Here is a 57,671-nt window from a genome sequence, read left to right as displayed (position 1 = left end):
AGCGGTACTGGAAAAATCGCCGCCGCAGGAGATGGCTGCCGATGCCGCGCCGGGACTGCGCGTATCGGCGATTAACGCCGCCAGCGAGCGGCTGTTACAGCATCTTGACGTCTGGTCGGCGATCCTCGCCCTGCGCGCCAGCCCGTATCACGGCATGCAGGTGTGGGATCGCGACAGCTTTGGTCAGATCGCCTTTGATGATGAGCAGCAGGGCATGTCGCACCTTGGACATATTATTGAAAATCAGGTAATTCACCAGGCGTTGTGGCAGAAAGCCAGCCAGCTCAGTGATATTACACTGATTGCTCCCGCTCAGCTGCAGCAGGTGGCGTTTGGTGACAACGAAGCGTTTGTTACCCTGCAGGATGGCAATATGATGAGCGCGCGCCTGCTGATTGCTGCGGACGGCGCGAACTCCTGGCTGCGTAATAAGGCCGATATCCCGTTAACCTTCTGGGATTATCAGCACCATGCGCTGGTGGCGAATATTCGCACTGAGCAGCCGCATGATGCGGTGGCGCGTCAGGTGTTTCATGGCGACGGTATTCTCGCTTTTCTGCCGCTCAGCGATCCGCATCTGTGCTCGATTGTCTGGTCGGTGTCGCCACAGGAAGCCAGCCGTCTGCAATCGATGCCTGCCGAACTGTTCAACCAGCAGCTGTCGGTCGCTTTCGATATGCGTATGGGATTGTGTCAGGCAGAAGGCGAACGTCAGACGTTCCCGTTAGTGGGACGTTATGCGCGTAATTTTGCCGCGCATCGTCTGGCGCTGGTGGGCGATGCCGCGCATACCGTACATCCGCTGGCCGGGCAGGGCGTTAACCTGGGCTTTATGGATGCCGCCGAACTGATTGGCGAGATTAAACGTCTGCATCAGCAGGGTAAAGATATTGGTCAGCATCTCTATCTGCGTCGCTATGAGCGCAGCCGTAAACATAGCGCGGCGTTAATGCTGGCGGGCATGCAGGGCTTTCGTGAACTGTTTGCGGGCAACAATCCGGCGAAGAAGTTACTGCGTGATGTCGGTCTGAAACTGGCGGATACCTTGCCAGGGGTAAAACCGCGTTTGCTGAAGCAGGCGATGGGGTTAAACGATCTGCCCGACTGGCTGAAATAGCAGCCTGCTTCGCGGCATCTGAAACACAGACTGGAGCCGTTTTCGGCTCCAGTCTGTGTGCACTGTAGCTACGGTGATTCACTTCGGAAGCGGTGCGGCTCGCCGGGCGGTTTGCGTTTTTCCTGTCACCGCCATCGCCAGCTCCAGCGTGGCCAGGGCAACCAGCGCCCAGACAAACCCTGCCTTGCCGGCGCTCACCAGCAGCCATCCCCCAAAGGCCGGAAAGCCGAATATCCCGACAAAGTAAGCCACCACAAACCAGGTCAGGGCGGCATGGCGGTCTTCCTGCTGCGAATCATTGACCGCCCAGGTCTGAATAACCGGATACAGCAGACCATAGCCAGCGCCCGTCAGGATGGCGGCGACAATCTGGAATGCCGGATGCACCGGTATCCCCAGCAGGCACACCAGCCCGGCAATCAGACTCCCCAGCAACACGATAACCAGCGGCGTTCGTGGCCAGACCGACAGGCGACGCGCCAGGGTTAATCGTGACACCACCGCGGTGGCGGCATGTACAGCAAAGAAGGTGCTGGCACTGGCCCGGGTTCCTTCGGTGAGTGAGCTCTGGAACGCCATCATGCCGGAAAAGACCGCACCACCCAGTCCGACCATCACAATAGGGCGGATAACGCTGCTTTTGCTAAGCGTGGTGATTTTACCTGCCCAGGGACGAAGTAATACTTCTGTCCGGCCCCGTGGCTCCCTGACACCAAATATGCCCAACAGGAGCGCGGCGACAAGCCCCATGCCGGCGACCCACAAAAAGGTGGTCTGGAGAGGCAATCCACCCTGTCCCATCAGCGCGGTGAGCAGAACGGGGCTGCTGCAAATACCGGTCATCTGGAAAGCACTGAAGCGGGTGAAACCGGGTCCCCGCTCCGCATCAGTGAGACGTTCAGACAAAGCCAGCGGCGCCGCGAGATAGAACATACCCCAGCCGAGACCAATTAGCAGCGTGGCCAGTCGGGGAAGGTAAACAGGGTCAATGCCGCGCAGATTGCCCAGCAGGGCGTAACCGCAGGCAAGCGTCAGGGCCGCGAGGGCAGCCAGACGCGCGGCGTCAATTTTTCCGGCGAACCATCCGACAACGGGGACGCCAGTCAGGGTACCCGCCAGCGCCATGCTGAGAGTATTGCCAGCATCGATATCGCTGCCGCCCTGTGCCCTAAACCAGGCGGAGATCAGAAAAGTGGCTCCGTATCCGCCGGCGGTTAACAGCGTGCCCAGCAGGATATACGGCGCTGATGTGTGTCGCATAGGTCAGACTTCCCTGTTGTTTGCCGGCACACTGAATGAGCCGGGTGCCATCGATCGCAGCATTTTCACCGCCTCAGCCAGCCGGTGGCTGACGTAACGTATTTCATTCTCGTTGTTAAATCTGCCCAGCCCGATGCGCACGCTGGCGCGGATTTCCGCGTCGCTGGCCCCGATGGCGAGGAGCACGTGTGACGGATCCTGTCGCGCAGAAGTGCAGGCCGATCCCGATGACAGCGCAATGTCAGGCAGTTCGAGCAATAGCGACCCGGCGTCCACGCCAGCGAAGGAGACGTTGAGCACGCCAGGTAAACATTCGGTGAGGTGGCCATTTATGCGGATATCCGGCACGGTGCTGAGCAGAGACTGGCGCAGTATATTTCGCAGCTCACAGACTCTGGCCGACTCTGCGGGCAGGTTTTCCATCGCCAGTTCCGTTGCATGGCCGAAGCCGACAATCGCCGGGACGTTAAGGGTGCCCGAACGCAGCCCGCGCTCATGTCCCCCGCCAACAATCAGCGGGGACAGGGTCAGACGAGGATCGGTCGTGTTGACATAAAGCGCACCGACGCCCATCGGGCCATAAATTTTATGGGCGGAGAAGGATGCCAGGCTGATATTCATGCGCCGTACATCAAAGGCGACTTTGCCGAATGCCTGAGTAGCATCGGTATGAAACAGCACACCTTTATCCTGGCAAATCGCACCGATCTCCTCGATCCGTTGCAGTGTGCCGGTCTCATTATTGGCGGCCATGATTGAAACCAGGCGTGTGTCGGCGGTGATGGCGCGTAACAACGCGTCCGGCGAAACAATCCCGTTATGCTGCGGTGGCAAATAAGTCACCGAGGTTCCCGCGTCGACGAGCCGGGTACAGGAGTCTAACACCGCTTTGTGTTCGATCATTGAGGTGATGATGTGCCCTTTCCTTTTCCCCTGCCGCGGCTGAAGACCTGAAAGTGCCAGATTGATGGATTCTGTTGCGCCGGACGTGAAGATAATATCGACCGGGCTGGCTGCATTGATGGCAATAGCAATCATGGCTCTGGCTTGCTCAACGGCCTTGCTCGCTTCCCAGCCGAAGGTATGGCTGCTGCTGGCGGCGTTACCGTAAGCGTGGGTCAGGTAGGGCATCATGGCCTGCAGAACCCCAGGATCTAGTGCTGTTGTCGCGTTGTTATCTAGGTATATCGGGCGGTGCTGACTGTGCATTATAGCTTCCTCCATCATAAGTCAGGCTTCCTGTCCGGGTGAGAGCCGTGGAGCAATCTGCTCGCCGTGGCTCACCTCACCGGCCGCATTAACCAGATTCAGTCTGATGGCTGCCTGGACGCCCAGAAGGTGACTTAGCTGAAGTCCGCGCACATAGGCCAGGCTTTCGGACCAGTCGCTGTTTTCAAAGAACACCTCCAGTAGCGTGTTCGGATGCTGATGGTCGCCGCTGGCCCGCTCAAAATATTCCTTGGTGATGGCAGCGCAGGTGAGTTTTTGTCCCGACACCTCATGATTGTCGCTGAAGTTCGGGGCTGGAGAGCCGGTCAGCATCCTGCGAATAAGTCTTTCGGGGATGTCTCCGCTGGCGATGGTGTGAGCAAGATGCTGCCGTGCGGAGTCTTCGTGGATCGCATGTATATCACTGAGCGCAATTCGGTATTTTTCCGCTACAGGTTGATAGATGCACCGTATTGACGGATGAAGATGGTTCAGGCGCGGACGCCGCTTTTGCGAGTTAGAGAGATTTTCATCCAGAAACTGAAGACGGAAGATGCCGTGGTGGTCAAACGCCACAGAAAGCCTTGGCAGCGGCTTTCCGTTATCAACGCATTGTCGGGTAAAACGCAGCGCCGCGTCAAAAGCGTTCAGCTGTGCCTGAACAATAATCTCGCCATTATTATTCCGGGAAACGCGGGAGTTCCCCGCCAGTATACTGATGTCATTATCCTGCTGATCCATGATGATGAATTTCCTTATTCGTGATGACGCACAGACTGCAAGCAGCACTGTACATTCGCCAGACATCGCTGAAGGGATGAGCTTAGAACTGAGTGTGCTGAGGCTCGGAAAAGCCACTGGCAGAACCTGTTAACGATGCGAAGCCGGACAGTGCGGAAATATATTTCTCCGATAAAATGATGCAAGTAAAGTGTGGAAGATGCCTTTTATGTAATTTATTTGACACTCATCCCGTTTCTAATGAAGTGGCTATTTTTTATGTTTTTCTCCTTTCACAATCGTGTAAAGAGAGCCGGGCATCAGCGGGATTTGCCTGGGCCGCGGCAACAGAGATCCCACCACCGGAACATCAATATACCGGTGTGGGGTAAGCATATTCTTATGTCAGTAGCCACAGAGAGCTGCCTGTCATCGTGACCAGTAAATCGATGCCGGGTCACACTGTTACGATTGCCCGTGACAGGCCTGCACCTGTTGCTGTCGGGGGGAAGCATTCGCGCTTCAGAGGGGTGCCGATGATGATGGCAGCGGCGACTCAGCAATCAGCACCGTGGTCGAGATGGCAGTGTCGGGTTTTTACCACCCTCAATAAAGCTTTCGCCCTGTTTTGGTGCATATTTGAAATATTCTAATTTTACCCCCTGATTCGCATTATATTTTCTCATGCATAATGCCTGTCGCAAAAGTCATTTTTTATCCTCTGCGCTCACAACTCTGCTTATTAATCTGCATTAATGACTTACAGTTGTGAATTGTGTGCCTTACGGCGCAGTTTTTCAGTGGAAAACTCTGCAGAATCGGCGCGCATCGTTATTGTGCAACCACGATTCGCCCTCGTATAGCTTATGGTTAATCCCTGCATTCGGTGGTAACTTCAGGACAAAGGTAACGTTTGCGTCGCACCGTTTTGCCGGTATGGAGCGCGAATCTGTGAACAACTCGCTTATGCATAGGATAGATATGACTCAGCAGACTCCTTTATTCGAACAGCATCAGGCCTGTGGCGCCCGCATGGTGGATTTCCATGGCTGGATGATGCCGCTGCATTACGGTTCGCAGATGGATGAGCATCATGCGGTACGCAGCGATGCCGGTATGTTCGATGTTTCGCATATGACCATTGTCGATCTGCATGGCGCGCGCAGCCGTGAATTCCTGCGCTATCTGCTGGCCAACGACGTCGCTAAACTCACCACCCCTGGCAAAGCCCTGTATAGCGGAATGTTAAATGCATCCGGTGGCGTAATCGACGATCTGATTGTTTACTTTATGACCGAGGAGTTTTTCCGTCTGGTGGTGAATTCCGCCACGCGTGAAAAAGATCTGGCCTGGATCGGCCAGCACGCCACTGATTATGGCGTACAGCTGACCGAGCGTGACGACCTGGCGTTAATCGCTGTGCAGGGACCAAATGCCCAGCAAAAAGCACAAAGCCTGTTTGATGATGCTCAGCGCCAGGCGGTAGCCGGTATGAAGCCGTTCTTCGGCGTACAGGCAGGTGAACTGTTTATCGCCACCACCGGCTATACCGGCGAAGCGGGCTATGAAATTGCGCTACCGGTAGAGCAGGCCGCTGATTTCTGGCAGCAGCTGGTGGCGGCAGGCGTTAAACCTGCAGGTCTGGGCGCGCGCGATACACTGCGTCTTGAAGCGGGTATGAATCTGTATGGACAGGAGATGGATGAAAGCGTCTCCCCACTGGCGGCCAATATGGGCTGGACCATCAGCTGGGAACCTGCCGACCGCGATTTTATTGGCCGTGAAGCGCTGGAAAGCCAGCGTGAAAGAGGCACCGATAAGCTGGTGGGCTTAATTATGACGGAGAAGGGCGTGCTGCGTAATGAATTGCCGGTTCGCTTCAGCGATGCTGCGGGCAATCTGCATGAAGGCATTATTACCAGCGGATCCTTTTCCCCGACCTTAGGTTGCAGCATCGCGCTGGCGCGCGTGCCGGCAGCGATTGGCGATAAAGCCATTGTACAGATCCGCAACCGCGAAATGCCGGTGCAGGTCACCAAACCTGTTTTTGTGCGCTCCGGTAAGCCGGTCGCTAAATAACCCGTTTATTTTTTTCTGGAGAGAGTGGCGATGAGCAATGTACCAGGTGAACTGAAGTACCGTGACAGTCATGAGTGGGTGCGTAAAGAAGCGGACGGCAGCTACACCGTCGGCATCACCGAGCACGCACAGGAACTGCTGGGCGATATGGTCTTTGTTGACCTGCCGGAAGTCGGCGCGACGTTTGCCGCCGGTGATGACTGCGCGGTTGCCGAATCGGTCAAAGCGGCCTCGGATATCTATGCGCCGCTGAGTGGTGAGATCCTTGCCGTCAACAGCGAGCTGGAAGCGAATCCGGAGCTGGTGAACAGCGATCCTTACAGCGACGGCTGGTTATTTAAGATCAAAGCCAGCGATGAATCTGAACTGGATTCAATGCTGGATGCGGATGCTTATAAAGCCTCAATTGACGAATAGTCACTCTCCTTCCTCCGTTTAACGGGGGAAGGCCGGGATGGGGGAGCAGGTTTTCCCCTCCCTGACCCTCCCGACATCACGCGGGAGGAGATCCTTTTTATCTATGCCCGATGCAGGATTTACCGCTAATGACTCAGACTCTCAGCCAGCTTGAACACACCGGTGCGTTTATCGAGCGCCATATTGGCCCCTCACAGGAACAGCAGGATGCGATGCTGGCCGCGGTGGGCGCGGCTTCCGTTGCCGAACTGATTGCCTCGATTGTGCCCGCCGACATTCAGTTACCCAGCCCTCCGGCGATCGGTGACGCACTGACTGAACATCAGGCGCTGGCTGAGCTGAAAGCGATTGCCAGTCAGAACCAGCTGTATAAATCCTATATCGGCATGGGCTATGCCCCGGTGCTGACGCCGCCGGTGATCCTGCGCAATATGCTGGAAAACCCGGGCTGGTACACCGCTTATACCCCGTATCAGCCGGAAGTTTCGCAGGGCCGTCTGGAAGCGCTGCTGAATTTCCAGCAGGTGACGCTGGATCTGACCGGGCTGGATATCGCCTCCGCTTCGCTGCTGGATGAAGCCACCGCCGCGGCGGAAGCGATGGCGATGGCCAAACGCGTCAGCAAGCTGAAAAACGCCAATAAATTCTTTGTCGCTGATGATATTCATCCGCAAACCCTGGATGTGGTGCGTACCCGCGCAGAAACTTTTGGTTTTGAGGTGCTGGTGGATAAAGCTGATAAAGCGCTGGATCACCAGGATCTGTTTGGCGTGCTGTTACAGCAGGTTGGCACTACCGGTGAAGCCCACGATTATCGTCAGCTGATTAGCGAATTAAAAAGTCGCAAAGTAGTGGTCAGCGTGGCCGCTGACTTTATGTCGCTGCTGCTGCTGGAAGCGCCGGGCAAACAGGGTGCGGATATTGTCTTTGGCTCTGCGCAACGTTTCGGCGTGCCAATGGGTTACGGCGGACCGCATGCGGCTTTCTTTGCCGCCCGCGATGAACACAAGCGTTCGATGCCAGGCCGTATTATCGGCGTATCGCGTGATGCGGCCGGTAATACCGCGCTGCGTATGGCGATGCAGACCCGTGAACAGCATATCCGTCGTGAGAAAGCCAACTCCAACATCTGTACTTCACAGGTGCTGCTGGCGAATATCGCCAGTCTGTACGCGGTTTATCATGGCCCGATCGGACTGAAACGCATTGCCGGTCGTATTCATCGCCTGACCGATATTCTGGCTGCCGGCCTGAAGCAGGGCGGTCTGACGCTGCGTCACACCAGCTGGTTCGATACCTTAACCGTTGAGGTGGCCGACAAAGCGGCAGTGCTGGTGCGCGCACTGAGTTTCGGCGCTAACCTGCGTACCGATATCCACCATGCGGTGGGTATCACGCTGGATGAAACCACCACGCGTGAAGATGTCGCGGCGCTGCTGTCGATTCTGCTTGGCGAAAATCATGGTGTGGATATCGATCGGTTAGATGCGCAGGTTGCCGCTGACAGCCAGTCGATCCCGGCCGATTTGCTGCGCCAGGATGCGATCCTGACCCATCCGGTGTTTAACCGTCATCACAGTGAAACTGAGATGATGCGTTATATGCACAGCCTGGAGCGTAAAGATCTGGCGCTGAATCAGGCGATGATCCCACTCGGCTCATGCACCATGAAGCTGAATGCGGCGGCGGAAATGATCCCGATCACCTGGCCAGAATTTGCCGGATTACATCCGTTCTGCCCGGCAGATCAGGCCACCGGTTATCTGCAGATGATTGGTCAGCTGTCACAGTGGCTGGTTCAGCTGACCGGCTATGACGCGCTGTGCATGCAGCCAAACTCTGGCGCGCAGGGCGAATATGCCGGTCTGCTGGCGATTCGTCGTTATCACGAAAGCCGCAACGAAGCGGGTCGTAATATCTGTCTGATCCCCAGCTCAGCGCATGGCACGAACCCGGCGTCAGCGCAGATGGCAGGTATGGCGGTGGTGGTAGTGGCGTGCGATAAGCAGGGTAATATCGACCTGCACGATCTGCGTCTGAAAGCGGAACAGGCGGGCGAAGAACTCTCCTGCATTATGGTCACCTATCCGTCTACCCACGGCGTATATGAAGAGACTATTCGCGAAGTGTGCCAGATCGTGCATCAGTTTGGCGGCCAGGTGTATCTCGATGGCGCGAATATGAATGCGCAGGTTGGCATCACTACGCCGGGTTATATCGGCGCTGATGTATCGCATCTTAACCTGCATAAAACTTTCTGTATTCCACATGGCGGCGGCGGACCCGGTATGGGCCCAATCGGCGTCAAAGCGCATCTGGCACCTTTTATCCCCGGTCATAGCGTGGTGCAGATTGAAGGTGTGCTGACGCAGCAGGGCGCGGTTTCCGCCGCACCGTTTGGCAGCGCATCAATTCTGCCAATCAGCTGGATGTATATCCGTATGATGGGCGCCGAAGGTCTGAAACAGGCCAGTTCAGTGGCGATCCTGAATGCCAATTATATCGCCAGCCGTTTGCAGTCGGCGTTTCCGATTCTCTATACCGGCCGAGATGGCCGCGTGGCGCACGAATGTATTCTGGATATTCGCCCGCTGAAAGAGCAGACCGGCATCAGTGAGCTGGATATTGCTAAACGTTTGATTGACTATGGTTTCCACGCACCTACGATGTCCTTCCCGGTTGCCGGGACGCTGATGGTGGAACCGACTGAATCTGAAAGCAAAATCGAGCTGGATCGCTTTATCGATGCCATGCTGTCGATTCGTATGGAGATCGATCGTGTTGCTGATGGCGAGTGGCCTGCGGAAGATAACCCGCTGGTGAACTCTCCGCATACCCAGATGGAGATTGTTGGCGAATGGTCACATCCTTACAGCCGTGAGCTGGCGGTATTCCCGGCGGGCAGCGACAATAAATACTGGCCGACGGTGAAGCGTCTTGATGATGTATTCGGTGATCGCAACCTGTTCTGTTCCTGCGTGCCGATAAGTGATTATCAGTAGTCGATCCCTTTCCCCGTTTAACGGGTGAGGGAGACAACAGGCCGGGCTTGCCCGGCTTTTTTTATGGGAGAAAAAGATGAAAATTGCATTGGTAACCGGCGCCAGTCGAGGCATTGGGCGGGCAACGGCATTGATGCTGGCGCAATGTGGCTATCATGTAGCGGTTAACTATCACCGGCGCGCCGATGCGGCGGAAGAGGTGGTGCAGCTGATTGAGCAGGCCGGTGGCAGCGCTTTTAGCGTGCAGGCGGATATCGCTGATGAAGCGCAGGTCGTGGCGATGTTTCAGCGCATTGATCAACAACCTGGCGTGCTGAATGCACTGGTTAACAACGCCGGTATTCTGTTTCAGCAGTCAACCGTAGAGCAACTCACCGCCGAACGTATTAACCGGGTATTCGCGACTAATGTCACCGGCAGCTTTATCTGCTGTCGCGAGGCGATTAAGCGGATGGCGTGGCATCACGGTGGTAAAGGCGGGGCGATTGTTAATGTCTCTTCTGCGGCGGCGCGAACGGGCTCGCCGGGAGAATATGTCGATTATGCCGCGTCGAAAGGAGCGATGGACACGCTGACCAGAGGCTTATCGCTGGAAGTGGCGGCGCAGGGCGTGCGGGTGAATGGCGTGCGTCCAGGGCCGATCTATACCGGGATGCATGCTGATGGCGGCGAAGCGGATCGGGTGAATCGCGTAGCGTCATCGATCCCGATGCAGCGTGGCGGCCAGCCGGAAGAGATCGCCAGCGCCATTGTCTGGCTGCTGAGCGATGAAGCCTCATATATTACCGGCTCAGTTATTGATGCGGCGGGCGGGCGTTAAACAGTGTGTGAAGCGGTTACACTTAATTTTGGCTTACATGTGTACTCTGAAATTATTCTCAGTTACGCTGTGTTTGTACAAATTTACTGCACTGCTGCGGAGATTCTCTGTTTATGACCCATAACTCGCTGATCGCACAGGGATATTCCCTGGCTGAAGAGATTGCCAACAGCATCAGCCATGGTCTTGGATTTATCCTCGGTATTGTGGGGCTGGTATTGCTGATTGATCAGGCGATTGATGCGCAAGCCGGGGCGATGGCGATCACCAGCTACAGTGTCTACGGCGGCAGCATGATCCTGCTGTTTCTCGCTTCCACGCTCTACCATGCCATTCCGCATCCGCGCGCCAAATTCTGGCTGAAAAAACTCGACCACTGCGCCATCTATGTACTGATTGCCGGCACCTATACACCGTTTCTGCTGATTGCGCTGAAATCGCCGCTGGCGCACTGGCTGATGGTGGTGATCTGGAGCCTGGCGCTGATCGGGATTGGTTTTAAGCTGCTGTTCGCGCACCGCTTTCCGGCGATGTCGCTGATCACCTATCTGCTGATGGGCTGGTTGTCGCTGATTGTGGTCTATCAGCTGGCAATGAAACTGTTGCCTGGTGGGATCTGGTTGCTGGCGGCTGGCGGGATTATCTATACGCTGGGAGTGATTTTCTACGCGGTGGAGCGTATCCCCTACAACCACGCTATCTGGCATGGTTTTGTGCTGGGCGGCAGTTTATGTCACTTCCTCGCCATCTACTTCTATGTGAAATAAACGCTGCGGGCGAGACACGGCTGTCCCGCCCGCCGTCCTGCCTCAGGTAATTTCGTAAGGCAGTGGCTGAATGGCTAACTGTCCGCCTTCATCGCCATGTACCCGCAGAATGCTGTCGGCTTCCAGATCGTTATTCAGTACCGCCTGCACCCAGACATCGCCATTATCCAGCTGAGTCGCCGCCAGAATGGTGCCGGTGCGCCGCCAGTTTTCACCCAGTTTAATCTCCAGTGAATCACCCGCTTCCGGTACGCGACTGGCGCTGCCCGCCAGCCAGTAGAGCGCACGCTTATTGGCGCCGCGAAACTTGGCGCGCGCCACCATCTCCTGACCGGTATAACAGCCTTTTTTAAAGCTGATAGCATCCAGCGCCTGCAGATTTGTGGCCTGCGGAATAAACTGGGCGCTGTTTTTCTCGTCAATAATCGGCAGACCGGCTTCAATATTCAGCGCCAGCCATTGGGCGCTGTCATTGAACTGCGCTTCGCCCGCCAGCTTTTGCTGGATGGCCTGCGCCTGTGCTGCGCTGGTCACCAGCAGGAAGCGTTCGGCGGGATGGGCAAACCACAGCAGAGTGCTGTCGCCTTGCTGCACTACTGGCGTTTCGGCATCTGGCAGTTGTTCAAACAGACCGGCCAGCGCGCCACGCGCCTGGAAGCCCGCCAGGCCCAGCAGCACGGATTCATCGTCAGCGACGATGGTGACTTTGGCAAACACCGCATATTTTTTCAGTTCGGTAATCTGGGTATCACGCAGGCTGCGGCGCTCAATATAAGCAAAACCTTCACCGCGATGGAACAGGCGCAAATTACTCCACATTTTTCCTTTGGCATCACAGTGGGCGCAGGGAAGATGCTGTCCGGCAGCCAGCGCAGCGACGTCAAGCGTCACCTGGCCCTGCAAATAACTGACGCTGTCCTGACCCTGCACGGTCGCCAGCGCCCAATCTTCCAGCGAGATCAGCGTCAGCGGCAAACGTGCTGAAGCCACAGGCTGACGGGGCGGTAATGTAAAGGTCGGCATAGTTATGTCCTGAATGGAGGGTTCAAAAGCCATCAATATGTTTCTCATGTTAAAAGAGCACACTGGCTTTGCAACCTGTTTTCGGACGATGACGCACAAAACGCGTGTTAACCCTGCATCTTATGCCAGCGCTTTACGCGATATGCCGCAGCGGAGCAATTTGCTTATCGCGCACTTTGCCTGAAAAGCGCTAAACTAGCGGCCATGTCTGGCTAACTGAGGGTTGGAAAATGGATATTAACAACAGAGCACGCGTTCACTGGGCCTGCCGTCGCGGCATGCGTGAACTGGATATCTCGATTATGCCGTTCTTCGAGTATGAGTATGACTCGTTAAGTGACAGCGATAAGCAGGTGTTTATTCAGCTGCTGGAGAGTGACGACCCGGATCTGTTTAACTGGCTGATGAATCATGGCGAACCCGCCGATGCCGAGCTGAAACGCATGGTACAACTGATTCAATTGAGAAATAAGCAACGTGGTCCTGTGGCAATCTGATCTGCGTGTTTCCTGGCAGGCGCAGTGGGTTTCACTGCTGCTGCATGGGACGATTATTCTGCTGCTGTTACTGGCGCCCTGGCCACCGGATTATACCGTGGTGTGGATCGTGCTGCTGACACTGGTGGTGCTGGAGAGTGTTCGTAGTCAGCGGCGTATTCGTCGCCGCGAAGGGGCAGTTGCCCTGCTGAATAAACGGCGCTTGCGCTGGCGTCAGCAAGAGTGGGATATCACCCGCCGCCCGTGGAGGATTGGGCAGAGCATCTTATTGAGTTTACGGGATAATAAAGGCCAGCGAGAACAATTGTGGCTGGTGCGTGACAGCATGGAAGAGGCCGACTGGCGTCAGTTGCGGCAGACCCTTAATCTGTAGCGGCGGCGCGCTCGCCGCCCGTGCCAGCCGTCAGGATGGGAGCCGATAACGGCTCCCCTGCAAAGCTCCTGCTCACGTAAACACCGTAGGGGCGGCGTTTTCGCCGCCCGGGCGAATCACAGCAACTCCGCCATTTCCGTCAATACCTGTTCACACCACTGTTCGATGCGTTCGTCGCTGACTTCATACTGATTCACATCATCCAGCGCCAGACCGACAAACTGTTTACCATCGCGGGTTAATGGTTTTGGACTGGTAAACTCGTAGCCCTCCAGCGGCCAGTAGCCGATAAAGGTGACGCCCATCGGTGTCAGCAGTTCATGCAGCATACCGAGGGCATCAAGGAACCATTCGCTGTAGCCAATCTGATCGCCCATGCCATACAGCGCCACCACTTTGCCGCGCAGATTAAGCGCCGGAATATCGGTCCAGATCGCTTCCCAGTCTTCCTGTAGTTCGCCAAAATCCCAGGTAGGAATCCCCATAATCAGCAGGTCATACTGTTCCATCAGGGCTGGCGCATCATCTTTCAGATTATGCAGCGTAACCAGCTCCTCACCGATAAAGTCACGCATCTTTTCCGCTGCCATTTCGGTGTAGCAGGTACTGGAGCCGTAAAAAAGGCCAATTTTCATGCGGGGAAAACTCATTCTTAATGCAATTATGCCGATTGTATCAGAAGAGGGCGCGGATCAGGCATAATGAGCACAAATGCTCACTTATGAAGCGCTGGAGGCAGCAGTGCCAGATACCGATTTGATCGAGCAATTTCTCGATGCGCTATGGATTGAGCGCAACCTTGCGCAGAACACTCTGGCGTCCTACCGCCTGGATCTGCTGGCGCTGGCCAGCTGGTTACAGCATCATAAGCGCTCGCTGCTAAGCGCCGACGCGGCAGATCTGCAATCCTTTCTCGCTGAACGGCTGGAGGGAGGCTATAAAGCCAGCAGTTCGGCACGTTTGCTGAGCGCCATGCGGCGGCTGTTTCAGTATCTCTACCGCGAAAAGCAGCGCGATGACGATCCCAGTACACTGCTCTCGTCACCAAAACTGCCGCAGCGCTTGCCAAAAGATCTCTCTGAAGCCCAGATTGAGCGCCTGTTACAAGCGCCCGGCACCGAACAGCCAATTGAGCTGCGTGATAAAGCGATGCTGGAGCTGCTGTACGCCACCGGACTTCGCGTTTCAGAACTGGTAGGCTTAAATCTCGGCGACGTCAGCCTGCGTCAGGGGGTGGTGCGCGTTATCGGAAAAGGTAATAAAGAGCGTCTGGTGCCGCTGGGCGAAGAGGCGGTGCACTGGATTGAGCAGTTTATCGAGTATGGACGCCCGTGGCTGATGAATGGCCAGACTAACGACGTGTTGTTCCCCAGCAATCGCGCTCAGCATATGACGCGGCAAACTTTTTGGCATCGGATTAAGTATTATGCGACGCTGGCGGCTATCGACAGCGAAAAATTGTCGCCGCACGTACTGCGCCACGCATTTGCCACCCATCTGCTGAACCACGGCGCTGATTTACGTGTCGTACAGATGCTGTTAGGCCACAGCGATCTGTCGACGACACAAATTTACACGCATGTCGCCACCGAGCGGCTGCGCCAGTTACATCAAAAGCATCATCCGCGCGCCTGAAGCGCCGGTGCGAAAGTTAAAGATTAAGGATCAATATGAAAAAGCGTTTTATGCTGATATCACTGCTGCTTGCGTCAGTCACTGGCGTGGCTCAGGCCGATGATGCGGCAATTCAGGCTTCACTGAAGAAGCTGGGTTTACAGCAAATTGAGATTCAACCTTCGCCGTTAGCGGGCACCAAAACCGTGTTGACTGAAAGTGGCGTGCTCTATGTTTCTGAAGACGGCAAACACTTTATCCAGGGGCCGCTGTATGACGTCAGCGGCACGCAGCCGGTGAATGTCACCAATAAACTGCTGGAGAAAAAAGTCGACGCGCTGGCCAAAGAGATGATCGTGTATAAGGCGGCGAAAGAGCAGCATGTGATTACCGTATTTACCGATATCACCTGTGGTTACTGCCGTAAGCTGCATGAACAGATGGCGGACTATAATGCGCTGGGCATTACCGTACGTTATCTGGCTTTCCCGCGTCAGGGGCTGAACAGCCCGACGGAAAAAGAGATGAAGTCCATCTGGTGTGCGGCGGATCGCAACAAAGCCTTTGATGCGGCGATGAAAGGCGAAGAAGTGTCGCCAATCGACTGCAAAATCAACCTTGATGAACACTACAAACTCGGCGTGCTGTATGGCATCCAGGGGACGCCTGCCATTCTGCTGGAAAACGGCATGATGGTGCCAGGCTATCAGGGACCGAAAGAGATGAAGCAGATGCTTGATGGTCAGAAGCGTGGTGGTTAAGTTTCAGTGAATAAACCAACTCAACTCCGTCGCCGTGAGGCGGTGGACACAGCGCAGCTACCGGCAGAGCTTCATCCGCTGTTGCGCCGTTTATACAGTCATCGCGGTATCCTGCAGGCCAGTGAACTGGAGCGCGGTGCAAAATATCTGCTGCCTTTTCAGTCGCTAAGCGGCATTCAGCGCGCGGTTGAAATACTGCACCAGGCGCTGGCGCATCATAAACGCATTATGATTGTCGGCGATTTTGATGCCGATGGCGCCACCAGTACCGCACTGACGGTGCTGGCGTTACGCAGCATGGGTGGCCGCAATATCGAATATCTGGTGCCGAACCGTTTCGAAGATGGTTATGGTCTCAGTCCGGAAGTGGTGGAACAGGCGGCAGCGCGCGGCGCAGAACTGATCGTCACCGTTGATAATGGTATTTCGTCGCTGGCGGGCGTGGTTTGCGCCCATCAGAAAGGGATTCCGGTGGTGATTACCGATCACCATCTGCCAGGCGATACCCTGCCAGCGGCGGAAGCGATCGTTAATCCTAATCTTGCCGACTGCGAATTTCCGTCACGTTCGCTGGCGGGGGTGGGCGTTGCCTTCTATCTGATGCTGGCGTTGCGTGCGCATCTGCGCGATGAGGGCTGGTTTGAGCAGGGACAGGCAGTACCTAATCTTGCCGAACTGCTGGACCTGGTGGCGCTGGGCACCGTGGCCGATGTGGTGCCGCTGGATGCCAACAACCGCATTCTGGTGTGGCAGGGGTTGAGCCGTATTCGCGCCGGGAAATGCCGTCCTGGCATCCGCGCGTTGCTGGAGATTTCCGCCCGTGACGCCCGGCAGCTGGCGGCCAGCGACCTTGGGTTTGCGCTCGGCCCACGACTCAATGCCGCCGGACGTCTTGATGATATGTCGGTCGGCGTAGCGTTGCTGCTGACGGAAGATGTCGGACAGGCGCGGATGCTGGCGCATGAACTGGATGCGCTGAACCAGACGCGCAAAGAGATTGAGCAGGGCATGCAGGCTGAAGCGCTAAGCCTGTGTGACAAGCTGGAGCGCGGCAGTGAAGCGCTGCCGCTCGGCATCGCCATGTATCATCCCGAGTGGCATCAGGGGGTGGTCGGCATTCTGGCTTCGCGGCTGAAAGAGCGTTTTCATCGTCCGGTGATCGCCTTTGCCCCCGCCGGTGACGGCACGCTAAAAGGTTCCGGGCGATCGGTTTCAGGTTTGCATATGCGCGATGCGTTAGAGCGCATCGATACGCTGCATCCGGGGCTGGTGCTGAAGTTTGGCGGTCACGCGATGGCCGCCGGACTGTCGCTGGAAGAGGCGCGCTTTGAGGAGTTTAGCCAGCGTTTCGCCGAACTGGTCGGCGAATGGCTAGATGCTGACTCGTTGCAGGGCGTGATCTGGTCTGATGGCGAACTGGCGGCGCAGGAGCTGACGCTGGCGACCGCTGAATTGCTGCGCGAAGCCGGCCCGTGGGGACAGGCTTTCCCGGAGCCGATTTTCGATGGCAAATTTAAGTTGCTGCAACAGCGGCTGGTGGGGGAGCGTCATTTAAAAGTGATGCTGGAACCGCTCGGCGGCGGCCCGTTGCTGGATGGCATCGCGTTTAATATCGATACTGCACTGTGGCCGGATCCGAGCGTTAAGCAGGTTGAACTGGCTTATAAGCTCGATGTAAACGAGTTTCGCGGCAACAGGAATGTGCAGCTGATTATTGAGCATCTGTGGCCGTTGTAAATTCGGACTCTCTGAAAAACCGCAGGGGAGCCGTTCCCGGCTCCCCTTCAGAGCATTCAACGCGTTGAATGCTACAAACCTCGCCGTAATTCAGTTAAACTGCCCCGTTATATACAGACATCCTTAACTAAAGATTCTTAATCATGTTTGAAATTAATCCGGTAAAAAACCGTATTCAGGATCTCACGGAGCGCAGCGACGTTCTTCGGGGGTATCTTTGACTACGATGCTAAGAAAGAACGCCTCGAAGAAGTAAACGCCGAACTCGAACAGCCTGACGTCTGGAACGATCCAGAGCGTGCGCAAGCGCTGGGTAAAGAGCGCTCGACGTTAGAAGCGATCGTCGACACCTTCGACCAGATGAAACAAGGTCTGGAAGATGTGGCTGGACTGCTGGAACTGGCAGTTGAAGCCGACGATGAAGACACCTTCAACGAAGCCGTCAGCGAGCTGGATGGGCTGGAGAAGAAGCTGGGCGAACTGGAATTCCGCCGCATGTTCTCTGGCGAATACGACAGCGCTGATTGTTACATCGACATTCAGGCTGGTTCCGGCGGTACCGAAGCACAAGACTGGGCCAGCATGCTGGTGCGTATGTATCTGCGCTGGGCGGAAGCCAAAGGCTTTAAAACCGAAATTATTGAAGAGTCTGATGGCGATGTGGCCGGAATTAAATCCGCCACGCTGCGCATTATCGGCGACTACGCCTTTGGCTGGTTGCGCACCGAAACCGGTGTGCATCGTCTGGTGCGTAAAAGCCCGTTTGACTCCGGTGGCCGTCGCCATACCTCATTCAGCTCTGCCTTTATCTATCCTGAAGTGGATGATGATATTGATATCGAAATCAATCCGGCAGATCTGCGTATCGACGTCTATCGCGCATCCGGCGCGGGTGGTCAGCACGTTAACCGTACTGAATCCGCGGTGCGTATTACCCATATCCCGACCAATACCGTGACGCAGTGTCAGAATGACCGTTCTCAGCATAAGAACAAAGACCAGGCGATGAAGCAGATGAAGGCGAAGCTGTACGAGCTGGAAATGCAGAAGAAAAATGCTGAAAAAGCGGCGCTGGAAGAGACCAAGTCAGATATCGGCTGGGGCAGTCAGATTCGTTCTTACGTCCTTGATGATTCACGCATCAAAGATCTGCGTACCGGGGTGGAAACACGTAACACCCAGGCGGTACTGGATGGCGATCTGGATCGATTTATTGAAGCAAGTTTGAAAGCAGGGTTATAAGGAACCGACATGTCTGAACAACAACCGCAGGGTGCTGCTGATGCCGCAGTTGAGCTTAATAACGAACTGAAAGCGCGTCGCGAAAAGCTTAGCGCGCTGCGTGACAATGGCGTGGCGTTTCCAAACGACTTCCGCCGTGACCGTACTTCCGACCAGTTGCATGCCGACTTTGACGGTAAAGAGAGTGAAGAACTGGTCGATCTGAATATCGAGGTCAGCGTCGCTGGCCGTATGATGACTCGCCGCATTATGGGTAAGGCATCATTTGTTACCCTGCAGGATGTGGGTGGCCGTATTCAGCTGTATGTGTCGCGTGACGATCTGCCAGAAGGTCACTACAACGAGCAGTTCAAGAAGTGGGACTTAGGCGATATCCTCGGCGCACGCGGTAAGCTGTTCAAGACCAAAACCGGCGAACTGTCGATTCACTGTAGCGAACTGCGTTTGCTGACCAAGGCGCTGCGTCCGCTGCCGGACAAATTCCATGGTCTGGCCGATCAGGAAACCCGTTACCGCCAGCGTTATCTTGATCTGATTGCCAATGACGAATCACGCAACACCTTTAAAGTGCGTTCACAGATCATGGCTGGCATTCGTCAGTTTATGGTTGGCCGCGACTTTATGGAAGTTGAAACGCCAATGATGCAGGTGATCCCGGGCGGCGCCTCTGCGCGTCCGTTTATCACCCATCACAATGCGCTGGATATTGATATGTATCTGCGTATTGCCCCGGAGCTGTATCTGAAGCGTCTGGTGGTGGGTGGCTTTGACCGCGTGTTTGAGATCAACCGCAACTTCCGTAACGAAGGCATTTCGCCGCGCCACAACCCTGAGTTCACCATGATGGAACTCTATATGGCGTACGCGGATTACCGCGATCTGATTGAACTGACCGAAAGCCTGTTCCGCACCCTGGCGCAGGATGTACTGGGCAGCACCGTGGTGCCATACGGTGAGCAGGAATTTGATTTCGGTAAACCGTTTGAAAAACTGACGATGAAAGAAGCGATTCTGAAATATCGTCCGGAAACCAATCTGGCGGATCTCGACGATCTGGCAAAAGCCTCGGCGATCGCTACCTCTCTCGGCATCAAAATTGAGAAGAGCTGGGGTCTGGGCCGCATCGTAACGGAGATCTTTGAAGAGACCGCTGAAAGCCATCTGATTCAGCCGACCTTTATTACCGAATACCCGGCTGAAGTTTCGCCGCTGGCGCGTCGTAATGATGACAACCCGGAAATCACCGACCGCTTTGAGTTCTTTATCGGCGGCCGTGAAATCGGTAACGGCTTCTCCGAGCTGAATGATGCAGAAGACCAGGCCGAGCGTTTCGCTCAGCAGGTGAATGCCAAAGATGCCGGTGATGATGAAGCAATGTTCTACGACGAAGACTACGTCACCGCGCTGGAACATGGCCTGCCGCCGACGGCCGGTCTGGGCATTGGTATCGACCGTATGGTGATGCTGTTTACTAACAGCCACACCATTCGCGACGTCATCCTGTTCCCGGCACTGCGTCCAACCAATAAGTAAGCGGGCGTTCGTACGCTAATAACGGTCAGCAGATGCTGGCCGTTTTTTTTGCCGTTTTTTTGTTCTTTCTGTTGTCTGTTTTCGCCCGCTTGTAGTAAATTAATTATGTAGCAACATCTCTACTTGGGGGGCAAAATGACCACCACAACCTATACCAGCCGTCATTTTAATCAGGATGTTTCCAGCGCAAAGAAAGCGGCAGAAACTGGCCCGGTATATATCACCGTGCGCGGTAAACCGGCGCATGTGTTGATTACCTATGACGAGTTTATCCGGTTGTCAGGCCACCGCCGTACTCTGACTGATGCGTTGTCGATGCCTGAGGGGCAGGATATCGAATTCGATACCGTGCGTGCCGTCATCTCTGATCGGGATGTGGATCTCTGATGCTGTATTTACTGGATACCAATATTATCTCGGAGCTACGCAAGGCGAAATCCGGTAAAGCCGATGCGGCGGTGATTGACTGGGCGGAGTCGGTTAATCTGAGCGAGTGTTTTATTTCAGTTATTACCGTGCTGGAAATTGAGAAAGGCATCCTGAATAAAGAGCGAAAAGACCGTTCGCAGGGCCGCATGCTCCGCAGCTGGTTTGAGGATCAGGTGTTAATCGAATTCAGCAAGCGGATTCTCGCTGTCGATAAAGCGGTGGCGCTCTGTTGCGCCAGGCTGCATGTGCCGGATAAACGCTCGGAAGCGGATGCGCTGATTGCCGCCACGGCAATCGTGCACGGCATGACGGTTGTGACTCGTAATACCAACGATTTTATCGGCATGCATGCCCCGTTAGTTAATCCCTGGCTCTGTACATAGCTATTTTTGTTAACCCCGCAGCAATTTCCCGCCATTGGTTTGCCAGTCTGCTCATTCCCCCGCATCATGCAGAAAATATGACAGCGGTGTTACAAAATATGATTAACGTGGCATTGGTCGATGACCATGTAGTAGTGCGTTCGGGGTTTGCTCAGTTACTGTCGCTGGAGAGTGATATTCAGGTGGTCGGACAGTTCTCTGGCGCACAGCAGGCATGGCCGCATCTGTTGCATGACAATATTGATGTGGTGGTGCTGGATATTTCGATGCCGGAAGAGAGTGGTCTGAGTCTGCTACAGCGGCTGCGTCAGCAGCGACCCGGTTTCCGCGCCATTATTCTCAGTATCTACGACAGCAGCGCATTTGTGCAGGGCGCGGTGGACGCTGGCGCCAGCGGTTATCTGACCAAGCGCTGTGGCCCGGAGGAGCTGGTGCAGGCTTTGCGCACCGTCAGCGTCGGCGGTCTGTATCTGTGTGCTGATGCATTGCGTGCATTGCGGCAAACCACTCAGATCCCCGGCGAACTGGCGGAACTGACGCCGCGTGAGAAAGAAATTTTCGACCTGCTGGTAAATGGGCTTAGTGTAAAAGCGATTGCCGTTCAGCTTGATCTGAGCCATAAAACCGTCCATGTGCATCGCGCCAACGTATTGGGTAAATTGCAGTGCGCCACCACCGTTGAACTGGTGCATTTTGCTCTCCAGCATCAGTTGCTGAGTCGTCACTGATGCCACAGCGCCGCCATCTGGTTCTTTCACTGTTTCTGGCGTTGTTTTTTGCCCTTAGCTGGCTGGCGCTATGGACGATCAGTTTTTACCTCAGCCAGAATGGACAGCAGGCGGTATTGCTGCTGCCGCAAGGGCTGCATCTGGCGTTGATGATCCTGTTACCGCGTCGCTACTGGCTGGCTCTGCTGCTGGTGGAAGGGATAATGATCAGCGCCCTGCAGTGGCAGCATTTACTGGCGCGCGATTGGGTGCTGCTGTCACCGTTAATCAGTTTACTCCCCGCCTGGCTGAGTCAGCGCGTCTGGCATCGTCATACCCTCTACTGGCAGCGCCTGACGGTATTGCTGGCCGCAGTCAGCGCTAATACCCTGCTGCAGGGCGTGCTGATTGGCCCATGGCTCAATGATGGCATGACACAAACCATGCTGGCTTCATTTACCGGTGGCATTCTGCTGACACCGTTTAGTTACCTGATCTATGAGTACCTCCGCCAACAACACCTTAGCGATATGCTGGCGCAGCGCATGCCCGATCCGCCACTTCGCACTTCGCTGCTAATCTGGTGCTCGGTGTTCTTTGCCATCGGCGTCAGCATACAGGTAGCGATCGCCCCAGAAATGGAGCGCCTGCTGCTGATGCTGGTATTTCTGCCCAATGTATTTATGGCCTATAAATTTGGCTGGCAGGGCGGGGTATTGTCAGCCATTTTGGGCAGTGTACTGATTACCCTGACACGTCAGGCGAGCGGTGCTTTTCACGATCTGCGCGAGCTGGAGCTGTTTCTCTCCACCCAGGCGCTGCTGGGCACCGGGCTGGGCATTGCCGTCAGCCGTCAGCAGCAACTGGCGCAGCACTTGCAGCGTTACCGTTTGCAACTGGAAAAAGAGTTGCAGGCGCGTCGCCAGCTGATGACGCAACTGGTCGATACCGAAGAAGCGGTGCGCAAAGCGATTGCGCGTGAGTTGCATGATGAAATCGGCCAGAACATCACCGCCATCCAGATTCAGGCGATGCTGGTGAATCGCACCGCCGATTCTGCGGCGGTGCAGCAGGCTGCCGGACAGATCGGCGATCTGTCAAAACGTATTCACCACACCACACGTCAGCTGCTGCGGCAGCTACGCCCACCGGTGCTGGAAGAGATGGCACTGGACAAGGCTCTGCACCAGCTGGCGGGAGAGTTCTCATTTGCTGAACAGGGCATTGATTTTCAGCTCGATTATCAGCTGACTTCCCTGCCGCAGGATGAAACCCTGATTTTTACCCTCTATCGCGTGGTTCAGGAGTTGCTGAATAACATCAGTAAGCATGCGCAGGCACGACAGGTAAAGGTCAGCCTGGTACAGCATCAGCGCCTGATTACCCTTACCGTCAGCGATGATGGCATCGGAATGAGCGTCAAGGGTACGGGAGGATTTGGCTTGCGTGGCATTGAAGAGCGGGTACGTGCGCTTGGCGGCGACTGGCAGATGTCACAGCAACAGGGCACTCGCATTATTGTTAACTTGCCCACAAAACTGGATCAAATATCCCCTTAACCAGGAATAAGTCTTAGCTCACTCCAACTTTATCTCATCCCAAATCATCCGCCGTTTTTTATACTCGCCGCAACCCAGGAGGAGTGCATGTCCGCAACGGTCCTGACTGACGAACAGATAGATGCCGGTTATCGCTACTGGCGTCCCCGGCTGCTGTTCTCAATGGTAGTGGGCTACGCCGCCTTTTATCTGACGCGCAAAAGCGTCAGTTATGCGATGCCGGTGATGCAGCTGGAACTTGGGCTGGATAAAGCGGATATCGGTTTGCTCGGCACGCTGTTTTATCTGGTGTACGGCGCGTCAAAATTCTTCTCCGGCATTATCAGCGATAAGAGTTCGGCGCGCTGGTTTATGGGCACTGGCCTGTTTATCACCGGCCTGCTGAATGTGGTGTTTACCCTGTGCCACTCATGGAGCGCACTGCTGATTGTCTGGACGCTAAATGGCTTTTTTCAGGGCTGGGGCTGGCCACCTTGCGCGAGGCTGTTGACCAGCTGGTATTCACGCAACGAGCGTGGCTTCTGGTGGGGCTGCTGGAATACCTCGATCACCATGGGCGGTGCGCTGGTACCTCTGTTATCGGGGTTTCTCGCCTCCCGCTATGGCTGGCAGGCGGCGCTGCTGGTGCCTGGCGTGATGGGGATGTTGCTGGGGATCTGGCTGTGCTGGCAGCTGTGTGACAAACCTGCGGCGCAGGGGCTGCCAACCGTGGGGCAATGGCGCCGCGATCCGCTGGAGCTATGGCAGGAGCAGCACAGTCCGCCGATGGCGATGCGCGTTATTCTGCGCCAGGCGATTCTGGCCAACCGTACAATCTGGCTGCTGGCGGCGTCCTATGTGCTGGTGTATCTGATCCGTATTGCGCTGAATGACTGGGGCAATATCTGGCTGGCGGAAAGTCATCAGGTTTCACTGCTTGGCGCCAATGCCACGCTGTCGTTGTTCGAGCTGGGCGGCCTGATTGGTGCGTTGTTTGCGGGCTGGGGGTCGGATCTGCTGTTTCGTGGTCAGCGCGCGCCGATGATTTTGCTGTTTGCCTTTGGGCTGTTTCTTAGTATGACCGCACTCTGGCTGGCGCCGGTTCACCATTACGGCTTGTTATCGATGTGCTTTTTCAGCCTCGGCTTCTTTATCTTCGGTCCGCAAATGCTGATTGGCCTGGCCGCCGCCGAATATTGCCATAAAGACGCGGCGGGGACGGTGACCGGCTTCCTCGGCTTATTTGCCTATCTGGGGGCCGCGCTGGCCGGCTGGCCGCTGGCGCAGGTATTAGAACACTACGGTTGGCCGGGCTTCTTTGCACTGCTGACGCTGGCGGCCAGCTGTATTGGTCTGCTGCTGATGCCACTGCTGATCGCCGGGTTAAACCGACTGAGATTTAAACAGGCAGATTAACTGCCGCAGTCTGATCTTTGTACCCAACAGATAAGGATAAAATAATGAAAATCATTCCTCTCGCTACGTTTATTGCTGCCGGACTGGCGCTGGCCGCCTTCGCGGGTAGCGCTCAGGCTAAAGGCCGTCTGGTGATCTACTGCAGCGCCACCAATACTATGTGTGAAACCGAGGCCAAAGCCTTCGGCGACAAGTATCAGGTTAAGACCAGTTTTATTCGCAATGGCTCCGGCAGTACGCTGGCGAAAGTCGATGCGGAAAAAAATAACCCGCAGGCGGATGTCTGGTACGGCGGCACCCTTGATCCGCAGTCACAGGCAGGAGAGATGGGATTGCTGGCCGCGTATAAGTCGCCAAACCTCGAACAGATCATGCCGCAGTTCCGCGATCCGGCCAAAGTTAAAGGTAACTACTCGTCGGCAATCTATATCGGTATTCTCGGGCTGGGGGTCAATACCGATCGGCTGAAAGAGAAAAACCTGCCGGTACCCAAATGCTGGAAGGATCTGACTAACCCGGTCTACAAAGGCGAGATCCAGATCGCCGATCCGCAAAGTTCCGGTACCGCTTATACCGCGCTGGCCACCTTTACCCAGCTGTGGGGTGAAGAGCAGGCATTTGATTATCTGAAAAAACTGAACGGCAATGTTTCCCAGTACACCAAATCGGGGATTGCGCCGGCGCGTAACGCTGCACGCGGTGAGACCGCCATCGGCATCGGCTTCCTGCATGACTATTCGCTGGAGAAAGAGAAGGGCGCACCGCTGCAGTTAATTTCTCCATGTGAAGGCTCAGGCTATGAGATTGGCGGTGTCAGCATCCTGAAAAACGCGCGTAATCAGGATAACGCCAGACTGTTTGTTGACTGGGCGCTGTCCAGAGAGGCGCAGGAGTCGTCATGGAAAAAAGGTGAGTCCTACCAGATTCTTACCAATACCACTGCCGAAACCTCACCTAACTCACTGAAACTCGACGACCTGAAACTGATCGATTACGACATGGACAAATATGGTGCGACAGAGATGCGTAAGCACCTGATCACCAAATGGGTCAACGACGTCAAAATGGGTAAATAACCCAGGCCCCACAGGCACGCCGTTGCGGCGTGCTACTGCTCTCTTTACCCATTACCGGGGAATATCATGAGTGATGCTATAGCTCTGCGCCCGCCGCAGAGACGGGATGCTATTTTCTACTGGCTGGGTGTTCTGGTGCTGGCCTTTGTGCTGCTGCCGGTATTCAGCCTTGATTACGGGCTGCTGGAGTCCACCGGTGACGAAATTGTCGCCGCTTATGGCTGGTCTGGCGTGACTGTCGCGCTGGCATGGCTGCTGCTGCCGCTATTACTGCTGCTGCGTCCGGCTCAGAGTGTTAGTCGCGAAAAGCGTGGCCGCCATCTGTTTGATGCTGGCTACGCGCTGTTTTGCATGTTATTTATGGTGGTAAGCGCAACGCTGGTCGGGCGCGGGATGGGCTACGGCACGATTCTGATGCTGATCAGCCTTGGCGCCATTATGACGCTGGCGCTGTCACGTCTGGAGTGGCTCGGCGGCGATCGTTTTGTCCTCGGCTCACTGATTGCGATTATTGCGCTGATTGCTCTGTTTATCCTCTATCCAAGCCTGGCGATTTTTAAGCCGATGTTCCGCAATGACAGCGGAGAGTTTGCGCCGTTGCAGTTTATGAATATCCTTGGTCAGGCCCATATTGTTCAGGTGATCTGGAACTCGTTCCTGCTTAGTGCGGCAGTTGGCATTGGCTGCACCTTCTTTGGACTGGTGCTGGCTATTTACACCACGCGCATCGCCAAACGCTCGGCGCTGATTGGCCGTATCTTCTCGATTCTGCCGATTGTTACGCCGCCGTTTGTGGTCGGGTTGGGAGTGACCCTGATGATGGGGCGCTCCGGTTATGTTACCGAATTTATGGTGCAATACCTGGGGCTGACCAACAGCAACTGGCTGTATGGTTTTACCGGCATCTGGCTGGCACAGGTGCTGGCATTTACCCCGATGTCTTTTATGATCCTCGATGGCGCGATTAAAACCATTCATCCGTCGCTGGAAGAGGCCTCTTACACCCTGCGCGCTAACCGTTATCAGACCTTTAAACGCGTGTTTTTACCACTGCTGAAACCAGCGCTGGCTAACTCGTTCCTGATTGTGATTGTGCAGTCGCTGGCTGACTTCAGCAATCCGCTGGTGCTCGGCGGTAACTTCGACGTGCTGGCGACGCAGATCTACTTCTATATCACCGGCGCTCAGCTCGACTATGCCGCGGCCAGTACGCTCGGCGTGATTCTGTTGCTGTTCTCGCTGCTGGTGTTCTGCATCCAGTATATGTGGATCGGGAAACGTTCCTACGTCACCATCTCCGGCAAATCGACGCGTGGCGATGTACAACCGCTGCCGGTGTCGCTGGTCACGGCGGTAACACTGCTGCTGTGGGTGTGGATTGGTTTTAACGTATTGCTGTATGGCAGCATTTTCTATGGCAGTTTTACCGTCAACTGGGGTGTCGATTACACCTTAACGCTGGACAACTTTGCCAGACTGTTTGGTCAGGGATTCAGTGACGGCGCCTGGCCTTCACTGCTGGATACCTTGCTCTACGCCGGTATTGCCGCACCGATTACCGCCATCTTTGGTTTACTGATTGCGTATATCGTGGTGCGCCAGCACTTTACCGGTAAGAAGGTGATTGAGTTCACGACCATGCTCTGTTTTGCCGTGCCGGGCACGGTGGCCGGGGTGTCCTATATTCTGGCGTTTAACAGTGCGCCGGTCTATCTCACCGGCACCGCGGCGATTGTGATTATCTCCATGGTGATGCGCAATGTACCGGTGGGGATCCGTGCCGGTATCGCCGGGCTGGGACAGCTGGATAAATCTCTTGACGAAGCCTCGCTCAGTCTGCGCGCCGGATCGTTAAGAACGGTGCTGTTTATCGTGCTGCCACTGTTGCGACCGGCGATCCTTTCGGCGCTGATCTACAGCTTTGTGCGCGCCATTACCACCGTCAGCGCAATTGTGTTCCTGGTGACGCCGGATACGCGCGTAGCGACCTCCTACATCCTGAACCGCGTTGAGGATGGCGAATACGGCATGGCTATCGCCTATGGATCGGTTTTGATCGTGGTGATGCTGGCTATCATTTTTATCTTTGACGCGCTGGTTGGTGAAGCGCGCGTGGCCCGTTCACGGGCGAAAAACAGTTAACAGGGTGCTTATGAACGCTAACACTGCACAACCTAATGAAAATAAAAAACACTTCGTCGAGCTGAAAAATATTGGTAAGCGCTTTGGCAGCAATGTGGTGATTGACGATCTTAACCTGGCGATCCCGCAAGGGCAGATGGTGACGCTGCTGGGGCCATCGGGTTGCGGTAAAACCACGGTGTTGCGGCTGGTGGCTGGACTCGAAAAGCCCAGCGCAGGGCAGATCCTGATCGATGGCGAAGATGTCACTCACCGTTCGATCCAGCAGCGAGATATTTGCATGGTGTTTCAGTCTTATGCGCTGTTTCCGCATATGTCGCTGGGCGAGAACATTGGTTATGGCTTAAGGATGCTGGGCCGGCCAAAAGCGGAAATTCGCGATCGGGTGGAGGAAGCGCTGAAGCTGGTGGATCTGGAGGGGTTTGCCGATCGCTTTGTCGACCAGATCTCCGGTGGGCAGCAGCAGCGTGTGGCGCTGGCGCGCGCCCTGATCCTGAAACCCAAGGTGCTGCTGTTTGATGAGCCGCTCAGTAACCTCGATGCTAACCTGCGACGCAGCATGCGCGAAAAGATCCGCGAATTGCAGCAACGGTTCAATATCACCTCACTGTATGTCACACACGATCAAAGTGAAGCATTTGCCGTGTCGGATACGGTGCTGGTAATGAACAAAGGTAAGATTATGCAGCTCGGCGAACCGCAGACGCTGTATCGCTATCCGGCATCACGTTTTATGGCCAGTTTTATGGGCGATGCTAATATCTTTGATGCACAGATCACTGAGCGTAGCGTTGAGATATTTGGCTATCCGGTTGCACGCCCGCAGGGTTTTGCCCTCGGATTGCAGCAGTGCCATATTGGTGTGCGACCGGAGGCCATTACCCTCAGTCAGCAGGGTGATCTCAGTCAGCGTTGTACGATAAAAAAAGTGGCTTATATGGGGCCGCAGTACGAGGTGCTGGTTGACTGGCACGGGCAGCAGCTACTGTTACAGGTCAATGCCATCGAGCTGCAGCCAGCACCGGGCGATCACTACTATCTGCAGATTCATCCCTTTGGGATGTTTGAATTACGCGATAGTGCCTGAACCGGGTTTTAACTTAAGCAAAGAGCAAAGAGGGTGCCATGACCACAAAACAATCCCGCCCTGACTTTATCCGCAACTGGCGTGAACTGGAGGGTGAAGATAATGAGCATTATCCCGACAGTGATGAATTGATGTCGATTGGCACCGTGCTGAGTTACCGGCTGGGACTGACGCGGATTGGCATTCACCATGAGCGACTGTTGCCGGGGCGGCGCATGTCTTATCCGCATGCAGAAAGCGCTGAAGAAGAGTTTGTTTATGTGCTGGAAGGGCACCCGCACGCGTGGATTAATGGTGAGATGTTTGCGCTGCAACCGGGGGACGCCGTGGCGTTTCCCGCCGGCACCGGCATCTGTCACACCTTTATCAATAACAGCGATCGCGAAGCGCGCCTGATGGTAATTGGTGAGGCGAATAAAGCGGAAAACCGTATCTTCTACCCGAAAAACCAGGCGTATGAAGCGACGCGCGAAGATCGCTGGAACGACGTGCCGGAGCAGCAATTCGGCGATCATAATGGCTTGCCGGATGCGTTAAATACGCTGAAAAAGGAGAGTTAATAAAGCATGGGGCGGCGGATTTGCACCGCCCGTATTGCTTAAGACTTGAGCGCGGTATCCAGCCAGTCCTTAAAGCGTGCGTAGGGCACATACAGCGCCACATCTTTAAACAACGTCTTACCGGTTTTATTGTCGTTAACTTCACTGGTGTAGCCAACGATCACGCCGCCGATACTGTCATCAGAGGCGTTATATACCGCGCCACCGGACATTCCCTGCACCACACCTGCATTGGCGGCCACCACCACACAGCTGAGTTTATTCCATTTATTCTTTAACCCGGTATTGATCAGGTTAGTGCCGCTCGATGCTACCGGCATCGCGGAAATAAAGCTGTAGCCATACAGATTGACTTTGTCGCCCATTCTGCCATTACGAAAGCTGGGTGGCAGGCTGGCTTCGTCGTTCTTGTGATAGACCACGGCCAGATCGCATTCAGGATGGTAGGCTTTCACTTTATACATCGAGAACTTTGCCACATGGGCGGCGGTCAGGCTGTACTGCGATGTCAATGGTATGGTGGTGCCCAGCGTACCGATGCCCATCACTGTCGGGATACCGGTTACCGTCATATCGACCCTTTTTTCAGCCTCTTTGCTGTACTGATAATTCCCTACTGAGCATCCACTCAGGAAAAACATCATTAAGGATGTAACCAGTCGCATTTTGTCTCCCCGACGTTGATTATCAAGCAACGTAACTATTTACCCGCACGTTCCATGTACAAGGTATCGGCTGAACGGCCATATTCTTTAAAGCTGAATTTGCGCCAAAGCCTAAAGATTTCAACGAAGATGGCAACGCTTCATTTGCCTTAAGGTCGAAACTGAGATCAATCTTAGCGTGAAATGTTAAGAATTGATAAAGTTTAGAACGGGAATTAGAATAAAAATTCCATTAGACGTTGATCCAGACTGCCTGGCAAAAGTGTATTTCGCGTGACAATTTTCTGAATAATGCTGGTCGCGATTATTGCTTGTGCGGCAAAAGACCCTTGCGCCATGCGGGGTGTAACCGAATTGTTAGCTATGCTATTAATAGCAGTGTGACAGAGTTCAAATTTTAATCTTGATCAAAACCGGCACTAAAAGCGGATTTATTTTCAGAAACATCCTGCCTGCATTATCAAATGGTCTAATTTTTGGGAGAGAGTGATATGCCCGTTTCATTACTGGCGTTAGCGTTGAGTGCGTTTGCTATCGGCACGACAGAATTTGTCATTATGGGATTGCTGCCCGAAGTGGCGAAGGATCTTCAGGTGTCGATTCCATCTGCGGGCTGGCTGATCAGCGGATATGCCCTGGGCGTGGCGATTGGCGCGCCGATTATGGCGCTGCTGACGGCTAAACTGCCGCGCAAGCGCACACTGGTGCTGCTGATGTCGATCTTTATTATCGGCAATATTCTTTGTGCGCTGGCTTATAACTACAACCTGCTGATGCTGGCACGGGTGGTGACTGCGCTGTGTCACGGCGCGTTCTTCGGTATTGGTGCCGTAGTGGCTGCCAGCCTGGTGGCGCCAGGGAAACAGGCATCGGCAGTAGCGCTGATGTTTACCGGTTTAACGCTGGCGAATGTACTGGGCGTACCGCTCGGTACCTGGTTTGGTCAGCTGTTTGGCTGGCGCGCCACTTTCTGGGCGGTGTCGGTGATTGGCGTGCTGGCATTTATCGCGCTGATTGTCAGCCTGCCGGTGAATAAACAGGAGAAACCGGTGCATCTGGCGAGTGAAATTGGTGCGCTGGCCAATGGTAAGCTGTGGCTGTCGCTGATGATGACCCTATTTTTCGCCGCCGCGATGTTTGCACTGTTTAGCTATATCGCTCCGCTGCTGTTAGAGGTGACCGGTATTAGCGATCGTGGTGTCAGCTGGACGCTGTTCCTGATTGGTGGCGGCCTGACGGTCGGTAATATTCTTGGCGGCAAGCTGGCGGACTGGCGCGTATCCTTCAGCCTGATTTTAAGTTTCTCGCTGATCGCCATCTTCTCACTGCTGTTTAGCTGGACCAGCCATGCGCTGTGGCTGGCGGAAATCACCCTGTTCCTGTGGGCGATGGCCACCTTTGCCACCGTGCCGGGCCTGCAAATCAACGTGGTGCGCCACGGTAAAGATGCGCCGAACCTGGTATCGACGCTGAATATTTCGGCGTTTAACGTTGGCAATGCGCTCGGCGCCTGGGTGGGCGGCGCAGTGATTGGCGGCGGCTATGGCCTGACGGCAGTACCGGTCGCGGCGGCAGTGCTGGCGGTGATTGGGCTGATTGTCTGCCTGATCACCTTCCGTGGCGTACGCGGCCAGACGCAGCCGGTCAGCGCTTAAGCCAGTAAGGCGTCGAGGCGCTGGCTGAACAGGCCAATATGCTGCTGCAGATGATGACTAAAGGCATCGACCAGCGCCGACGCCGGACGATGACGGGGGCGGATTAAGCTGACGGTAAAGGGCACATCGATGCTGAAGCGTCGAATCACCACGCCGTTGTCGGCGTAATCCAGCGCCGTCAGCGGATTTACCACTGAGATACCCACGCCCGCTTTTACCATCGCACAGACCGAAGCGGCGCTGTGGGTCTCCATCACCATTCGCCGCTGCACCCCCTCCGCGGCAAACAGTTTATCCAGCAGCTGGCGATAGCTGTCGCTGCGTGACAGGCTGATATAGTTTTCGCCGGCAAAATCCTGCGGCTGTAGCTCGGTACGATCCGCCAGCCGGTGGCCGCGCGGCAGCACACAGACCTCGTTGCGCGTCAGCAGCTCGATACGATCGGTTCCCGCCGGGGTGAGGGTGGTTTCGGTCAGTCCCAGATCGTGGCGCTGCGCCGACAGCCACTCTTCCAGCAGCGGCGACTCCTGCGGAATAATATTCAGGCTGAGATCGGGATAGCGCTGAAGAAATGGCTGACAGAGTAGCGGCAGCAGCGACTGGGAGAATACCGGCAGACAGGCGATGGAGAGTTCGCCCTGGCGGAACTGACGCAGTCCTTCCGCCGCATCGATAATGCGATCCAGCCCGTACCATGAGCGCTGCACCTCTTCAAACAGACGCAAACCCTGCACCGTGGGTTGCAAACGCCCCCGCACCCGTTCAAACAGCCGCAAGCCAATGAGTTTTTCAAAGCGCGCCAGCTCGCGACTGACGGTCGGCTGCGAAGTATGCAGCATCGCTGCCGCTTCCGTCAGATTACCGCTGGTCATCACCGCATGAAAAATCTCGATATGACGCAGGTTAATATTGGCCATGTTCCGCTTCCGTCGCTGAGTCCGTTGCTGAAAGCCATATCATATTTGCATAGACATGGATTAAACAGATATTTTTCAACAAGGCTGGCCTGTGGCGTAATAAGCGCATAACTACAGGAGAATCGCCATGCCACGCCCGCTAAATAACCGTGAAACCGCACTGAACCGTGACAATCTGCTTACTCTGGCTCGTCAGTACGACTGCCCGGTATGGGCGTATGACGCCGATATCATTCAGGCGCGTATCGCGCAACTGCAACAGTTTGACGTGATCCGCTTCGCACAGAAGGCCTGCTCCAATATTCATATTTTGCGTCTGATGCGTCAGGCCGGGGTGAAAGTGGACTCGGTATCACTGGGTGAAATTGAGCGCGCACTGGTTGCCGGGTTCCAGCCGGGCGACGATGAAATTGTGTTTACTGCCGATGTGTTTGATACACCAACCCTTGCGCGTGTGGCGGAGAAAAAAATCACGGTAAATGTCGGCTCGGTCGATATGCTGCAACAGCTGGGCGCGGTGTCTCCCGGCCATCGTGTCTGGCTGCGGGTCAATCCGGGCTTTGGTCATGGTCATAGCCAGAAAACCAACACCGGCGGCGAAAACAGCAAGCATGGCATCTGGTATACCGATTTGACCCTCGCCCTGACGGCGATCCAGCAGTATGGCCTGCAACTGGTCGGCATTCATATGCATATCGGTTCTGGTGTGGATTATGGTCACCTCGAGCAGGTGTGTGATGCGATGGTCGATCAGGTGGTCAGCTTCGGCCAGGATCTGGAGGCGATTTCTGCCGGTGGCGGCCTGTCGATTCCTTATCACTACGGCGAAGAAGCAATCGATACTGAACACTATTTCGGCCTGTGGAACGGCGCGCGTGAGCGGATTGCCGCACACCTGGGTCATGCGGTGAAACTGGAAATTGAACCGGGACGCTTCCTGGTGGCAGAGTCCGGCGTGCTGGTTTCACAGGTACGTGCAGTTAAAGCGATGGGCAGCCGTCACTTTGTGCTGGTGGATGCCGGTTTTAACGATCTGATGCGTCCGGCAATGTATGGCAGTTACCACCATATTTCGGCGATCGCCGGTGATAATCGCCAGATCGATGAGCAGCAGACCATCGACAGCGTAGTGGCCGGGCCATTATGCGAATCCGGCGATGTCTTCACCCAGCTGGAGGGCGGCAAGGTAGAGACCCGCGCGCTGCCGGTGGTGCAGGTTGGCGATTATCTGGTGTTCCATGATACCGGAGCGTATGGCGCCTCGATGTCATCCAACTACAACACCCGCCCGCTATTGCCGGAAGTGCTGTTTGAAAAAGGTCAGCCGCGCGAAATTCGCCGTCGTCAGACCTTTGCGGAGCTGCTGGCGTTAGAAATCTGAATCTCCAGTACGGGCGGCGAGAATGCCGCCCCTGGAATTAATTGACTGTAGGGGCAGCGTTCTCGCCGCCCGTGCCGATGGTTTGCACGCACCTAATGACGCGTTCTCGCCGCCCATATTAAACCTCTCCAGACATCTCTTTCCTCAGCAACACAATCTCCTCGGCCAGATCGCGGCACAGCATCGCATTCATCAAATGATCCTGCGCATGCACCAGGATCAGCGTCACCGGCACTTTCCCCACCCCTTCATCAGCGCCAATCAGGCGGGTCTGAATCTGATGGGCGGCTTTTGCCGCTTCCACTGACGCCGCCAGCGCATCGTCGGCATTCTGCCATTCGCGTTTGCGGGCAAACTGGATGGCGCTCATCGCATGGGATCGCGCTTCACCGGCGTTAATCAGCAACTCCATCATAATTTGTTCAAAATCCATACTCACCTCACATATTGGTATGCCAAATAATGTGATTTCATATTATTGGAATTCCAAAACACCGTTCCGAGAACTGAATCACAGAAAAATAAATCAATCTGGTTAATTTTGGTATGCCAGGTGAACGGAATATCACCGCTGACCCTATAACCGGATGTCGCCACTTTTACTTTGAGGTATGACTCATGTCTCTACAGGATCGTCTCATCGACTCTCTGGGGAGTTTCGCCACTAAATTCAATAGTTACCGCTATATCATGGCGATCAAAGCATCGTTTATTACCCTGATGCCGGTGATTATTGTCGGTGCTTTCTCGGTACTGATCTCCAATATGGTGCTGGATCCAAAAAATGGCCTCGCCAGTTTTTCTGCGCTCTCATTCCTTGCCGAGCTGAAACCGATTACCACCAGTATTAACTACGCCACGCTCAGTTTTCTCAATATCGGCGCGGTGTTTCTGATCGGTATTGAGCTGGGCAAAATCAATGGCATTAAGACGCTGTTCCCCGGCTTACTGGCGATTATCTGCTTTATCGCCGTCACGCCGACCACTTTGCAGATGATGGTCGGTGGTCAGATGCAGCTGGTTACCGATGTGCTGGCTAAGCAGTTCTCTGATACCAAAAGCCTGTTCCTCGGCATGTTTATCGCCATTTTGTCGGTGGAAATCTACTGCCGGCTGGAAAACGTGGATCGCCTGAAAATCAAAATGCCGGATACCGTGCCGCCCAATGTGGCCGCTTCGTTCTCCGCGCTGATCCCGGCGATTATTACCGTTACCGCTATCGCCACGCTGGGCTTTATCTTTCACCGTATTACCGGCATGTATCTTTACGATGCGGTGTACAAAGTGGTGCAGGAGCCGCTGGAGTCGGTGGTGCAGAGCCTGTGGGGCATTCTGCTGCTGATGTTTGTCGCCCAGCTGTTCTGGGTGATCGGTATCCATGGCAACCAGATGATTAAACCGATTCGTGAGCCGCTGCTGCTGGGGGCGATTCTGGTGAATATGAATGCCTTTGAGCAGGGCAAAGAGGCGCCGAATATTATCACCATGCCGTTCTGGGATGTGTATATGAGCATTGGCGGCTCCGGCCTGACCATTGGTCTGCTGACAGCGGTAATGCTGGCGACCAAACGCAAAGAGATGCGCGAAATCGCCAAGCTGTCGTTTGGCCCCGGGCTGTTTAATATCAATGAGCCAGTGATCTTCGGCATGCCGATTATGTTGAATCCTATTCTGGCGATCCCGTTTATTATCACCCCGCTGATTACCGGCTCGATTGGCTACTTCGCTACGCTCACCGGTTTTGCCGGTAAAGCGGTGGTGATGGTGCCCTGGACCACGCCGCCGATTATCAACGCCTGGCTCTCTACCGCCGGTTCGATGGGCGCGGTCGTCACGCAGATTGTCTGCATTCTGGTGTCGGTGGTGGTCTACTTCCCGTTTGTCAAAATCGCCGCCCGTCGTGCGCAGGCCGCTGAAGATAAGGCGCTGCAACCCGAAATGGCTAACAACTAACAGGAGTCATGATGAGTAAGGTAACCGTCACCCTCCCCGATGACTTTATTCTCGGCGCCGCCGCCTCAGCCTGGCAAACCGAAGGCTGGAGCGGCAAGAAAGCGGGGCAGGACTCGTGGATTGACGCCTGGTATAAGAACGATCGCCAGGTCTGGCATAACGGCTACGGCCCGGCGGGGGCCACCGATTTTATCAATCGTTATCAGGAAGATGTGGCGCTGATGAAGGCGGCCGGTCTGACCCACTACCGCACCTCGATTAACTGGTCGCGCTTTCTGACTGATTACGAAAATGGGGTAGTGGATGAGGAGTACGCCCGCTACTACGACAACCTGATCGATGAGATGCAGCGTCAGGGCATTGAGCTGATGCTCTGCCTTGAGCATTACGAACTGCCCGCTGTATTGCTGGAACAGTATGGCGGCTGGGGATCGAAACATGTGGTGGAGCTGTATCTGCGCTATGTGGAAAAGGTGTTCGAACGGTATGCCGGCAAAGTGACGCGCTGGTTCACCTTTAACGAGCCGATTGTGGTGCAAACCCGGGTTTATCTGGATGCGTTGCGCTGGCCGTATGAGCAGAATACGCATAAGTGGATGCAGTGGAACCACCATAAAAACCTGGCGACCGCCAAAGTGGTGAAGCTGTTTCGCGAGAAAGGTTATCAGGGCACGGTCGGCACCATCCTGAACCCGGAAGTGACTTATCCGCGTTCCGGCGCGCCCCATGATGTTAAAGCCGCAGAGATGTACGACCTGTTTTATAACCGCGTATTTCTTGATCCGGCAATTAAAGGCGAATATCCGGCGCAGCTGATCGCACTACTGGCTGAACATCAGGTGCAGTGGGACTACGATGCCGCTGAATTGCAGCTGATTGCGGATTACCGCGTCGATGAAGTGGGCATCAATCTCTACTATCCGCATCGCGTCAAAGCACCATCCCATGCCTGGCACCCGCAGACACCCTTCCATCCGGCTTACTACTATGACCACTTTGAACTGCCGGGACGCCGCATGAATAAATCGCGCGGCTGGGAAATCCGTCCGCAGATTATTTTTGATATGGCGATGCGTATTAAACAGGAGTACGGCAACTTCCCGTGGTTTGTCGCCGAAAGCGGGATGGGCATCGAAAACGAAGCGCAGTTCCGCAATGCTGACGGCCAGATTGAGGATGACTATCGCATCGAATTTATCGGGGAACATCTTTATCAGACGCTGAAAGCGCGTGAGGCGGGTGCCAATTGTCAGGGCTATATGTTGTGGGCGTTTACCGACAATGTTTCACCCATGAACGCTTTTAAGAACCGTTACGGACTAATCGAAATCGATTTGGATAACCAGCGCCAGCGGCGGATGAAGAAGTCAGCCCACTGGTATCGCAGCCTGCGTGACAGTCATCAGCTGACGATCACGCTTGATGATAAATGGAAATAAGGAGCTGATAATGAAACGAATCGTACTGGCCTGCGCGGCAGGTATGTCGACCTCAATGGTGGTCACCCGCATGGAAAAAGAGGTGACGGCACGCGGTCTTGAGTACCAGATCTACGCCATCCCGGAACAGAATCTGCGTGATGAGTTACAGAACTATGGTAATGAAGTGGTGGTGGTGCTGCTCGGGCCACAGGTGCGCTTTAAACTTGAAGAAAATCGTAAACTTACCGACAGCTATCAAATCCCCATCGCGGTCATTGATTCGGTCGCGTATGGCACGCTTAACGGCGCAAAAGTACTCGATCAGGCGCTGGCTTTGGTAGACTAGAGGCGATATCGTCGCAGATGGGCCAGACGTCAGGTGCTGGCCCGGATAACGTGACAGCTCGAAGCGGAAGCGGGTCGGCGATATTCTCAACATCGTCAATGGGTTAAGGGTGATTAAGTGGATAAGGGCGCACCTCCGCAAGAGAGAAAACAGTATCAGGAAATTGGTCACGATCTGCGTCAGCAGATTATTGCTGGCCACTATCCGGTGGGTTCCCGCCTGCCGCCGGAGCGTAATATCGCGGAAACCTGGGGCGTCAGCCGTACGATTGTGCGCGAAGCATTGCTGATGCTGGAGCTGGAAGGCACCGTGGATATCCGGCAGAGTTCCGGCGTCTACGTGATGCGCATTCCCTCGGAAAGTGGCGATGAAGAAGAGGCTTTTTTCCGCAGTGATGTCGGGCCGTTTGAGATGTTGCAGGCGCGTCAGCTGCTGGAGAGCAATATCGCCGCCTTTGCCGCCAAAATGGCCACCAAAGCGGATATCGAAAACCTGAAACGCACGCTGGAGCAGGAGCAGAAGGCAATTGCCATCAATGACTACAGCCAGGATAACGACAAGATGTTTCACCTGCTGCTGGCAGGCGCCACGCAAAATCAGATGCTGCTGGATACGGTTAACAGCGTCTGGCGTCACCATGAAAGCAGCCCGCTCTGGCAGCAGTTACGCAGCCATATTGAAACCCGCAGTTACCGGCTGAAATGGCTGGGCGATCACCAGACCATTCTGGCGGCATTGCGCCGTCGCGATGTGATGGGGTCGTGGCAGGCGATGTGGCAACATCTGGAAAATGTGAAAAATACCCTGCTGGAGTTATCCGATGCCGATGCGCCGGATTTCGATGGCTATCTGTTTGAATCGGTGCCGATCTTTCAGGGGAAACTGGTCTGATGGCGCTGCATATTGTCTCGCTGGCTGAGGCAACGGAACACCGGGAACTGATCACCGACTGGCTATGGCAGGCGTTTGGCAGTGACAACAGCCGTGACTTTTATGCCAGTGTGATTAACAGCTGCCTGAGCGGTCAGCATCTGCCGCTGACCTTTATCGCGCTGGAGGGTGAGCAGCCGGTAGGTACCGTTGGCGTCTGGCGTTGCGATCTTATCAGCCGTCAGGATCTGTTTCCGTGGCTGGCGGCGCTGTATGTTGCGCCGGAATATCGCGGCAGAGGCGTAAGCGAGCAGCTGCAACAACATGTGATTGCCTGGTGCCAGGCGCATAATTATCCTGAAATCTGGCTTTATTCCGCCTGTGCTGACTATTATGAACGCTTTGGCTGGCGTTACATTGGCGATGCACTGGATTATCCGGATATACCGGTGCGTCTGTATCATAAAGCTATCTCAGGTACAGCTTAACAACATGCGTGAAGAAAATAGTAAAGCGGGGATGATGGTGCCATCAATCTCCCATACCACTGCGGATGACGTTTATGGCCTCGCGCTCGGGGTGATGTTTATCTCTATTGGCCTGAATATGCTGCATTTTTCCGGCATGGTAACCGGTGGCGTAGCGGGGATTGCGCTGCTGCTTTCTTACTTTGTTGATATGAAAATTGGCACGCTGTTTATTCTGGTCAATCTGCCGTTTATGGCGTTTTCCTGGTGGAAAATGGGCGGCGCTTTTACCTTTAAAACCCTGATGGTCAATTTTGCTTTAATGGCAGCTTCGCTGGTGATCCCTGACCTGCTAAAAATCGACTATATCCATCCTGTTTTCTCTTCGCTGGTGGGCGGCACCATTATTGGCATGGGGATTTTATGCCTGGCGCGCCATAACGCTTCGGTGGGGGGCACCGGAGTGATTACCTTGTGGGGGCAGAAAGTTTACGGCGTGAATGCCGGTAAAACCCAGATGCTGCTGGATGTGGTGGTGTTTGTGATTGCACTGGCGAAAGTGCCCGGCAACTTATTGTTGTGGTCAGTATTAAGCGCGGTGGCGATGAATGCGATGTTATTGCGATGGCATAAGCCGGGGCGTTATAGCGGAGCGTGAATCGGGCTGGGGTGACAACATCAGTATGGGCGGCGAGAACGCCGCCCCTACATAAAGCCCATCCCGCGCAGGGGTGGCGTTCTCGCCGCCCGCCAGCAAATATTAACCCGGCGATCCCACCGAATGACGCCGCACCAGCGTCGGACTAAACATATTGGTCACTTCCGGCAACGCGGTGCCATGTGCCAGCGCCAGCGCCAGTGCCGCCGCCTGCTGCGCCATTGTGACAATCGGATAGCGCACGGTGGTCAGACGCGGACGTACATAGCGTGACACCAGCACATCATCAAAACCAATCAGTGACATCTCTTCCGGCACGCGGATGCTGTTATCACTCATCACTGCCAGCGCACCGGCGGCCATCGAGTCGTTATAGCAGGCCACCGCGCTGAAGTTTTTGCCGCGTCCCAGCAGTTCGGTCATCGCCTGTTCGCCACCCAGCTCGTCCGGCTCACCAAACGCCACTAAGCGGTCGTTACAGGGCAGATTGTGTTCGCGCAGCGCATCGTAATAGCCCTTCAGACGATCTTCGGTATCGGAAATAGCGTGGGTCGAGCAGATAAAACCAATATTCTGATGGCCCTGCTGAATTAAATGGCGGGTGGCCAGCCAGGAACCATAACGGTCATCAAGCGCAATACAGCGTTTTTCAAAACCGGCAAGCGAGCGATTTAACAGCACCATGCCGGGGATCTGTTTCATCAGTCCGGCCAGCTCGTCATCGGGCACTTTCTTGGCATGCACCACCAGCGCCGCGCAGCGATGACGCATCAGTTGTTCAATCGCTTCACGCTCTTTTTCTTCATCATGGTAACCGTTACCAATCAGCAAAAAATTCCCCGTTTGCCAGGCTACCTCATCCACCGCTTTTACCATCGCGCCAAAAAAGGGATCGGAAACATCGCCGACCACCAGCCCAATGGTTTCGGTTGATTGCTGCGCCAGCGCGCGCGCATTGGCGTTTGGATGATATTGCAACTGCTCCATGGCGCTGTTAACGGCCAGTCGGGAGCTTTCACTCGCTTTCGGTGATTTATTGATCACACGCGATACGGTGGCGACAGAAACGCCCGCCAGTTTTGCAACATCCTTAATGGTAGCCATCTGTTTACTTACTTCCCGGGAAAACGTTTACACATAAATTCAGTGTTGCGGAAAATGCAGGCTGATTCAAGCTGCGAGAATGCCAGCGGTGTCGCAAAGCCTGAGGAAAGATGGCGCTTTGTCCCCTGGTGCCGCTGAATGCGACCCGTATCACATAGCGGCTGACGGCGAAGGAAAAAATGATATGCTGGTGACAGATTTTTCCACCTGCATGCCGGACAACCGATGACAATTAAGAAAGTGCCACATCTCGCCCATTGGGGCGCGTTTACCGCCGTAACGGACAGCGGCAAGCTGACAGGCTGTGAGCCTTTTTTTGCTGACCAGGATCCGTCACCGATGCTTAACACCATCCCTGAACTGGTCTACTCCGGTAAACGTATCCGTAAACCGATGGTGCGTCGCTCCTGGCTGAAGTCGCGCGAAAACAGCGATCGCACCCTGCGCGGACGTGAAGACTTTGTTGAAGTGGACTGGGATACCGCCCTGGATCTGGTGGCTGAAGAGAACCGCCGGGTGCGCGATCGCTACGGCGCCTCGGGGATCTTTAACGGCTCTTACGGCTGGTCCTCTGCCGGGCGCGTCAACCACGCACGCACCCTGATTCGCCGCTTCTACTTTACCGGTGGCGGCGGCGTTGATCAGCTGGGCAACTACAGCTGGGGCGCGGCGCAGTTTTTCCTGCCGTATGTGATTGGCACCTATATGCCATTAACCGGGCGCGTTACCGACTGGCCAAATGTGGTGGAGCACTGCCAGCTGTTTGTCGCTTTTGGTGGATTAGCGCTGAAAAATGCTCAGGTCGCCTCCGGTGGCGCCGGACAACATAGTCTGAAACCGGCGCTGCAAAAACTGGCGGAGAAGGGCACAAGGGTGATCAATATCAGCCCGATGCGCGACGACTGCCCGGAATTTGTTAATGCTGAGTGGATCCCGATCCGTCCGAATACCGACGTGGCGCTGATGCTGGCGCTGGGTTATGAAATTGAACGCCGTGGCGCTGTCGATAATGCCTTCCTGCAGAGTCACTGCGTTGGCTACAGCGAGCTGCGCGCCTACCTGACCGGTGAGAGTGACGGCATCGCTAAAACGGTGGAGTGGGCCAGCGCCATTACCGGTATTCCGGCGGCGCGTATCGCGCAGCTGGCGCAACAGCTGATTGGTGTACGCAGCTTTATTACCTGCTCTTATGCGGTCCAGCGCGCGCATCGCGGCGAACAGCCGTACTGGATGATGATTGCGTTATCCTCAATGCTGGGTCAGCCGGGATTACCGGGCGGTGGTTTCTCCTTTGGTCATGGCTCGATGAACAGCGTCGGCAACCCGCGTGTCGAAGCGCCTGCGCCGCTGATGTCGACCGGGCCAAACCCGTCTGGGCTCTCTATTCCGGTGGCGCGTATCAGCGATATGCTGCTTAACCCGGGGCAGCCGTATACCTTCCAGGGCGAAACGCATCACTACCCTGATATTCATCTGGTGCACTGGGCGGGTGGTAATCCGTTCCACCATCATCAGCAGCTTAACCGCCTGGTTGAAGGCTGGCAGCGGCCGGATACGGTGATTGTGCAGGATATCGTCTGGACACCGGCGGCGCAGATGGCTGATATTGTGCTGCCCGTCACCACCACACTGGAACGTAATGATATTGGCGGCTCGTCGCGTGACCGCTATGTGTTAGCCATGCATCAGGCGATTAAACCGCAGCATCAGGCGCGTAACGACTTCGATATTTTTGCCGATATTGCCGATCGCCTCGGCTTCCGCGAGCAGTTCACTGAAAACCGCAATGAGATGCAGTGGATTGAGCACCTCTATCAGCAGTGCGCGGTAGCCCATGCCAGCAAAGGCGTGTACTGGCCGGAGTTTGATGAGTTCTGGCAGCGCGGGTATGTTGAAATCCCGCAGGGCGATAAGCCGTATATCTTTATGGAAGATTTCCGCCACGATCCGCAGGTTAATCCAATTAAAACCGCCAGCGGTAAAATCGAACTGTTCAGCAGCACCATTGCCGGTTATCAGCTGGATGACTTTGCCGGACACCCGGAGTGGCGGCCGCCGCAGGAGTGGCTGGGAGCGGAGATCAGCCGCGATTATCCGCTGCATATGATCTCAATTCAGCCGGGCGACCGTCTGCACAGCCAGCTGGATGCCACGCCAACCGTGCAGGCCAATAAAACCGCCGGACATGAAACGCTGTGGATGCATCCGCAGGATGCGGCCACCCGCGGCATCGGCGATGGTGAAGCGATTAAAGTCAGCAACGCACGCGGCGCGATGCTGGCTGGTGTGCGTCTGACGGACGGCGTGACGCCGGGCGTGGTGCTGATTTCCACCGGCGCCTGGTTTGACCCGGGCTTTGGTAAAGCCGAATGGCTGCCGTTTGATCGTGCCGGTAATCCGAATGTATTAACGCTGGATATCGGCACCTCATCGCTGACCCAGGGACCGAACGCCATGAGTTGCCTGGTCGAGATAGAAAGCGCCAATGATTGCAAAAAGAGAGAATAATCACATGGCTGGTTACACTTTGCGGTTAACTGTTGCGAATCATTGATGGCGGCCCATCAGCCGGACTTGCTAAATTTTAAGTCCCAGAGGTATTGATGGGTGAACATCAAAAAGTTTTATATGCTTGATTACACCAACCTGCGCAGATGCGCAGGTTTTTTTTGCCTGAAAAACAGCAATCATGAAATGAAACACAGTTTTCCTGTTAACTGTGCGGACGATTCTTTATAACCCGTTGTAAGACACTCCTTTAATTCAACTAAATAGAAAATGCCGCGACTAAAAAAAATTCTGGGTAAAGATCAGGTCAAAGCCTCGTTTAATCCTTTTCGCTTTCGCCTGCTCTGCGCGGGGGTATTTGGCTGTATGTTGCTGCTGCTGGGCTGGGTGGCCGATCTGCAACTGATTAACCATCCGATGCTCGAACATGAGGCCGATCAGCGTTCGCTGCGCACCGTAACGCTGCCGACCAACCGCGGCACCTTGCTCGATCGCAATGGCGAAGCGCTGGCGCTAAGCGTGCCTTCACGCGATGTTATCGCCGATCCAAAACGCGTACTCGAAGCACAGCCGGATTTCACCAGTGCCAAATGGCAATACCTCGGCAATGCGCTGAATCAGTCGCCTGACCAGATTGCGGCGCAGATTAATGCCAATCCTCAACGCCGTTTTCTTTTCCTCGGGCGCAAAATCGAACTGGGCATCGCCAAAGATATCAGCCAGCTGCATCTGAAAGGGATCTCCACTCAGTATAACGACAGCCGCTTTTATCCGATGAGTGAGGCGACTGCGCCGCTGCTGGGTATTGTCGGCACCGATAATAAAGGGCTGAACGGGCTGGAACATGGCTACGATAAGCTGTTACAGGGCGAGGCGGGCCATGAGCAGTATCGTCAGGACGGTGACGGCAATATTATCGCCATGATTGACTATCAGCCGCCGCAACAGCCGCCAACGGTGCAGTTGAGCATTGATAAATTTGACCAGTACACGATGTACACCAAACTGCGGGAAGGCGTGTTGCTGAATAAAGCCGATTCCGGTGCGGCGGTGCTGATTAAAATCGATACCGGTGAAGTGCTGGGTATGGCCTCTTACCCGTCGTTTAATCCAAATAACTTCGCCGATGTGTCACCGGCGCAGATGCGTAATGCGGCGATTAATGACAGCTTTGAGCCAGGCTCAACGGTTAAGCCGCTGGTGGTGATGGAAGGGCTGGAGCGCAAACTGGTACGCCCGGATTCGGTGCTGGATACCACGCCGTACCGGGTTAATGGTCACTTAATCCGTGATGTCGGCCACTGGCCGCGTTTGACGATGACCGGGATTTTGCAGAAATCGAGTGATATCGGCGTATCGCATATTGCGCTGGCGATGCCGGCGCAGGTGCTGGTCAATACCTTTAGTAACTTTGGCCTCGGCAAACCTACCGGGCTGGGGCTGAGTGGCGAGAGCGTCGGTTACTTCCCGCTGCATCGGCAGCGCTGGGCCGATATCGAGCGCGCCACCTTCTCCTTTGGCTATGGACTGCGCGTCACGCCGTTACAGATTGCCCGTGAATACGCCACGCTGGGGTCATTAGGCATCTACCGCCCGTTATCGATTACCAAAGTCACGCCGCCGGTGATCGGCACCCGGGTGGCGAACGCCGATACGGTAAAAGCGGTGATACATATGATGGAAAGCGATGCATTGCCTGGTGGCAGTGGGGTTCGCGCTGCTGTGCCGGGCTATCGTCTGGCGATTAAAACCGGTACCGCCGAGAAGATGGGGCCGGAAGGAAAATATGATGGTGGCTATATCAACTATACCGCCGGCGTGGCGCCAGCCAGTAATCCGCAGGTGGCGCTGGTGATTATGATTAACCATCCCACCGCGGGCGATCACTTTGGTGGCTCGGTGGCTGCGCCGGTATTTGGCAATATTATCGGCCCGGTATTAAAGCATATGAATGTGGCGCCGGATGCGCTGTACGGGCATGGTTAAGTCTGCAATCAATACGGGCGGCGAGAACGCCGTCATCACGGTTTGTGCAAATCATCAATACGGGCGGTTTATGTAGGGGCGGCGTTCTCGCCGCCCGCTTTATCAGATAATTCTCAATAAAATCAAAATGTAACGTCATGGTGGAGTATTCACACCTGCTTTCAATTCGACGGACTCATTTGCTTTTTGCCGCTGGTTTCAGTGGTGACCTGTTGAGAGGATAAGGGTCCCAGAGGTATTACTTGGTGAGAATGCAGCCTGCCCGTCAGGCTGACACCCTGTTCAGTTGCACCAACCCACGCAGATGTGTGGGTTTTTTTTGTCTGTTATCCATCATTTTGCACATTTCCCCCACATTTCGCCCAAACGTAGTGTTTCGCAAACATGCTTTACGCAAACTTAACACCGCTGGTTTAACGTCCAACTTATAATGCCTCTCTTTTGAGAATGATCATTCTCGTATTTTACTAAAATAACATCCAATCGAGAGTTCACCATGCAGCTAAAACGCCTCTCCGCGAGTGTGATTTTTTTGCTGGCCGCCTGCGACCAGAGTTCAACGCCAGCCACCAGCAACCCGGTCACTGAAGTCGGGATAGTGACCCTGCAGGCCGAGCCGGTCACGCTAATGACCCAGCTGCCCGGCCGTACCACCGCTGTCAGAAGCGCCGAAGTGCGTCCGCAGGTTAGCGGCATTATTACCCAGCGCCTGTTTACCGAAGGCGGCGAAGTCACTGCCGGTCAGCCGCTGTATCAAATCGATGCGGCCAGCTATCAGGCGGCGTATGACAAAGCGCAGGCGACGCTGACCAATGCCAGTATGCTGGCAAAACGCTATAAGCCGCTGGCGGCGGCGCATGCGATTAGCGGGCAAAGTTATGATGACGCGGTTGCGGCGGCGAAAGAGGCGCAGGCCGACCTGGAAACCGCACGCGTCAATCTTAACTACACCCGGGTGCGTGCGCCGATCTCCGGCCATATTGGCCGTTCGCTGTCAACCGAAGGGGCGCTGGTGACCGACGGGCAGAGCAGTTATCTCACCACCATTCAGCAGCTGGATCCGATCTATGTTGATGTCAGCGAGTCGTCGCAGGATCTGCTGCGTCAGCGCCGCGCGCTGGCCAGCGGTCAGCTGACGGCGGCGGGCGACAACGCCGCGGCGGTAAAACTGACGCTGGAAGATGGCTCCGAATATGCGCAGCAGGGCAAACTGGAGTTCTCTGAAGTCACGGTCAATGAAAGCACCGGCACCGTTACCATGCGCGCCTCTTTCCCCAATCCGCATAACGAATTGTTGCCCGGCATGTTTGTCCACGCCAGCTTCCCGCAGGGGATTGCCGCGCAGGGACTGCTGGTGCCGCAGCAGGCGATCGGCCATGACGTGAAAGGCAAACCTTACGTCTACGTAGTGAACGCAGACAGCACCGTGGCGCAGCGTACGGTGACCACCGGCGAAATGATGCAGGACAAATGGCTGGTCACCGCCGGGCTGAAAGCGGGCGAAAAAGTGGTGGTCAGCGGTCTGCAGTCGATTCGCAGTGGCGTAAAAGTCGATGCCAAAGAGAGCGATCTCAGCAGCACCCGGACTGCCGCCAATCTGACCACTACCGATGCCTCTGCGCAATAAGGGATAGCCGATGTCGAAGTTCTTTATCGAACGCCCCATTTTTGCCTGGGTGGTGGCGATTATTGTCATGCTGATTGGCGGCATCTCGATTCTGTCGCTGCCGATTAATCAGTACCCCAATATAGCGCCGACGGCGATCTCCGTCAGTGTGACTTATCCGGGCGCCAGTGCGGAAACCACACAAAACACCGTGGTGCAGGTGGTTGAGCAGCAGCTGAATGGTATCGATAACCTGCGCTATATCGAGTCGCAAAGTAACAGCGACGGCAGCGCCACCATTATTGTCACCTTCGATCAGGGCACCGATGCGGATATCGCCCAGGTCCAGGTGCAGAACAAAGTTTCGCTGGCGGAGTCGCAGCTGCCGACTGAAGTAACGCAGCAGGGCATCAATGTACGTAAATATCAGGCCAACTTTATGATGGTGGTCAGCCTGATTTCGCAGGACGGCAAACTCAGTAATGGCGATCTCGCCAACCTGCTGGTGTCGAAACTGGAAGATCCGATCGCCCGTAGCAAAGGGGTGGGTGACTTTATGGTGATGGGGTCGGAATACGCGATGCGGATCTGGCTCGATCCGGCAAAACTGTTTAAATATCAGTTAATCCCCAGCGATGTGACTACTGCGATCAGTCAGCAAAACGTGCAGGTCTCCTCCGGTAAACTGGCGGGACTGCCGACGGTGCAGGCAGCGAAAACCAGCGCCACCATTATTGGTAAAACCCGTCTGCAATCGGTGCAGCAGTTTGACAATATCCTGCTGAAAGTGAACAGCGACGGTTCCCAGGTGCGACTCAGCGATGTGGCGAAGGTGGATCTGGGGCCGCAGGATTACAGCATCTCCGCCACTTATAACGGTAAGGCGTCAGCCGGTATCGCACTGCGTCTGGCCAGTGGCGCTAATCTGCTGGATGCCACTTCGGCGGTGCGAGACACGGTTAATAACCTGAAATCCAGCCTGCCGGATGGCGTGGATGTCGCTTTCCCTTATGACACGTCCCCGGTGGTCAGCGCCTCGATTGAAGAGGTGGTGAAAACCCTGTTTGAAGCCATTGCGCTGGTATTTGTGGTGATGCTGGTATTCCTGCAAAACCTGCGCGCCACGCTGGTCACCACCATGGTGGTGCCGGTGGTGCTGCTGGGCACCTTCGGTATTCTTGCCGCCTGTGGTTACTCAATTAACACCCTGACGATGTTTGGCATGGTGCTGGCTATCGGCCTGCTGGTCGATGACGCAATTGTGGTGGTGGAGAACGTCGAGCGCGTGATGCATGAAGAAGGGCTCGATCCGAAACAGGCCACCATCAAGTCGATGACGCAAATCCAGGGCGCGCTGTTTGGTATTGCGCTGGTGCTGTCGGCGGTGCTGCTGCCGATGGCGTTCTTCAGCGGTTCTACCGGGGTTATCTATCGTCAGTTCTCGATCACTATCGTCTCCGCGATGGCGCTGTCGGTGCTGATGGCGCTGACCTTTACCCCGGCGCTATGCGCCACCCTTCTCAGAACCCGTGCTGCTGAGCATAAAACCACCGGCCTGGCGGGCTGGTTCAACCGGAAGTTTGACGCCGGTACGCTGCGCTATACAAACAGCGTCGGTACGGTAATTTCACGACGTAATCTGTTCCTGGTGATCTACTTAGGCATTATCGTGGCCACCGGTTATCTGTTTACCCGTGTGCCGACCTCCTTCCTGCCCGCCGAAGATCAGGGCGTGATGATGATGCAGGTCACCTTGCCGGCCAATGCTTCCGCTGAGCGCACCCAGCAGGTGCTGGATGAGATGGGCGACTGGCTGCTGACAAAAGAGTCCGACAGCGTCAGCTCGGTGTTTGCGGTCAATGGTTTTAGCTTCTCGGGTCGTGGTCAGAATAGCGCGATGGCGTTTGTGAAGCTAAAAGACTGGAGCCAGCGTGGCAGCGATCAGTCGGTAGAGCTGCTGGCGCAGCGCGCGATGAGCCATTTTGCCACCCTGAAGGACGCCAAAGCCTTTGCGCTGGTGCCACCGGCGGTGATGGAGCTGGGTAACGCCACCGGCTTTGACTTCTTCCTGCAGGACAGCAAAAACCAGGGCCATGAAAAGCTGATGGCGGCGCGTAACCAGTTCCTGCAACTGGCGGCGCAGGATAAACGCCTGACGGCGACACGCCCGAATGGCATGGAAGATGAGCCGCAGTATCAGCTGGAAATTGATGATGAACGCGCCCGCGCCCTTGGACTGAGCCTGGAAGATATCAATGACACACTGTCGGCGGCCTGGGGTTCCAGCTACGTAAACCAGTTTATGTATCAGGGCCGCGTGAAGAAGGTCTATATCCAGGGCAACGCCGGTTCGAGGGTGACACCGGAAGATATGAACAAGTGGTATTTCCGCAACAGCAGCGGCGATATGGTGCCATTCTCCGCCTTTGGCAGTGGCAAATGGGGCTATGGTTCGCCGCGCTTCGAACGCTTTAACGGCCTCCCGGCGGTAGAGATTATGGGCTCGCCAGCCAGCGGTTACAGTTCTGGCGATGCGGTCAGCGCGGTAAAAGAGATTGCGGCGAAACTGCCTGCCGGTTATGCGGTGTCATGGCATGGCCTCTCCTTTGAAGAGCAGCTCTCCGGTTCACAGACGCCAGCGCTGTACAGCTTGTCAATTCTGGTGGTGTTCCTCTGCCTGGCGGCGCTGTATGAGAGCTGGGCGATCCCGTTCTCGGTGCTGCTGGTGATCCCGCTGGGCGTGCTTGGCACCATCGCGGCGGTACTGATGCGTGGCCTGCAAAATGATGTGTTCTTCCAGGTTGGCTTGCTGACCACCATCGGACTGGCAGCGAAAAACGCCATTCTGATCGTTGAGTTCGCCAAAGAACTGCATGAGAAAGAGGGGAAAGGACTGGTGGAAGCGGCGATCGACGCGGCCAAAATGCGTATTCGCCCGATCATTATGACCTCGATGGCCTTTGTGCTTGGCGTGTTGCCACTGATGTTATCGCATGGCGCCGGTGCCGGCAGTCAGCACTCGATCGGCACTGCGGTGGTCGGTGGCATGATTACGGCGACTTTCCTCGCCATTTTCTTTGTGCCGATGTTCTACGTGGTGGTGGCGCAGCGCTTTGCCGGTAACAAAACCGCCCATTCTGAGGATAATAATAATGATTAAAACAACCTTATCGCTGGCAATTGGCATCCTGCTGGCCGGTTGTAGTTTACAGCCCGATTATCAGCAACCAACACTGCCGGTCGACAGTCAGTATCACGCAGCAGCCGCGCAGCAAGCGGGTAACGGCGCCGATATCGCCTGGCAGAACTTCTTTACCGATCCGGTGATGAAGCAGCTGATTAGCCTGGCGCTGGAGAATAATCGCGATCTGCGCGTGGCGGCGCTCAATGTCGATGTGGCGCGCTCGCAGGTGCAGATTGATCGCGCCGCGCTGCTGCCGACGGTATCGCTGTCTGGCAGTGAGACGGCGCAGCATCTGCCCGGCAATCTCTACAGCACCAAAAGTTCCGGGCCGGTGACTTATCACCAGTTTGATACCAGCCTTGGCGTAACCTCATGGGAACTGGATTTCTTTGGCCGCTTGCGCAGTCTGCGCGACCAGGCACTGGAGAGTTATCTGGCAACTGACGCCACTCAGCGCGCAACGCGTATCAGCCTGATTTCCGAAGTGGCCTCCGGCTATCTGTCGCTCTGCGCGGATAATGCGTTGCTGAAACTGGCGCAGCAGACGGTGCAGAGCCAGCAGGCTTCGTACGATCTGACCAAACGTAGCTTTGATGCCGGTGTCAGTAGTGATCAGGAGCTGGCGCAGGCAGAAACCTCGGTGCGCAGTGCGCAGGCGGATGTCGCCTCGTATACCCGCCAGGTGCGGAAGGATGTGAATGCCTTAACGCTGCTGGCCGGTACACGCCTGCCGTCAGGTTTGCTGGCTAACGCCGAACTGGAAAAAGCCTGGAGCTTCCCGGCCACCCCGGCGGGTCTGCCGTCGGATCTGCTGACGCGGCGCCCGGATATTATCTCGGCGGAACATACGCTAAAAGCGGCGAATGCCAATATCGGCGCGGCGCGTGCGGCCTTCTTCCCCAGCATCAGCCTGACGGCATCCGGTGGTTCGTCGAGCAACAGCTTAGGCCATCTGCTGGAGGGCGGCACTGCGGCCTGGTCGTTTGGCCCGTCAGTTAACCTGCCAATTTTTGACGGCGGGGTGAATCAGGCTAACCTTGATGTGGCCCGGTTGCAGAAGCGCATCGAAGTCGCTAACTATGAGAAAGCGATTCAGACCGCTTTCGAGGAAGTGGGTGATGCGCTGGCCGGTGAGGATACGTGGAAAGCGGAGTTGCAGGCGCGTCAGCAGGATCTGGCAGCTAACCAGCGCTATTACCACTATGCCGAAATCCGTTTCCAGCAGGGAGTCGATAACTATCTTAATGTGCTGGTCGCGCAGCGTTCGTTGTATAGTGCGCAGCAGGCAGCGATTAGTGCTCAGCTGGGACAGCTTAATCAGCAGGTTACACTGTATAAAGCGCTGGGTGGTGGCTGGAAGTCTTGATTGCTTTCGCAATCCTTACACTCTGAGCATAGAAATTAATCAGCCACCCAGATGATAATGTATCGCAATTATCCCTGTCATATTTCTGGCTGCATCTTTGTTGGCTGCGCGGGCGGCGTTAACGCCGCCCCTACAGGATGACTTAACTCATTTTATTTGATTAAAAGAATCTCATGACCTTCACCGCTAAAAAATCCCTGTTCCGCCGCATCCTGTTGGTTGTGATTCTGTTATTGATTATTGCCGCGCTGGCGTGGCGCTTCTGGCCCACCGGTCAGCAGACGGCGGGAGGTGCACCCGGTGGCCCTGGCGGGCCAGGCATGATGACGGGCGGCAGCACGCCGGTGCATAGCGGTGAGGTTACGCTGGCCGATGTGCCGGTCTATCTGAATGCGCTGGGCACGGTGATTCCGAATGCCAGCGTCACGGTCACCAGCCGCGTGGACGGGCAGCTGACCAAAGTGCTGTTTACCGAAGGTCAGCAAGTGAAAGCCGGACAGCTGCTGGCGCAGATCGATCCGCGCAGCTACCAGGCCACCATGGCGCAGTATCAGGGCACGCTGGCAGAAAATCAGGCGCTGCTGAAAAGCGCCGAACTGACGCTGAAACGTTATCAGAAGCTGTTTGCCCAGGACTCGCTGGCGCGTCAGGACCTCGATAGCCAGATCGCCACCGTTGGTCAGTATCGCGGCACTATCAAAGCGGCGCAGGCGCAGATTGATGCGGCAAAGCTGGATATTGAATATGCCAGCATCACTTCGCCAATCAGTGGCCGCGCCGGTTTACGGCTGGTGGATGCCGGCAATATGGTGCACAGCAGCGATACCACCGGCATTGTCACCATCACGCAAACCCAGCCTGCCGCCGTCACCTTTAGCGTGCCGCAAAGCAATGTTCCGCTGCTGGCGAAAGCGCTGCATAACGGCCAGACGCTGCCCGCCACCGCCTTTGACCAGGATGGCAGTACGCAGCTGGAGCAGGGCGCAGTGCAGTTTATGAGTAACTCAATCAATACCGATACCGGCAGCGTTGAGCTGAAAGCGACCTTCGCCAATCAGGATGATGCGCTGTATCCCAATCAGTTTGTCAATGTGCGTCTGCAAACCGGCACGCTGAAGCAGGCGACGGTGATCCCGGCGCAGGCGTTACAACTGAGCAGCGATGGCAGCTTTGTCTATCTGATTAAGCAGGACAACACCGTCAGCCGCACCGCGGTGCAAACCGGCCCCACCTTTGGTGAAGATAAACAGGCGATCCTCTCCGGCGTCAAAGCGGGCGATCGGGTAGTGACTGAGGGCATCGACCGTCTGTCGAACGGCAGCAAAGTTGAGCTGGTCAGTGCGCAGCAGACCAAAGCAGCAGGCGGGAGCGCACAGGCGCAATGAATCCTTCGCGTATTTTTATCGAACGTCCGGTCGCCACCATCCTGCTGATGGTGGGGGTATTACTCTCCGAGCTGTTTGCTTATCGTTTTCTCTCCACCTCGGCGCTGCCGCAGGTGGATTATCCGACCATTCAGGTCACCACCCTCTATCCCGGCGCCAGCCCGGATGTCATGGCCTCATCGGTCACGGCGCCGCTGGAACGCCAGCTGGGGCAGATGGCGGGACTCAGCCAGATGACCTCCAGCAGCTCCAGTGGATCGTCAGTTATTACGCTGAAGTTCTCGCTGGAACTGTCGCTGGATGTGGCGGAGCAGGAAGTGCAGGCGGCGATTAATGCCGCCGATAGCCTGTTACCGAGCGATCTGCCGAATCCGCCAACCTATAAAAAGGTTAACCCGGCAGATAGCGCGGTGATCACCCTGGCGGCGACCTCCGATACCCTGCCGCTGACCAAAGTGCAGGATCTGGTGAATACCCGTATTGCGCTGAAGCTGTCGCAAATTTCCGGCGTCGGTATGGTGACACTGGCGGGCGGCCATCAGCCAGCAATCCGCGTGCAGATGGACCCGAAAGCGCTGGCGGCCCATGGTCTGACGCTGGAAGACGTCAATACCCTGATCGGCAACAGTAACGTTAATGGCTCGAAAGGCGGCTTTGATGGCAAATACCATTCGGTGACCATTGATGCCAACGATCAGCTGCGCACCGCAGAAGAGTACGGCAACCTGATTCTGACATACCAGAATGGCGCGGCGCTCAGGCTGCACGATATCGCGCAGATTTCTGAGGCGGCGGAGAACAGCTATCAGTCGGCATGGGCGAACCGCAATCCGGCGATTGTGATTAGCGTGCAGCGCCAGCCGGGCGCTAATGTGATTTCGGTGGTGGATAATATTAAGGCCCAGCTGCCGACTTTGCAGGCGGCGCTGCCGGATGGCGTTAAGGTGCAGATCCTGTCGGATCGCACCCAGACCATCCGCGCCTCCATCAGCGATGTGCAGTTTGAACTGATGCTGTCGATTGCGTTGGTGGTAATGGTCACTTTCCTGTTCCTGCGTAATGTGGCGGCGACGCTGATCCCCAGCGTGGCGGTGCCGCTGTCGCTGGTCGGCACCTTTGGCGTGATGTATCTGTGCGACTTCAGCCTGAATAACCTGTCGCTGATGGCGCTGACCGTCGCCACCGGTTTTGTTATCGATGATGCGATTGTGGTGGTGGAGAATATTTCGCGGCGGCTGGAAGAGGGCGAAACCCCGATGCAGGCGGCGTTAAAAGGCTCGGCGCAGATCGGCTTTACCATTATCTCGCTAACGTTCTCGCTGATTGCGGTGCTGATCCCGCTGCTGTTTATGGGCGACGTGGTCGGGCGTCTGTTCCGCGAATTCGCTATTACGCTGGCGGTGGCGATTCTGGTGTCGATGCTGGTGTCATTAACCTTGACGCCGATGCTTTGCGCTTATCTGCTGCGCCATATTCCTGAACATCGACAGAGCCGTTTCTACCGTAAAGGCGGCCAGTTTTTCGATCTGCTGGTGCGCGGCTATGACCGCATGCTGACGGTGGTGCTGAATCATCAGCGTATTACGCTGCTGGTGGCGCTGGCGACGCTGGCGCTGACCGCACTGCTGTACCTGGTGATCCCTAAAGGCTTTTTCCCGGCGCAGGACACCGGGCTGATTCAGGGAGTGACCGTTGCCTCGCAGGATGTCTCATTTGGCGAGATGGCGAAGCGCCAGCAGCGGCTGGCGGATATTATTCTGCAGAACCCGGCGGTTGACAGCCTCTCCTCGACCGTCGGCATTGACGGCAATAACACCAGCCTTAACAGCGGGCGTTTGCAGATAAACCTGAAGTCATTTGATGAGCGTGACGAACGCGCCGATGCGGTTATCGCCGAGCTAAAACAGGCGACGCAGCAGGTGCCGGGTATTCAGCTGTATCTGCAGTCGTCGCAGGATCTGACCGTTAATGATCAGGTGACGCCGAGCCAGTATCAGTTCACCCTCGATGATGCCGACAGCGAGAGCCTGGTCGCGTGGTCACCACAGCTGGTGGCGGCGATGCAGAAGCGTCCCGAGTTTAACGCGGTGGTCAGCAATCTGCAGGATCAGGGACAGGTGGCCTATGTCGAGCTGAACCGCGATGCGGCGGCGCGCTACGGCATTACCGCTTCCGATGTCGATACTGCGTTGTACAACGCTTTTGGTCAGCGCCTGGTATCGACCATTTTTACCCAGTCGAATCAGTATCGCGTGGTGCTGGAAGTGCAGCCGCAATACCAGCAGTCACCGGCGTCATTTGATGATATCTGGCTGGCCAGCAGCAGCTCGTCGTCATCGGACAGCTCGACGACCAGTTCCAGCTCTTCGACCTCCTCCACGACGGCCAGCAGCGGTATGGTCAGGCTGACATCGATCGCCAAAATCCATCAGCGCACCGGCTCGCTGGTGCATATGCGTCTCAATCAGTTCTCCGCGGTGACCGTCTCGTTTAACCTTAACGAAGGCTATTCGTTAGAGCAGGGACAGCAGGCAATTGCCGATATCAGCAAGGATCTGGCGCAACCTGCCAGTATCACGCTGCGCTACCAGGGCGAAGCGGCGTCATTCCAGAGCGCCACCAGCAATACGCTATGGCTGATTCTGGCGGCGCTGCTGACTATGTATGTGGTGCTGGGCATTCTGTATGAGAGCTTTATCCATCCGGTCACCATTCTGTCGACCCTGCCGTCGGCGGCGGTGGGCGCGCTGTTGACCCTGCTGCTGGCGGATACCGAATTCAGCCTGATCGCGCTGATTGGCGTGATCCTGCTGATCGGTATTGTGAAAAAGAACGCGATTATGATGATCGACTTTGCGCTGGAAGCGGAGAATAAGCAGCATCTCAGCCCGCGCGAAGCGATCCATCAGGCCTGTTTACTGCGCTTCCGTCCGATTCTGATGACCACCATGGCGGCGCTGCTCGGTGCGCTGCCGCTGATGCTGGCGCAGGGATCCGGTGCAGAGCTGCGTCAGCCGCTGGGGCTGGTGATTGTCGGCGGGCTGATCTTCAGCCAGGTGCTGACGCTGTTCTCCACGCCAGTGATCTATCTGTGGTTTGACGGTTTGTCACAACGTAGCAAGCGCTATCTGCGTAACGCGCAGCAGCGGAGAGGCGAATGAATATCGTCAAGCTGTTTATCTTCCGCCCGGTTGCCACGCTGCTGTTAACCCTTGCGCTGCTGTTACTGGGCGCGCTGGGCTATCGTCTGCTGCCGGTAGCGCCGCTGCCGCAGGTGGATTTTCCGACGATTATGGTTTCCGCCAGCCTGGCGGGCGCCAGCCCGGAAACCATGGCGGCGACGGTGGCGACGCCGCTGGAACGCGCGCTCGGCCAGATCGCCGGCATTACCGAAATGAGCTCCAGCAGCTCGCAAGGGTCGACCAACGTTATTTTGCAGTTTGAGCTAAGCCGCGATATTAACGGCGCGGCGCGCGATGTGCAGGGGGCGATCAATGCCGCACGCAGTCTGCTGCCGAGCAGCATGGCGTCGCTGCCGACTTATCGCAAAGCCAACCCGTCGGATGCGCCCATTGTGATGCTGGCGCTGACTTCTTCAGAAGTGAGCAATGGCGAGCTATACGATCTCGCTTCCAGCAAAATTAAACAGAAAATTGCCCAGGTGCAGGGCGTCGGAGAAGTGTCGCTGGTGGGCAGCGCGCTGCCTGCGGTACGCATCGATCTGCAACCGCAGCAGCTGACCCATTTTGGCGTCTCGCTGGATACGGTGCGCAGCGCCATCGCCAACAGCACCACTAATCTGCCCAAGGGGATGCTGGAAGGCAATAACCAGTCGTGGGTGGTGGACAGCAATGGCCAGCTGGACAGCGCCAGCCAGTATCGCAACCTGGTGGTGAGCTATCAGAGCGGCCGCGCCATTCACCTCAGTGATGTGGCGACGGTGTATGACTCGGTGGAAGATAAATATAACGTCGGGTACTACAACCAGACGCCATCGGTGATGCTCGGTGTGACGCGCTCGGCTGGCGCCAATATGCTGGAAACCATTGATGCGATTAAGGCGCAGCTGCCTGCGTTGCAAAAGGATCTGCCGGGCGATGTCAGCCTGAAGATTGTGGTCGACCGCTCACCGAATATCCGCGCCTCGCTGTATGACACCGAAGAGACGCTGCTGATTGCCATCGCGCTGGTGATTGGCGTGGTATTTGTCTTTCTGCGCAATCTGCGCGCGCTGATTATCCCGGCGGTAGCGCTGCCGGTTTCGTTAATTGGCACCTGTGCGGTGATGTATCTGCTGGATTACAGCCTTGATAACCTGTCGCTGATGGCGCTGATTATCGCCACCGGCTTTGTCGTCGATGATGCAATTGTGGTGCTGGAAAATATCACCCGCTATATCGAAGAGGGACTCAGTCCGGTGCGCGCCTCGCTGAAAGGGGCGCAGGAAGTGAGCTTTACCGTGCTGTCGATGACGCTGTCGCTGGTGGCGGTGTTTATTCCGATTCTGCTGATGGGCAGCATTGTCGGACGACTGTTCCGCGAATTTGCCGTGACGCTGACGGTGTCGCTGATTATCTCAATGCTGGTATCGCTCAGCCTGACGCCGATGCTCTGTTCACGGCTGCTGCGGCGTAAGCCGAAAGTCACCGCGCGTCCGCATCCGGTTTATCAGTGGATTGAAAACCGCCTG

47 protein-coding genes (2 of these 47 only partly in view) are annotated in these 57,671 nt (G+C 55.6%); 38 read left to right on the top strand and 9 right to left on the bottom strand.

Annotated elements, in window-relative coordinates:
• A protein-coding gene (gene ubiI, locus N5923_RS10900; protein WP_267143863.1) for an FAD-dependent 2-octaprenylphenol hydroxylase crosses the window boundary here: on the top strand, positions 1 to 1,117 show its 3' portion. Its footprint begins 86 nt before the window's first position; the window shows 1,117 of its 1,203 coding nt (coding positions 87–1,203); its start codon lies off the left edge, out of view; the stop codon is at positions 1,115 to 1,117.
• 78 nt (positions 1,118 to 1,195) lie between these two features.
• On the opposite strand, the gene N5923_RS10895 is transcribed toward ubiI, so the two are convergent.
• The 3 genes from N5923_RS10895 to N5923_RS10885 are packed head-to-tail and all read right to left on the bottom strand — an operon-like array spanning position 1,196 to position 4,327.
• On the bottom strand, positions 1,196 to 2,377 hold the full coding sequence (locus N5923_RS10895; protein WP_267143864.1) for an MFS transporter: 1,182 nt from the start codon (positions 2,375 to 2,377) through the stop codon (positions 1,196 to 1,198).
• 3 nt (positions 2,378 to 2,380) lie between these two features.
• Entirely contained in the window at positions 2,381 to 3,586 is a 1,206-nt protein-coding gene (locus N5923_RS10890) for a cysteine desulfurase family protein (RefSeq protein WP_267143949.1), read from the bottom strand.
• A 21-nt stretch (positions 3,587 to 3,607) separates the two neighbouring features.
• The gene (locus N5923_RS10885) at positions 3,608 to 4,327 is read right to left on the bottom strand and encodes a hypothetical protein (RefSeq protein WP_267143865.1); all 720 of its coding nucleotides are present in this window, start codon (positions 4,325 to 4,327) and stop codon (positions 3,608 to 3,610) included.
• 960 nt (positions 4,328 to 5,287) lie between these two features.
• On the opposite strand from N5923_RS10885, the gene gcvT reads away from it, so the two are divergent.
• The 5 genes from gcvT (at position 5,288) to trhA (ending at position 11,391) form a co-directional block, all read left to right on the top strand.
• A complete protein-coding gene (gene gcvT, locus N5923_RS10880; RefSeq protein ID WP_267143866.1) occupies positions 5,288 to 6,385 on the top strand; it encodes a glycine cleavage system aminomethyltransferase GcvT in 1,098 nt (365 codons plus the stop codon).
• A gap of 30 nt (positions 6,386 to 6,415) precedes the next feature.
• On the top strand, positions 6,416 to 6,802 hold the full coding sequence (gene gcvH / locus N5923_RS10875) for a glycine cleavage system protein GcvH (protein ID WP_267143867.1): 387 nt from the start codon (positions 6,416 to 6,418) through the stop codon (positions 6,800 to 6,802).
• Positions 6,803 to 6,930: 128 nt separating this feature from the next.
• Positions 6,931 to 9,804 carry an aminomethyl-transferring glycine dehydrogenase gene (gene gcvP / locus N5923_RS10870; protein WP_267143868.1) on the top strand — a complete coding sequence of 958 codons (2,874 nt, stop codon included), beginning with the start codon at positions 6,931 to 6,933 and terminating at the stop codon, positions 9,802 to 9,804.
• A 76-nt stretch (positions 9,805 to 9,880) separates the two neighbouring features.
• Complete coding sequence (locus N5923_RS10865; protein WP_267143869.1) at positions 9,881 to 10,624, top strand: SDR family oxidoreductase; 744 nt, start codon at positions 9,881 to 9,883, stop codon at positions 10,622 to 10,624.
• Positions 10,625 to 10,737: 113 nt separating this feature from the next.
• Entirely contained in the window at positions 10,738 to 11,391 is a 654-nt protein-coding gene (gene trhA / locus N5923_RS10860) for a PAQR family membrane homeostasis protein TrhA (RefSeq protein WP_267143870.1), read from the top strand.
• Positions 11,392 to 11,433: 42 nt separating this feature from the next.
• Here trhA and ygfZ read toward each other — a convergent pair whose 3' ends face one another.
• The gene (ygfZ, locus tag N5923_RS10855; RefSeq protein ID WP_267143871.1) at positions 11,434 to 12,414 is read right to left on the bottom strand and encodes a tRNA-modifying protein YgfZ; all 981 of its coding nucleotides are present in this window, start codon (positions 12,412 to 12,414) and stop codon (positions 11,434 to 11,436) included.
• A 230-nt stretch (positions 12,415 to 12,644) separates the two neighbouring features.
• Here ygfZ and sdhE point away from each other — a divergent pair, with 230 nt between their 5' ends.
• Both sdhE and N5923_RS10845 read left to right on the top strand, forming a co-directional pair.
• Positions 12,645 to 12,911: an FAD assembly factor SdhE gene (gene sdhE, locus N5923_RS10850; RefSeq protein ID WP_267143872.1), complete on the top strand. Its 267-nt coding sequence runs from the start codon at positions 12,645 to 12,647 to the stop codon at positions 12,909 to 12,911.
• Complete coding sequence (locus N5923_RS10845) at positions 12,892 to 13,284, top strand: protein YgfX (protein ID WP_267143873.1); 393 nt, start codon at positions 12,892 to 12,894, stop codon at positions 13,282 to 13,284. The genes sdhE and N5923_RS10845 overlap by 20 nt, the downstream gene beginning before the upstream one ends.
• 116 nt (positions 13,285 to 13,400) lie before the next feature.
• Here N5923_RS10845 and fldB read toward each other — a convergent pair whose 3' ends face one another.
• Entirely contained in the window at positions 13,401 to 13,919 is a 519-nt protein-coding gene (gene fldB, locus N5923_RS10840) for a flavodoxin FldB (protein WP_267143874.1), read from the bottom strand.
• A 106-nt stretch (positions 13,920 to 14,025) separates the two neighbouring features.
• On the opposite strand from fldB, the gene xerD reads away from it, so the two are divergent.
• The 14 genes from xerD to N5923_RS10770 all read left to right on the top strand — a co-directional run bounded on the left by xerD (position 14,026) and on the right by N5923_RS10770 (position 29,509).
• Positions 14,026 to 14,919, top strand: a complete 894-nt coding sequence (xerD, locus tag N5923_RS10835; protein WP_267143950.1) for a site-specific tyrosine recombinase XerD — start codon at positions 14,026 to 14,028, stop codon at positions 14,917 to 14,919.
• A gap of 35 nt (positions 14,920 to 14,954) precedes the next feature.
• Entirely contained in the window at positions 14,955 to 15,659 is a 705-nt protein-coding gene (gene dsbC, locus N5923_RS10830) for a bifunctional protein-disulfide isomerase/oxidoreductase DsbC (protein WP_267143875.1), read from the top strand.
• Positions 15,660 to 15,665: 6 nt separating this feature from the next.
• Positions 15,666 to 17,396, top strand: coding sequence for a single-stranded-DNA-specific exonuclease RecJ (gene recJ / locus N5923_RS10825; RefSeq protein WP_267143876.1), 1,731 nt, complete (start codon positions 15,666 to 15,668; stop codon positions 17,394 to 17,396).
• A gap of 143 nt (positions 17,397 to 17,539) precedes the next feature.
• Positions 17,540 to 18,638, top strand: a protein-coding gene (prfB, locus tag N5923_RS10820; protein WP_267143877.1) for a peptide chain release factor 2 whose coding sequence is annotated in 2 segments (ribosomal slippage) — positions 17,540 to 17,614 and positions 17,616 to 18,638 — 1,098 coding nt in all. Because the reading frame shifts where the segments join, the coding sequence is not laid out codon by codon here.
• Between the two features lie 9 nt (positions 18,639 to 18,647).
• On the top strand, positions 18,648 to 20,171 hold the full coding sequence (gene lysS / locus N5923_RS10815; RefSeq protein ID WP_267143878.1) for a lysine--tRNA ligase: 1,524 nt from the start codon (positions 18,648 to 18,650) through the stop codon (positions 20,169 to 20,171).
• A gap of 135 nt (positions 20,172 to 20,306) precedes the next feature.
• Entirely contained in the window at positions 20,307 to 20,558 is a 252-nt protein-coding gene (locus tag N5923_RS10810; RefSeq protein WP_267143879.1) for a type II toxin-antitoxin system prevent-host-death family antitoxin, read from the top strand.
• Positions 20,558 to 20,983 (top strand): type II toxin-antitoxin system VapC family toxin, encoded by a 426-nt coding sequence (locus N5923_RS10805; RefSeq protein ID WP_267143880.1) that lies wholly within the window; start codon positions 20,558 to 20,560, stop codon positions 20,981 to 20,983. Before N5923_RS10810 ends, N5923_RS10805 begins: the two co-directional genes overlap by 1 nt.
• A gap of 98 nt (positions 20,984 to 21,081) precedes the next feature.
• Positions 21,082 to 21,711 (top strand): response regulator transcription factor, encoded by a 630-nt coding sequence (locus N5923_RS10800; protein WP_267143951.1) that lies wholly within the window; start codon positions 21,082 to 21,084, stop codon positions 21,709 to 21,711.
• Positions 21,711 to 23,249: an MASE1 domain-containing sensor histidine kinase gene (locus N5923_RS10795; RefSeq protein ID WP_267143881.1), complete on the top strand. Its 1,539-nt coding sequence runs from the start codon at positions 21,711 to 21,713 to the stop codon at positions 23,247 to 23,249. The genes N5923_RS10800 and N5923_RS10795 overlap by 1 nt, the downstream gene beginning before the upstream one ends.
• An 87-nt stretch (positions 23,250 to 23,336) precedes the next feature.
• On the top strand, positions 23,337 to 24,644 hold the full coding sequence (gene uhpC, locus N5923_RS10790) for an MFS transporter family glucose-6-phosphate receptor UhpC (protein ID WP_267143882.1): 1,308 nt from the start codon (positions 23,337 to 23,339) through the stop codon (positions 24,642 to 24,644).
• A gap of 44 nt (positions 24,645 to 24,688) precedes the next feature.
• Positions 24,689 to 25,720 (top strand): ABC transporter substrate-binding protein, encoded by a 1,032-nt coding sequence (locus tag N5923_RS10785; protein ID WP_267143883.1) that lies wholly within the window; start codon positions 24,689 to 24,691, stop codon positions 25,718 to 25,720.
• 66 nt (positions 25,721 to 25,786) lie between these two features.
• Complete coding sequence (locus N5923_RS10780; RefSeq protein ID WP_267143884.1) at positions 25,787 to 27,862, top strand: ABC transporter permease; 2,076 nt, start codon at positions 25,787 to 25,789, stop codon at positions 27,860 to 27,862.
• A gap of 10 nt (positions 27,863 to 27,872) precedes the next feature.
• Positions 27,873 to 28,949 (top strand): ferric ABC transporter ATP-binding protein, encoded by a 1,077-nt coding sequence (gene fbpC / locus N5923_RS10775; RefSeq protein ID WP_267143885.1) that lies wholly within the window; start codon positions 27,873 to 27,875, stop codon positions 28,947 to 28,949.
• Between the two features lie 38 nt (positions 28,950 to 28,987).
• The gene (locus N5923_RS10770; RefSeq protein WP_267143886.1) at positions 28,988 to 29,509 is read left to right on the top strand and encodes a cupin domain-containing protein; all 522 of its coding nucleotides are present in this window, start codon (positions 28,988 to 28,990) and stop codon (positions 29,507 to 29,509) included.
• A 38-nt stretch (positions 29,510 to 29,547) separates the two neighbouring features.
• Here N5923_RS10770 and N5923_RS10765 read toward each other — a convergent pair whose 3' ends face one another.
• Positions 29,548 to 30,174 carry a serine protease gene (locus N5923_RS10765; RefSeq protein WP_267143887.1) on the bottom strand — a complete coding sequence of 209 codons (627 nt, stop codon included), beginning with the start codon at positions 30,172 to 30,174 and terminating at the stop codon, positions 29,548 to 29,550.
• A 491-nt stretch (positions 30,175 to 30,665) separates the two neighbouring features.
• Here N5923_RS10765 and N5923_RS10760 point away from each other — a divergent pair, with 491 nt between their 5' ends.
• On the top strand, positions 30,666 to 31,829 hold the full coding sequence (locus tag N5923_RS10760) for an MFS transporter (protein WP_267143888.1): 1,164 nt from the start codon (positions 30,666 to 30,668) through the stop codon (positions 31,827 to 31,829).
• Here the strand turns inward: N5923_RS10760 and N5923_RS10755 are convergent.
• Positions 31,826 to 32,746, bottom strand: coding sequence for a LysR family transcriptional regulator (locus tag N5923_RS10755; protein ID WP_267143889.1), 921 nt, complete (start codon positions 32,744 to 32,746; stop codon positions 31,826 to 31,828). The genes N5923_RS10760 and N5923_RS10755 overlap by 4 nt on opposite strands.
• Positions 32,747 to 32,873: 127 nt before the next feature.
• On the opposite strand from N5923_RS10755, the gene lysA reads away from it, so the two are divergent.
• Positions 32,874 to 34,127, top strand: a complete 1,254-nt coding sequence (lysA, locus tag N5923_RS10750; protein WP_267143890.1) for a diaminopimelate decarboxylase — start codon at positions 32,874 to 32,876, stop codon at positions 34,125 to 34,127.
• A 118-nt stretch (positions 34,128 to 34,245) separates the two neighbouring features.
• On the opposite strand, the gene N5923_RS10745 is transcribed toward lysA, so the two are convergent.
• Positions 34,246 to 34,560, bottom strand: coding sequence for a PTS lactose/cellobiose transporter subunit IIA (locus N5923_RS10745; protein WP_267143891.1), 315 nt, complete (start codon positions 34,558 to 34,560; stop codon positions 34,246 to 34,248).
• Positions 34,561 to 34,745: 185 nt separating this feature from the next.
• Between N5923_RS10745 and N5923_RS10740 the strand changes: the two genes are divergently transcribed.
• The 6 genes from N5923_RS10740 to N5923_RS10715 all read left to right on the top strand — a co-directional run bounded on the left by N5923_RS10740 (position 34,746) and on the right by N5923_RS10715 (position 39,842).
• Positions 34,746 to 36,080: a PTS sugar transporter subunit IIC gene (locus N5923_RS10740; protein WP_267143892.1), complete on the top strand. Its 1,335-nt coding sequence runs from the start codon at positions 34,746 to 34,748 to the stop codon at positions 36,078 to 36,080.
• A gap of 11 nt (positions 36,081 to 36,091) precedes the next feature.
• Positions 36,092 to 37,519 carry a glycoside hydrolase family 1 protein gene (locus N5923_RS10735; protein ID WP_267143893.1) on the top strand — a complete coding sequence of 476 codons (1,428 nt, stop codon included), beginning with the start codon at positions 36,092 to 36,094 and terminating at the stop codon, positions 37,517 to 37,519.
• A 10-nt stretch (positions 37,520 to 37,529) separates the two neighbouring features.
• On the top strand, positions 37,530 to 37,847 hold the full coding sequence (locus N5923_RS10730) for a PTS sugar transporter subunit IIB (protein ID WP_267143894.1): 318 nt from the start codon (positions 37,530 to 37,532) through the stop codon (positions 37,845 to 37,847).
• 117 nt (positions 37,848 to 37,964) lie between these two features.
• Positions 37,965 to 38,738, top strand: coding sequence for an FCD domain-containing protein (locus tag N5923_RS10725; protein ID WP_267143895.1), 774 nt, complete (start codon positions 37,965 to 37,967; stop codon positions 38,736 to 38,738).
• Positions 38,738 to 39,205 (top strand): GNAT family N-acetyltransferase, encoded by a 468-nt coding sequence (locus N5923_RS10720; protein ID WP_267143896.1) that lies wholly within the window; start codon positions 38,738 to 38,740, stop codon positions 39,203 to 39,205. Before N5923_RS10725 ends, N5923_RS10720 begins: the two co-directional genes overlap by 1 nt.
• A gap of 4 nt (positions 39,206 to 39,209) precedes the next feature.
• Entirely contained in the window at positions 39,210 to 39,842 is a 633-nt protein-coding gene (locus N5923_RS10715; protein ID WP_267143897.1) for a YitT family protein, read from the top strand.
• Between the two features lie 102 nt (positions 39,843 to 39,944).
• Here N5923_RS10715 and galR read toward each other — a convergent pair whose 3' ends face one another.
• Positions 39,945 to 40,946 (bottom strand): HTH-type transcriptional regulator GalR, encoded by a 1,002-nt coding sequence (galR, locus tag N5923_RS10710; protein WP_267143898.1) that lies wholly within the window; start codon positions 40,944 to 40,946, stop codon positions 39,945 to 39,947.
• 225 nt (positions 40,947 to 41,171) lie between these two features.
• Between galR and N5923_RS10705 the strand changes: the two genes are divergently transcribed.
• The 8 genes from N5923_RS10705 to N5923_RS10670 form a co-directional block, all read left to right on the top strand.
• Positions 41,172 to 43,454, top strand: a complete 2,283-nt coding sequence (locus N5923_RS10705) for a molybdopterin guanine dinucleotide-containing S/N-oxide reductase (protein WP_267143899.1) — start codon at positions 41,172 to 41,174, stop codon at positions 43,452 to 43,454.
• Between the two features lie 270 nt (positions 43,455 to 43,724).
• Positions 43,725 to 45,440, top strand: a complete 1,716-nt coding sequence (locus tag N5923_RS10700) for a penicillin-binding transpeptidase domain-containing protein (RefSeq protein ID WP_267143900.1) — start codon at positions 43,725 to 43,727, stop codon at positions 45,438 to 45,440.
• Positions 45,441 to 45,936: 496 nt separating this feature from the next.
• Positions 45,937 to 47,067, top strand: a complete 1,131-nt coding sequence (locus N5923_RS10695) for an efflux RND transporter periplasmic adaptor subunit (RefSeq protein WP_267143901.1) — start codon at positions 45,937 to 45,939, stop codon at positions 47,065 to 47,067.
• Positions 47,068 to 47,077: 10 nt separating this feature from the next.
• On the top strand, positions 47,078 to 50,206 hold the full coding sequence (locus N5923_RS10690; RefSeq protein WP_267143902.1) for an efflux RND transporter permease subunit: 3,129 nt from the start codon (positions 47,078 to 47,080) through the stop codon (positions 50,204 to 50,206).
• A complete protein-coding gene (locus tag N5923_RS10685; protein WP_267143903.1) occupies positions 50,199 to 51,596 on the top strand; it encodes an efflux transporter outer membrane subunit in 1,398 nt (465 codons plus the stop codon). The genes N5923_RS10690 and N5923_RS10685 overlap by 8 nt, the downstream gene beginning before the upstream one ends.
• Positions 51,597 to 51,769: 173 nt before the next feature.
• Entirely contained in the window at positions 51,770 to 52,981 is a 1,212-nt protein-coding gene (locus N5923_RS10680) for an MdtA/MuxA family multidrug efflux RND transporter periplasmic adaptor subunit (RefSeq protein ID WP_267143904.1), read from the top strand.
• Complete coding sequence (locus N5923_RS10675) at positions 52,978 to 56,142, top strand: multidrug efflux RND transporter permease subunit (RefSeq protein ID WP_267143905.1); 3,165 nt, start codon at positions 52,978 to 52,980, stop codon at positions 56,140 to 56,142. The genes N5923_RS10680 and N5923_RS10675 overlap by 4 nt, the downstream gene beginning before the upstream one ends.
• A protein-coding gene (locus N5923_RS10670) for a multidrug efflux RND transporter permease subunit (RefSeq protein WP_267143906.1) crosses the window boundary here: on the top strand, positions 56,139 to 57,671 show its 5' end (the start). It continues 1,566 nt past the right edge of the window; 1,533 of the gene's 3,099 nt are visible here — the first part of the coding sequence; its start codon is at positions 56,139 to 56,141; the stop codon falls past the right edge of the window. The genes N5923_RS10675 and N5923_RS10670 overlap by 4 nt, the downstream gene beginning before the upstream one ends.

Origin of the sequence: Winslowiella arboricola, assembly GCF_025527015.1 — a bacterium.
GTDB classification, from domain to species: domain Bacteria; phylum Pseudomonadota; class Gammaproteobacteria; order Enterobacterales; family Enterobacteriaceae; genus Erwinia; species Erwinia arboricola.
The sequence above is the reverse complement of the archived record's forward strand: the minus strand, read 5'-3'. Positions and strand labels throughout refer to the sequence as shown.

What these genes read in the sequence shown, in the direction of transcription:
- N5923_RS10895 (WP_267143864.1), bottom strand. Translation starts at nt 2,377, where the DNA reads ATGCGACACACATCAGCGCCGTATATCCTGCTGGGCACGCTGTTAACC.
- N5923_RS10890 (WP_267143949.1), bottom strand. Translation starts at nt 3,586, where the DNA reads ATGCACAGTCAGCACCGCCCGATATACCTAGATAACAACGCGACAACA.
- N5923_RS10885 (WP_267143865.1), bottom strand. Translation starts at nt 4,327, where the DNA reads ATGGATCAGCAGGATAATGACATCAGTATACTGGCGGGGAACTCCCGC.
- gcvT (WP_267143866.1), top strand. Translation starts at nt 5,288, where the DNA reads ATGACTCAGCAGACTCCTTTATTCGAACAGCATCAGGCCTGTGGCGCC.
- gcvH (WP_267143867.1), top strand. Translation starts at nt 6,416, where the DNA reads ATGAGCAATGTACCAGGTGAACTGAAGTACCGTGACAGTCATGAGTGG.
- gcvP (WP_267143868.1), top strand. Translation starts at nt 6,931, where the DNA reads ATGACTCAGACTCTCAGCCAGCTTGAACACACCGGTGCGTTTATCGAG.
- N5923_RS10865 (WP_267143869.1), top strand. Translation starts at nt 9,881, where the DNA reads ATGAAAATTGCATTGGTAACCGGCGCCAGTCGAGGCATTGGGCGGGCA.
- trhA (WP_267143870.1), top strand. Translation starts at nt 10,738, where the DNA reads ATGACCCATAACTCGCTGATCGCACAGGGATATTCCCTGGCTGAAGAG.
- ygfZ (WP_267143871.1), bottom strand. Translation starts at nt 12,414, where the DNA reads ATGCCGACCTTTACATTACCGCCCCGTCAGCCTGTGGCTTCAGCACGT.
- sdhE (WP_267143872.1), top strand. Translation starts at nt 12,645, where the DNA reads ATGGATATTAACAACAGAGCACGCGTTCACTGGGCCTGCCGTCGCGGC.
- fldB (WP_267143874.1), bottom strand. Translation starts at nt 13,919, where the DNA reads ATGAAAATTGGCCTTTTTTACGGCTCCAGTACCTGCTACACCGAAATG.
- dsbC (WP_267143875.1), top strand. Translation starts at nt 14,955, where the DNA reads ATGAAAAAGCGTTTTATGCTGATATCACTGCTGCTTGCGTCAGTCACT.
- lysS (WP_267143878.1), top strand. Translation starts at nt 18,648, where the DNA reads ATGTCTGAACAACAACCGCAGGGTGCTGCTGATGCCGCAGTTGAGCTT.
- N5923_RS10810 (WP_267143879.1), top strand. Translation starts at nt 20,307, where the DNA reads ATGACCACCACAACCTATACCAGCCGTCATTTTAATCAGGATGTTTCC.
- N5923_RS10805 (WP_267143880.1), top strand. Translation starts at nt 20,558, where the DNA reads ATGCTGTATTTACTGGATACCAATATTATCTCGGAGCTACGCAAGGCG.
- N5923_RS10800 (WP_267143951.1), top strand. Translation starts at nt 21,082, where the DNA reads ATGATTAACGTGGCATTGGTCGATGACCATGTAGTAGTGCGTTCGGGG.
- N5923_RS10795 (WP_267143881.1), top strand. Translation starts at nt 21,711, where the DNA reads ATGCCACAGCGCCGCCATCTGGTTCTTTCACTGTTTCTGGCGTTGTTT.
- uhpC (WP_267143882.1), top strand. Translation starts at nt 23,337, where the DNA reads ATGTCCGCAACGGTCCTGACTGACGAACAGATAGATGCCGGTTATCGC.
- N5923_RS10785 (WP_267143883.1), top strand. Translation starts at nt 24,689, where the DNA reads ATGAAAATCATTCCTCTCGCTACGTTTATTGCTGCCGGACTGGCGCTG.
- N5923_RS10780 (WP_267143884.1), top strand. Translation starts at nt 25,787, where the DNA reads ATGAGTGATGCTATAGCTCTGCGCCCGCCGCAGAGACGGGATGCTATT.
- fbpC (WP_267143885.1), top strand. Translation starts at nt 27,873, where the DNA reads ATGAACGCTAACACTGCACAACCTAATGAAAATAAAAAACACTTCGTC.
- N5923_RS10770 (WP_267143886.1), top strand. Translation starts at nt 28,988, where the DNA reads ATGACCACAAAACAATCCCGCCCTGACTTTATCCGCAACTGGCGTGAA.
- N5923_RS10765 (WP_267143887.1), bottom strand. Translation starts at nt 30,174, where the DNA reads ATGCGACTGGTTACATCCTTAATGATGTTTTTCCTGAGTGGATGCTCA.
- N5923_RS10760 (WP_267143888.1), top strand. Translation starts at nt 30,666, where the DNA reads ATGCCCGTTTCATTACTGGCGTTAGCGTTGAGTGCGTTTGCTATCGGC.
- N5923_RS10755 (WP_267143889.1), bottom strand. Translation starts at nt 32,746, where the DNA reads ATGGCCAATATTAACCTGCGTCATATCGAGATTTTTCATGCGGTGATG.
- lysA (WP_267143890.1), top strand. Translation starts at nt 32,874, where the DNA reads ATGCCACGCCCGCTAAATAACCGTGAAACCGCACTGAACCGTGACAAT.
- N5923_RS10745 (WP_267143891.1), bottom strand. Translation starts at nt 34,560, where the DNA reads ATGGATTTTGAACAAATTATGATGGAGTTGCTGATTAACGCCGGTGAA.
- N5923_RS10740 (WP_267143892.1), top strand. Translation starts at nt 34,746, where the DNA reads ATGTCTCTACAGGATCGTCTCATCGACTCTCTGGGGAGTTTCGCCACT.
- N5923_RS10735 (WP_267143893.1), top strand. Translation starts at nt 36,092, where the DNA reads ATGAGTAAGGTAACCGTCACCCTCCCCGATGACTTTATTCTCGGCGCC.
- N5923_RS10730 (WP_267143894.1), top strand. Translation starts at nt 37,530, where the DNA reads ATGAAACGAATCGTACTGGCCTGCGCGGCAGGTATGTCGACCTCAATG.
- N5923_RS10720 (WP_267143896.1), top strand. Translation starts at nt 38,738, where the DNA reads ATGGCGCTGCATATTGTCTCGCTGGCTGAGGCAACGGAACACCGGGAA.
- N5923_RS10715 (WP_267143897.1), top strand. Translation starts at nt 39,210, where the DNA reads ATGCGTGAAGAAAATAGTAAAGCGGGGATGATGGTGCCATCAATCTCC.
- galR (WP_267143898.1), bottom strand. Translation starts at nt 40,946, where the DNA reads ATGGCTACCATTAAGGATGTTGCAAAACTGGCGGGCGTTTCTGTCGCC.
- N5923_RS10705 (WP_267143899.1), top strand. Translation starts at nt 41,172, where the DNA reads ATGACAATTAAGAAAGTGCCACATCTCGCCCATTGGGGCGCGTTTACC.
- N5923_RS10700 (WP_267143900.1), top strand. Translation starts at nt 43,725, where the DNA reads ATGCCGCGACTAAAAAAAATTCTGGGTAAAGATCAGGTCAAAGCCTCG.
- N5923_RS10695 (WP_267143901.1), top strand. Translation starts at nt 45,937, where the DNA reads ATGCAGCTAAAACGCCTCTCCGCGAGTGTGATTTTTTTGCTGGCCGCC.
- N5923_RS10690 (WP_267143902.1), top strand. Translation starts at nt 47,078, where the DNA reads ATGTCGAAGTTCTTTATCGAACGCCCCATTTTTGCCTGGGTGGTGGCG.
- N5923_RS10685 (WP_267143903.1), top strand. Translation starts at nt 50,199, where the DNA reads ATGATTAAAACAACCTTATCGCTGGCAATTGGCATCCTGCTGGCCGGT.
- N5923_RS10680 (WP_267143904.1), top strand. Translation starts at nt 51,770, where the DNA reads ATGACCTTCACCGCTAAAAAATCCCTGTTCCGCCGCATCCTGTTGGTT.
- N5923_RS10675 (WP_267143905.1), top strand. Translation starts at nt 52,978, where the DNA reads ATGAATCCTTCGCGTATTTTTATCGAACGTCCGGTCGCCACCATCCTG.